General features: G+C 70.2%; 43 protein-coding genes and 1 riboswitch. Of the genes, 21 read left to right on the forward strand and 22 right to left on the reverse strand.

The features are described from left to right. Positions 1-56: 56 nt before the first annotated feature. The 4 genes from ACTIE9_RS09220 to ACTIE9_RS09235 all read right to left on the reverse strand — a co-directional run bounded on the left by ACTIE9_RS09220 (position 57) and on the right by ACTIE9_RS09235 (position 4,455). On the reverse strand, positions 57-1,094 hold the full coding sequence (locus ACTIE9_RS09220; RefSeq protein ID WP_439565282.1) for a hypothetical protein: 1,038 nt from the start codon (positions 1,092-1,094) through the stop codon (positions 57-59). Further along, positions 1,091-2,422, reverse strand: coding sequence for a sensor histidine kinase (locus ACTIE9_RS09225; protein ID WP_439565283.1), 1,332 nt, complete (start codon positions 2,420-2,422; stop codon positions 1,091-1,093). The genes ACTIE9_RS09220 and ACTIE9_RS09225 overlap by 4 nt, the downstream gene beginning before the upstream one ends. After that, positions 2,409-3,086 (reverse strand): response regulator transcription factor, encoded by a 678-nt coding sequence (locus ACTIE9_RS09230; protein ID WP_439565284.1) that lies wholly within the window; start codon positions 3,084-3,086, stop codon positions 2,409-2,411. The genes ACTIE9_RS09225 and ACTIE9_RS09230 overlap by 14 nt, the downstream gene beginning before the upstream one ends. Before the next feature lie 136 nt (positions 3,087-3,222). Then, complete coding sequence (locus ACTIE9_RS09235; RefSeq protein WP_439565285.1) at positions 3,223-4,455, reverse strand: class I SAM-dependent RNA methyltransferase; 1,233 nt, start codon at positions 4,453-4,455, stop codon at positions 3,223-3,225. Between the two features lie 35 nt (positions 4,456-4,490). Here ACTIE9_RS09235 and ACTIE9_RS09240 point away from each other — a divergent pair, with 35 nt between their 5' ends. Both ACTIE9_RS09240 and ACTIE9_RS09245 read left to right on the forward strand, forming a co-directional pair. Continuing rightward, on the forward strand, positions 4,491-5,153 hold the full coding sequence (locus tag ACTIE9_RS09240; protein WP_439565286.1) for a Maf family protein: 663 nt from the start codon (positions 4,491-4,493) through the stop codon (positions 5,151-5,153). Between the two features lie 69 nt (positions 5,154-5,222). Next, positions 5,223-6,998 carry an acetyl/propionyl/methylcrotonyl-CoA carboxylase subunit alpha gene (locus ACTIE9_RS09245; protein ID WP_439565287.1) on the forward strand — a complete coding sequence of 592 codons (1,776 nt, stop codon included), beginning with the start codon at positions 5,223-5,225 and terminating at the stop codon, positions 6,996-6,998. Between the two features lie 215 nt (positions 6,999-7,213). On the opposite strand, the gene ACTIE9_RS09250 is transcribed toward ACTIE9_RS09245, so the two are convergent. Together ACTIE9_RS09250 and ACTIE9_RS09255 are read right to left on the reverse strand one after the other, a co-directional pair. Then, positions 7,214-8,173, reverse strand: a complete 960-nt coding sequence (locus ACTIE9_RS09250) for a hypothetical protein (protein WP_439565288.1) — start codon at positions 8,171-8,173, stop codon at positions 7,214-7,216. 279 nt (positions 8,174-8,452) lie between these two features. After that, positions 8,453-9,892, reverse strand: coding sequence for an NAD(P)H-quinone dehydrogenase (locus tag ACTIE9_RS09255; protein WP_439565289.1), 1,440 nt, complete (start codon positions 9,890-9,892; stop codon positions 8,453-8,455). Positions 9,893-9,972: 80 nt separating this feature from the next. Between ACTIE9_RS09255 and ACTIE9_RS09260 the strand changes: the two genes are divergently transcribed. From ACTIE9_RS09260 to ACTIE9_RS09275, 4 genes are all read left to right on the forward strand, one after another. Beyond that, positions 9,973-10,806 (forward strand): purine-nucleoside phosphorylase, encoded by an 834-nt coding sequence (locus tag ACTIE9_RS09260; protein WP_439565290.1) that lies wholly within the window; start codon positions 9,973-9,975, stop codon positions 10,804-10,806. Positions 10,807-10,815: 9 nt separating this feature from the next. Beyond that, positions 10,816-12,495, forward strand: a complete 1,680-nt coding sequence (locus tag ACTIE9_RS09265) for a phospho-sugar mutase (protein WP_439565291.1) — start codon at positions 10,816-10,818, stop codon at positions 12,493-12,495. A gap of 137 nt (positions 12,496-12,632) precedes the next feature. Next, complete coding sequence (locus ACTIE9_RS09270) at positions 12,633-13,892, forward strand: hypothetical protein (protein ID WP_439565292.1); 1,260 nt, start codon at positions 12,633-12,635, stop codon at positions 13,890-13,892. Beyond that, complete coding sequence (locus ACTIE9_RS09275) at positions 13,889-14,518, forward strand: hypothetical protein (RefSeq protein WP_439565293.1); 630 nt, start codon at positions 13,889-13,891, stop codon at positions 14,516-14,518. Before ACTIE9_RS09270 ends, ACTIE9_RS09275 begins: the two co-directional genes overlap by 4 nt. 5 nt (positions 14,519-14,523) lie before the next feature. Here ACTIE9_RS09275 and ACTIE9_RS09280 read toward each other — a convergent pair whose 3' ends face one another. From ACTIE9_RS09280 to ACTIE9_RS09300, 5 genes are read right to left on the reverse strand one after another with little or no spacing between them, the layout of a single operon-like run. After that, positions 14,524-14,796: a PTS sugar transporter subunit IIB gene (locus ACTIE9_RS09280; protein WP_439565294.1), complete on the reverse strand. Its 273-nt coding sequence runs from the start codon at positions 14,794-14,796 to the stop codon at positions 14,524-14,526. After that, positions 14,793-15,245, reverse strand: a complete 453-nt coding sequence (locus tag ACTIE9_RS09285; protein WP_439565295.1) for a PTS sugar transporter subunit IIA — start codon at positions 15,243-15,245, stop codon at positions 14,793-14,795. Before ACTIE9_RS09285 ends, ACTIE9_RS09280 begins: the two co-directional genes overlap by 4 nt. Continuing rightward, entirely contained in the window at positions 15,242-16,360 is a 1,119-nt protein-coding gene (locus ACTIE9_RS09290) for an adenosine deaminase (protein ID WP_439565296.1), read from the reverse strand. Before ACTIE9_RS09290 ends, ACTIE9_RS09285 begins: the two co-directional genes overlap by 4 nt. A 21-nt stretch (positions 16,361-16,381) precedes the next feature. Next, positions 16,382-17,065, reverse strand: a complete 684-nt coding sequence (locus ACTIE9_RS09295; RefSeq protein WP_439565297.1) for an IclR family transcriptional regulator — start codon at positions 17,063-17,065, stop codon at positions 16,382-16,384. Next, positions 17,062-18,288, reverse strand: a complete 1,227-nt coding sequence (locus ACTIE9_RS09300; protein ID WP_439565298.1) for an adenosylhomocysteinase — start codon at positions 18,286-18,288, stop codon at positions 17,062-17,064. The genes ACTIE9_RS09295 and ACTIE9_RS09300 overlap by 4 nt, the downstream gene beginning before the upstream one ends. Positions 18,289-18,350: 62 nt before the next feature. Here ACTIE9_RS09300 and uriH point away from each other — a divergent pair, with 62 nt between their 5' ends. After that, on the forward strand, positions 18,351-19,322 hold the full coding sequence (uriH, locus tag ACTIE9_RS09305; protein ID WP_439565299.1) for a uridine-preferring nucleoside hydrolase UriH: 972 nt from the start codon (positions 18,351-18,353) through the stop codon (positions 19,320-19,322). On the opposite strand, the gene ACTIE9_RS09310 is transcribed toward uriH, so the two are convergent. The 7 genes from ACTIE9_RS09310 to ACTIE9_RS09340 form a co-directional block, all read right to left on the reverse strand. Beyond that, positions 19,319-20,614: a thymidine phosphorylase gene (locus tag ACTIE9_RS09310; protein WP_439565300.1), complete on the reverse strand. Its 1,296-nt coding sequence runs from the start codon at positions 20,612-20,614 to the stop codon at positions 19,319-19,321. The genes uriH and ACTIE9_RS09310 overlap by 4 nt on opposite strands. After that, positions 20,611-21,012, reverse strand: a complete 402-nt coding sequence (locus tag ACTIE9_RS09315) for a cytidine deaminase (protein ID WP_439565301.1) — start codon at positions 21,010-21,012, stop codon at positions 20,611-20,613. The genes ACTIE9_RS09310 and ACTIE9_RS09315 overlap by 4 nt, the downstream gene beginning before the upstream one ends. Before the next feature lie 11 nt (positions 21,013-21,023). Then, positions 21,024-22,310: an ABC transporter permease gene (locus ACTIE9_RS09320; protein ID WP_439565302.1), complete on the reverse strand. Its 1,287-nt coding sequence runs from the start codon at positions 22,308-22,310 to the stop codon at positions 21,024-21,026. Beyond that, on the reverse strand, positions 22,307-23,638 hold the full coding sequence (locus tag ACTIE9_RS09325) for an ABC transporter permease (RefSeq protein ID WP_439565303.1): 1,332 nt from the start codon (positions 23,636-23,638) through the stop codon (positions 22,307-22,309). The genes ACTIE9_RS09320 and ACTIE9_RS09325 overlap by 4 nt, the downstream gene beginning before the upstream one ends. Then, on the reverse strand, positions 23,635-25,149 hold the full coding sequence (locus tag ACTIE9_RS09330) for an ABC transporter ATP-binding protein (protein ID WP_439565304.1): 1,515 nt from the start codon (positions 25,147-25,149) through the stop codon (positions 23,635-23,637). The genes ACTIE9_RS09325 and ACTIE9_RS09330 overlap by 4 nt, the downstream gene beginning before the upstream one ends. A gap of 241 nt (positions 25,150-25,390) precedes the next feature. Then, positions 25,391-26,470 (reverse strand): BMP family lipoprotein, encoded by a 1,080-nt coding sequence (locus tag ACTIE9_RS09335; RefSeq protein ID WP_439565305.1) that lies wholly within the window; start codon positions 26,468-26,470, stop codon positions 25,391-25,393. 233 nt (positions 26,471-26,703) lie between these two features. Continuing rightward, on the reverse strand, positions 26,704-27,825 hold the full coding sequence (locus tag ACTIE9_RS09340; protein WP_439565306.1) for a mannose-1-phosphate guanylyltransferase: 1,122 nt from the start codon (positions 27,823-27,825) through the stop codon (positions 26,704-26,706). A gap of 202 nt (positions 27,826-28,027) precedes the next feature. Here ACTIE9_RS09340 and sdhC point away from each other — a divergent pair, with 202 nt between their 5' ends. The 8 genes from sdhC to ACTIE9_RS09380 all read left to right on the forward strand — a co-directional run bounded on the left by sdhC (position 28,028) and on the right by ACTIE9_RS09380 (position 35,272). Beyond that, positions 28,028-28,444, forward strand: a complete 417-nt coding sequence (gene sdhC / locus ACTIE9_RS09345) for a succinate dehydrogenase, cytochrome b556 subunit (RefSeq protein WP_439565307.1) — start codon at positions 28,028-28,030, stop codon at positions 28,442-28,444. Between the two features lie 2 nt (positions 28,445-28,446). Then, positions 28,447-28,902, forward strand: coding sequence for a succinate dehydrogenase, hydrophobic membrane anchor protein (sdhD, locus tag ACTIE9_RS09350; protein WP_439565308.1), 456 nt, complete (start codon positions 28,447-28,449; stop codon positions 28,900-28,902). Between the two features lie 14 nt (positions 28,903-28,916). Continuing rightward, on the forward strand, positions 28,917-30,692 hold the full coding sequence (sdhA, locus tag ACTIE9_RS09355; protein ID WP_439565309.1) for a succinate dehydrogenase flavoprotein subunit: 1,776 nt from the start codon (positions 28,917-28,919) through the stop codon (positions 30,690-30,692). After that, the gene (locus ACTIE9_RS09360; protein WP_439565310.1) at positions 30,692-31,444 is read left to right on the forward strand and encodes a succinate dehydrogenase iron-sulfur subunit; all 753 of its coding nucleotides are present in this window, start codon (positions 30,692-30,694) and stop codon (positions 31,442-31,444) included. The genes sdhA and ACTIE9_RS09360 overlap by 1 nt, the downstream gene beginning before the upstream one ends. Before the next feature lie 61 nt (positions 31,445-31,505). After that, positions 31,506-32,549: a YihY/virulence factor BrkB family protein gene (locus ACTIE9_RS09365; RefSeq protein WP_439565311.1), complete on the forward strand. Its 1,044-nt coding sequence runs from the start codon at positions 31,506-31,508 to the stop codon at positions 32,547-32,549. A 55-nt stretch (positions 32,550-32,604) separates the two neighbouring features. After that, entirely contained in the window at positions 32,605-33,453 is an 849-nt protein-coding gene (locus ACTIE9_RS09370; protein ID WP_439565312.1) for an exodeoxyribonuclease III, read from the forward strand. A 35-nt stretch (positions 33,454-33,488) separates the two neighbouring features. Next, a complete protein-coding gene (gene trpS / locus ACTIE9_RS09375) occupies positions 33,489-34,493 on the forward strand; it encodes a tryptophan--tRNA ligase (RefSeq protein ID WP_439565313.1) in 1,005 nt (334 codons plus the stop codon). After that, positions 34,490-35,272, forward strand: coding sequence for an HAD family hydrolase (locus ACTIE9_RS09380; RefSeq protein WP_439565314.1), 783 nt, complete (start codon positions 34,490-34,492; stop codon positions 35,270-35,272). Before trpS ends, ACTIE9_RS09380 begins: the two co-directional genes overlap by 4 nt. Positions 35,273-35,381: 109 nt before the next feature. Here ACTIE9_RS09380 and ACTIE9_RS09385 read toward each other — a convergent pair whose 3' ends face one another. The 4 genes from ACTIE9_RS09385 to ACTIE9_RS09400 form a co-directional block, all read right to left on the reverse strand. Continuing rightward, entirely contained in the window at positions 35,382-36,284 is a 903-nt protein-coding gene (locus tag ACTIE9_RS09385) for a DUF559 domain-containing protein (protein WP_439565315.1), read from the reverse strand. A gap of 225 nt (positions 36,285-36,509) precedes the next feature. Then, positions 36,510-38,027, reverse strand: coding sequence for a glycerol kinase GlpK (gene glpK / locus ACTIE9_RS09390; protein WP_439565316.1), 1,518 nt, complete (start codon positions 38,025-38,027; stop codon positions 36,510-36,512). A 2-nt stretch (positions 38,028-38,029) separates the two neighbouring features. Continuing rightward, positions 38,030-39,790, reverse strand: coding sequence for an FAD-dependent oxidoreductase (locus ACTIE9_RS09395; protein ID WP_439565317.1), 1,761 nt, complete (start codon positions 39,788-39,790; stop codon positions 38,030-38,032). 127 nt (positions 39,791-39,917) lie between these two features. Then, positions 39,918-40,928, reverse strand: a complete 1,011-nt coding sequence (locus ACTIE9_RS09400) for a sugar-binding transcriptional regulator (protein ID WP_439565318.1) — start codon at positions 40,926-40,928, stop codon at positions 39,918-39,920. Positions 40,929-41,216: 288 nt separating this feature from the next. On the opposite strand from ACTIE9_RS09400, the gene ACTIE9_RS09405 reads away from it, so the two are divergent. The 6 genes from ACTIE9_RS09405 to ACTIE9_RS09430 all read left to right on the forward strand — a co-directional run bounded on the left by ACTIE9_RS09405 (position 41,217) and on the right by ACTIE9_RS09430 (position 49,079). After that, entirely contained in the window at positions 41,217-43,055 is a 1,839-nt protein-coding gene (locus ACTIE9_RS09405) for a dienelactone hydrolase family protein (RefSeq protein ID WP_439565319.1), read from the forward strand. A gap of 126 nt (positions 43,056-43,181) precedes the next feature. Further along, positions 43,182-43,314: riboswitch (FMN riboswitch) on the forward strand. Positions 43,315-43,377: 63 nt separating this feature from the next. Beyond that, complete coding sequence (ribD, locus tag ACTIE9_RS09410) at positions 43,378-44,439, forward strand: bifunctional diaminohydroxyphosphoribosylaminopyrimidine deaminase/5-amino-6-(5-phosphoribosylamino)uracil reductase RibD (protein ID WP_439565320.1); 1,062 nt, start codon at positions 43,378-43,380, stop codon at positions 44,437-44,439. 1 nt (position 44,440) lies between these two features. Next, positions 44,441-45,058, forward strand: a complete 618-nt coding sequence (locus ACTIE9_RS09415; RefSeq protein WP_439565321.1) for a riboflavin synthase — start codon at positions 44,441-44,443, stop codon at positions 45,056-45,058. Continuing rightward, a complete protein-coding gene (gene ribB / locus ACTIE9_RS09420; RefSeq protein ID WP_439565322.1) occupies positions 45,055-46,338 on the forward strand; it encodes a 3,4-dihydroxy-2-butanone-4-phosphate synthase in 1,284 nt (427 codons plus the stop codon). The genes ACTIE9_RS09415 and ribB overlap by 4 nt, the downstream gene beginning before the upstream one ends. Further along, positions 46,335-46,805, forward strand: a complete 471-nt coding sequence (gene ribH, locus ACTIE9_RS09425) for a 6,7-dimethyl-8-ribityllumazine synthase (protein ID WP_439565323.1) — start codon at positions 46,335-46,337, stop codon at positions 46,803-46,805. Before ribB ends, ribH begins: the two co-directional genes overlap by 4 nt. A gap of 249 nt (positions 46,806-47,054) precedes the next feature. Next, a complete protein-coding gene (locus tag ACTIE9_RS09430; protein WP_439565324.1) occupies positions 47,055-49,079 on the forward strand; it encodes a family 14 glycosylhydrolase in 2,025 nt (674 codons plus the stop codon). Positions 49,080-49,301: the final 222 nt, after the last annotated feature.

Here is a 49,301-nt window from a genome sequence, read left to right on the forward strand (position 1 = left end):
GCCATCGGCAAGGTTCCTCCCATCAGCAGATTGAACAACCTGCCTGGGCACTACAACTAGCGAGAGCTCCGCGGGATCTCGAGCCAGAGATCGACCGAGTCGTCCTCATCGTCGTCCGACTGGCCCAGCTCGCGAGCGCGGCCGTCGCCCGACGGGGTCAGGCCCACGACGGTGACCGCGACATCCGAATCGGGGGGAGCGGTGCGCGCGATCACGCGCGTCGCCGTCGTCGTGCGGATCGCCTCGGCGAGCGTGCCGAGCACGCGCGCGAGCGAGGCGTCGTCGAGCTCATCGAGACCGCCCTCGTCGAACAGGTTCACGGCGACTCCGCGGCGCCGCGCCGTCATCACCTCGCGCCGCACCGCATCGTCGAGCAGGCGTCGGCCGCGGATCTCATCACGAATGGCCCCCTCGAGGTGCAGGCACTCCTGCCGCTGCTCCTCGGTCAGTTCGCCGCCCGCCTCTTCGATGATGCGCAGCATGGGCACCGCGGTCGTGCCGGTCTGGCCGAGCCGGAACTGGCGCTCGTACAGGTGCGCCTCCTGCGCCGCCTGCCAGTCGGTGGCCTCGCGCTCGGCACGGGCGAACCGTGCGGCATCGCGAGAGGCCTTCGCGAGGGCGCGCGACAGGATGTGCGAGACAGCGACCCAGGCGGCACTTCCGATGACGCCGATGCCGAGCAGCGCTCCCGGCCCGCCCCAGATCACCGTCTGCACGACGAGCGCGGCGATGCCGACCCAGGCATAGAGGTGACGACGACGCGTCGAGGTGATCGTCAGGAGCGTGCCTACGGCGGCGACGTACCAGGTGGCGTACCCGAGCCCGCCCTCGCGGCCGATGTCGAGCTGCGGCGTGATGAGCAGGGTCATCGCGATGCAGACGAGCACGTTGACCACGGCCATCCACGTCGGCATGCGCTCCGGCTGACCGGGCAGCAGGCTGATCGTCGTCGCGGTCGCGTAGAGCGCCATGGCGGCGAGCACGGGAAGCGGATCGGCGGGGGCGTCGATCGTGTAGAGCCCGAGCACGATGTGGTACGCCGAGAAGATGGCGGCCATCGTGACGATGAGCGCGCGGGGAACGCCGATCCTCATGCCTCGCCCCGTCCATCGAAGGCGTCGTCGTCGAACGCGGCGTCGCGCACCGCGTCGTCATCATCGACCGCGACGAACACGGGCCATGACAGCACGACGACCGAGCCGCGACCCGGGGCGGCTCGCACGTCGGCGTAGCCTCCGGCGTTGGCCGTGCGTTCGACGATCGACCGGCGCACGCCGAGCCGCTCGTCGGGCACGGCGTCGGGGTCGAAGCCCGCGCCGGCGTCTCCGATCTCGATCTCGACCGCACCGCCGTGCACTCCCGAGACCTTGAGCCAGCGCCGCACGTCGGGCCCGCCGGCGTGCTGAGCACTGTTCATCATGGCCTGCACGGCAGCGGAGTACAGAGCCTCGGCCTGCGCTGAGGGGATGACCCGAGTGTCGAGCGACCGCACACGCACGGTGAACGGCACCGGCATCTGGCGCGCGGCCGTCACGACGCGGTCGGCGAGCTGGCGGAACCGCACCGTCGTGCCGTCGTCGGGCGAGACGAGAGCCGCTTCGCGCAGGTGGCGCATGGCGCTGGAGGCCATCTGCGCCGCGAGCACCTTCTGGGCCGGAGTCTCGGCCCGGGCGGCGCTCAGCAGGGTCGTCAGCACGCTGTCGTGCACGATCGAGTCGACGTGCACCCGCTCGACCTCGGTGGCGTGCTGGCGCACCGCGCGCGCGTAGCGGTCGAGCGCAGCACCCTGCGCCTCGTCGACCGAGGTGGCGGCGACCCGGGTCATGGTGACGATCACGAGCACTGCCCCGCCGAGGATGATCGCGTAGATGGCGTTGAAGAGCCCGAGCTCCCAGGGCCCCCCGCCACCCTGAGGCGTGGCCCGGATGATGCCGTAGATGAGCGGCACGACGATGAGGTAGATGAGCGCGCCCCGCACACGGAAGCCGATCGCCGCGGTCGCCGTGGCGACGGTCGTGAGCTGGTAGAGCCAGTGATCGCCCTGCTGCGGCACCGCCGGGTCGGCGAGGAAGAACGGCCAGGTCAGCAGGGCGACGACGTAGACGCCCGACACGAGCAGGTGCGAGCCCGTGACCCACCGCTTGATCGTCGAGCAGAGCAGCGCGACGACGAGCGAGCCGTACATCGCTCCGACGGCGAGCGCCGACCAGAGCGGCTGACCGAGCGAGTACTGGCCGAGCAGCGAGGGGATCGCCTGCAGGCCGAACACGATGCCGAACCACGCCACCGAGCGCGAGATGACGGTGTCGACGCGCTTGCGGCTGAGCGGGCTGCGCTGCTGCTTCGCCGAGGCGCCCTTGGCGGGCTGCGCCCCGGAATCCGCGTCGACGAGTGCGACGACGGGAGCCTTAGGCCGACTCATCGCCATCGGGGTCGAGGCCGGGAAGGATGCCGTCTTCGACGGCGCGGCGCAGCAGGTCGACCTTGGTCGGTGCCGGGCGGCCCACCTCGACGTACTTGGCGCGGATGCGGTCGAGGTACTCGCGGGCGGTCGAGTAGCCGATGCCGAGCTGCTGCGCGGCGAGCTTGAGCGGCAGGCCGCTCGCGTAGAGGTGCAGGATCTCGCGCTCGCGACGCCCCAGCTGCGCCTTCGCGAAGTCGCGGTCGGCGTCGATCGCGCTCGCCCACTCGAGGTTGTTGAGCACTTCGCCGCGGGCGACCGTCTCGGCGGCGGCGATGACGGTGCTCGTCGCCGACGATTTCGGGATGACCCCGGCGGCCCCGGCGGCGAGCGCCTCGCGGACGCTCGCGACGCGGTCGGCGATCGAGTGCACGAGCACGGCGGCGCCGAGCGCCTGAACGCCCTTGACGTTGTCGGTCACGCTCGAGCCGTCGCCGAGCGACAGGTCGAGCACGACGACGTCGAGCTCGCGCCCGTCGAGCGTCTCGACGAGCTCGGGGACTCCCGCGGCGGTCGTGATGACCTCGAAGCCCGCATTCGTGAACGCCGCTTGCAGGCCCAGCCGCACCGACTCGTGGTCGTCGACGACAGCGACGCGCACCTGCTTGTTCACGGGAGCAACCACGACGGCAGAACCGAGCCCTTCATCAACGGGGTGGGCTGCGGGCCGACCAGGTGGCCGCAGTGCTCACCATGTTAGCCGCGCGTGCGCCCCTGATGGGGGCCAGGGCGCGCCGCGAGTGCGCGCGATGGCTCGGCTGTCAGTCGCGAACGAGCGTCGCGACCGCTTCGACGTGGTGCGTGTGCGGGAAGAGATCGAAGGCCCGGATGCGCGCCAGCCGATAGCCGGCCTCGGCGGCGAGGGCGACATCCCGAGCCAGCGCCACCGGATCGCACGCCACGTAGACGAGCTGCGCCGGGGCGAGCCGCCCGAGCACCGTCATGACGTCGGATCCGGCGCCCGAGCGCGGCGGATCGAGCACGATCGTCGCCGCCCGAAGGCGGTCGCGGTCGGCAGCCGAGGCCCCGGCGTCGAGCTCGCGCAGCCAGCGGTCGACGCGGCCCGTCTCGGCCGAGGCGCCGAGCCACTCGGCGAGGTTCTCGCTCGCGTGGTCGGTCGCCCGCTCGTCGGACTCCACGCTCGTGATGCGCGTCTCGGCGCCGAAGCGGTCGGCGACGGCGGCGGCGAGCAGGCCGACCCCGCCGTAGAGGTCGAGGTTCTCGGCGCGCGGGTCGAAGAGCGCCGGGTCGATGGCCTCCTGCACGGCGCGCGTGAGCGCCACCGGCGCTGAGCGGTGCACCTGCCAGAAGCCGGTGTCATCGAGCTGGAACTCGCGCTCGCCGACGAGCTCACGGATGACGGTGGGCTTCTGCTCGCCGATGACGAGCCGCGGCTCGCTCGTCGTCGGCGCGATGACGTCGAGCGTGCCGAGGCCGACGAAGCGCTCGGCGAAGGGGGTCGCGGCCTGCACGGCGGCGGTCGCGAGAGGAACATCCTGCACCGGGATCACCGAGTGGGAGCGCGACGCCATGGGCCCGAGGCGGCCCTGGTCGTCGACGTGCAGCCGGATGCGGGTGCGCCAGCCGAGTCCGTTCACGGCCGGGTCGCCCGGCAGCGGCTCGACGGTGACGTCGCTCTCGATGCCCGCCATGCGCTGCAGCGATTCGGCGAGCACCTGGCGCTTGAGCTCGCGCTGGTGGGCGAGGGCGATGTGGCCGAACTCGGCGCCACCCGCCCGGCCGCGCGGATCGCGGTCGATCGCGGCGGCCGACCAGACGTGCTCGCGACGGTGCTCGCTCGGCTGCAGCACCTCGACGGCGTCGGCGCGCCAGAAGCTCTTCTTGCGGTCGTCGCTCACGCGCGCCCGCACCGTCTCGCCGGGGATCGCGTCGCTCACGAACACCACCCGACCGTCGAGCCGGCCCACGGCGATGCCGCCGTGCGCGATCTTGTCGACCGTGAGCTCGATGATGCTGCCGATGTTCTCACCCATGCCCTCAGCCTAGGCGCGGCCCGTAGCATCGAGCCGTGCGCCTCTACCTCGCCTCGACGTCTCCGGCCCGGCTCGCGACGCTGCGGGCGGTCGGCATCGAACCGGTCGCGATCGCTCCGGGGGTGGACGAGGAGGCTGCGGTGGATGCGGCCGCCGCCGCGCATCCCGAGGGTCTCCTCCCGGCCGACGAGATGGTGCAGCTGCTCGCCCGCCTCAAAGCCGAAGCCGTGCTCGACCCGGCGCTGCTCGCCACGGCGGGGCTCGCGCCGGCCGACGTCGACGGCTTCATCCTCGGCGGCGACTCGGCGTTCGAGCTCGACGGCACCGTGTACGGCAAGCCGCACGAGCCCGCGATCGCGCGCGAGCGCTGGCTCGCCCAACGCGGGCGCAGCGGAGTGCTGCACTCGGGCCACTGGCTCATCGACCACCGGGGCGGTCGCACGAACGGGGCCGTCGGGCGGGCATCCCGCGCGACCGTGCACTTCGCCGACGACATCGAGACCGCCGAGATCGACGCGTACATCGCCACCGGCGAACCCCTGAAGGTCGCCGGAGCGTTCACCATCGACTCGAAGGGCGCCGGCTTCATCGACCGCATCGAGGGCGACCCGCACACCGTCGTCGGGCTCTCGGTGCCCCTGCTGCGCAAGCTCGTGCACGAGCTCGGCGGGCGCTGGACCGATCTCTGGAACCGCTAAGCGATCCGCATCCCTTTTGTGGGCCCCCGCCAAACGCGGCGGCCGCGCGCACCCCTAGGCTGGGGAACCATGGCCCGCATCACGAAGATCCTCATCGCCAACCGTGGCGAGATCGCCGTCCGCGTCATCCGCGCCGCTCGTGATTCCGGCATCGCGACGGTCGCCGTCTACGCCGACCAGGATCGGGATGCCCGGCACGTGCGCCTCGCCGACGAGGCCTACGCCCTGAACGGCACGACGAGTGCCGACACCTACCTGGTCATCGACAAGCTGCTCAGCATCGCCCGCCGGTCGGGAGCGAACGCGGTGCACCCCGGCTACGGCTTCCTCGCCGAGAACGCCGACTTCGCGCGCGCCGTCATCGACGCGGGCCTCATCTGGATCGGGCCGTCTCCGGATGCGATCGAGAAGCTCGGCGACAAGGTCAGCGCCCGGCACATCGCCGAGAAGGTCGGCGCCCCGCTGGCCCCCGGAACCCTCAACCCCGTCAGCGGCGCCGACGAGGTGCTCGCCTTCGTCGACGAGCACGGACTGCCCGTGGCCATCAAGGCCGCCTTCGGCGGCGGCGGCCGCGGCCTCAAGGTCGCGCGCACGCGCGAGGAGATCCCCGAGCTGTTCGACTCGGCCACGCGCGAGGCTATCGCGGCCTTCGGCCGGGGCGAGTGCTTCGTCGAGAAGTACCTCGACAAGCCGCGCCACGTCGAGACCCAGTGCCTCGCCGACGCGCACGGCACCGTCGTCGTCATCTCGACGCGCGACTGCTCGCTGCAGCGCCGCCACCAGAAGCTCGTCGAGGAGGCCCCCGCGCCGTTCCTCACCCCCGAGCAGACCGAGCTGCTCTACACCTCGTCGAAGGCCATCCTGAAAGAGGTCGGCTACCTCGGAGCCGGCACGTGCGAGTTCCTCATCGGCGCCGACGGCACCGTGTCGTTCCTCGAGGTCAACACCCGCCTGCAGGTCGAGCACCCGGTCTCGGAGGAGGTCACCGGCATCGACCTCGTGCGCGAGCAGTTCCGCCTCGCCGAAGGCGAGCCGCTCGGCTACGACGACCCGGTCGCGCACGGGCACTCCTTCGAGTTCCGCATCAACGGGGAAGACCCGGGGCTGAACTTCATGCCCATGCCCGGCCCCGTGCACGCTCTGCGCTTCCCCGGCGGCCCCGGTGTGCGCGTCGACTCGGGCGTCACGACGGGCGACGTCATCTCGGGCGCCTTCGACTCGCTGCTCGCCAAGCTCATCGTCACCGGCAAGACCCGCGACGATGCGCTCGAGCGCTCGCGCCGCGCCCTCGCCGAGTTCGAGGTCGCCGGCCTGCCGACCGTGCTGCCCTTCCACCGCGCGATCGTCGACGACCCGGCATTCGCGCCCGCCGACGGCGCTCCCTTCACGGTCTACACGCGCTGGATCGAGACCGAGTTCGACAACCAGCTCGAACCCTGGAGCGGGTCGCTCGCCGAGCCGCTCGGCGCGCCCGCGCCCCGGCACACCGTCGTCGTCGAGGTCAGCGGCAAGCGCCTCGAGGTCTCGTTGCCCGAGACGCTCGTGCCCGCGTCCGGCGCACGCGCCTCCACCGCGCTCGCCGCCCCGCCCAAGCGGCGCTCGGGCTCGGCGGTCGCGGCCGGCGCCTCGGGCGACGCCGTCAAGAGCCCCATGCAGGCCACGGTCGTGAAGCTCGCGGTCGCCGAGGGCGACAAGGTCGTCGCCGGCGACCTCGTCGTCGTGCTCGAGGCGATGAAGATGGAGCAGCCGCTCACGGCGCACAAAGACGGCGTGATCGCGAGCATCGGCGCCGCGGTGGGCGAGACGGTGGCGTCGGGCCACGTGCTGCTGACCATCACCGACTGACCCGCGCCGCGCCGCCGCTGGCGCCGCTCTGCCCCGCGCGCCGGCGCCCCGCACCCCGCAACCCGGCACCCGGCACCCCGTACCCCGCATCCGGTACCCCGCATCCGGGCGCTGATGCCGTGCGTTGGCGCTGACGGTGAACATCCACGCTCATCACCGACGCACAGCATCAGCGCCCGGGGGTCGGGCAGCCTTACCGCTACGCGAACCCCGCCTCACCATCGCAAGCCGATGAGGCGAAGTCGCTCTGCCAGGAGGTGCGGAGTGCGTGCAACAGTCCAGTCCCATCGGCCGAAGCCGTCGAGCTCGAGGCGCAACTCGTCTTCGCGCACCTTCTCGTCGTAGACGACCTGCTCGGCCGTGCGACCTGTGCGGTAGCGCGGGTCGAGGTACTTGACCTTGCCGTCGAACTCGGCGCCGATGTTCTGCTCGGGCCAATAGAAGTCGAGGTCGTAGTACCGGCCGGATGTGGCGAAAACGCGATGCTGAAGCACAGGTTCCGGCACCCCGAGTCGCATCATCGTGAGTCGACTGAGCGTCTCGCCCGGCAGCTGGGCACGTCCGTCGGCGAGAGCGATAACGCGCGCGGCGCGGCGTTCTCCGTGGAACCGCGGTACGCGGGCGAGCTCACGCTCGAGATCAGCACGGGTGGGCGCCGTGCGCGGAAGCCCCGCGACGGGATGCGCTGACCGGCGCAACGCCGCATCCGCCACCACAAGTGCCGACTCGAGCGACTCCGTGCGGCTGATGTCGACGACCGTACGCGCGAGCGAGGTGACCGGGAATCCGTCGATGACGACGACCTGATCATCGGGTGCACCTGTCCGCCGCAACCGCTCGGTCGTGCCGCGGCCGCCGCCGATGGCGGGGCCCAGAGTCTGCACTCGATCAGGCCAAGGGTCGAGCGTGGGCAACCTCCACAGTGCCGCCGCTGACAGGTGGGCGACGACCTCGTCGCCGGGCATGCGCTCAGCGACGGCGGCGATGAGCAACCGATGCCGGGCGTCTGGGTCGAGCGCGGCCCAGTGCGACTCGGGGACGAGCACACCGCGCGCGATGCGCCGGTAGGCTCCGGCCGCCAATTCGCGGTAGAGCCGGCTGCGATCACCGAGGTCGTCGACCTGAGCGATACGGATGAGTCCGGTGGGCGAGCGATAGCCGTCGAGGGTGCGCATGCGGGCAGAGTGCCCGACCGGATGCCGACGCGCACCGGCGCGCCGTCTGTCGCGCGACGGCCGCGCGACGTCCAGCCCGGGGAGGAGACGTGGAGGGAGTCACGGTCGCGGGTCGGGGGCGATCTCCGTGGGGGTCTGTGCAGCGAGCCCAAGCGATGACGTCTCTCGTGGGCGAATACGCAAAACGTTCGCCGTCATCGCCGACGACCGGGGTCATCGCTCGGCCCCGCGGGCCGCGGGCCGCGGGCGCGGGCGGGGCGCGGGCGCGCGCGGGACGGGCTAGTCGCGGGGCACGTGCATCGCGCGCGCGGCATCCGTGATGCCGCCCGAGAGCGAGGGGTAGACCGAGTAGGCACGAGCGAGCTGGTCGACGGTCAGACGGTGCTCGACGGCGAGGGCGACCGGCAGGATGAGCTCGGAGGCCCGCGGGGCCACGATCACTCCCCCGATGACAGTGCCCGAGGTCTTCGCCGCGAAGATCTTGATGAAGCCGTCGGTGACGCCCTGCATCTTCGCGCGCGGGTTGGTCTCGAGCATCAGCTTGTGCACGATGCCGCGCGTCTCGCCGTCTTCGATCTGCTTCTGCGAGAAGCCGACCGTCGCGATCTCGGGCGCGGTGAAGATGTTGGATGTCACGTTCCGCAACCGGATCGGGGTCACCGCGTCGCCCATCGCGTGATACACGGCCGTGCGGCCCTGCATCGCGGCGACGGATGCGAGCGGCAGCGAGTCGCTGCAGTCGCCGACCGCGTAGACGCTGGGCATCGACGTGCGCGCCACCTTGTTGACCGCGATGTGGCCGGAGGCCGTGAGCTGCACCCCGGCATCCTCGAGCCCGATGCCCGCCGTGTTGGGGATCGAGCCCACCGCCATGAGGCAGTGCGAGCCCTCGATGACGGTGCCGTCGCTCAGGGTGACCTTCACGCCCTCTCCCGTGTTGACCACCGAGTCGGCACGGCTCTTCGCGAGCAGCGTCATGCCGTTGCGGCGGAACACCTGCTCGATGAGCTGCGCGGCATCAGCATCCTCACCCGGCAGCACCTGGTCGCGGCTCGAGATGAGGGTGACCTGCGCGCCGAGCGCGCGATAGGCCGAGGCGAACTCGGCGCCCGTGACGCCCGAGCCGACGACGATGAGATGGTCGGGAACGTCGCTGAGCGTGTAGAGCTGGGTCCAGGTGAGGATGCGCTTCCCGTCGGGCTTCGCCGTGGGCAGCTCTCGCGGCGACGCCCCGACGGCCACGATGACCGTGTCTGCGTCGCACTGGTCGAAGTCGGTGCGCTTCGTGCCGTGCCCCGTCGCGACGACGATGCGGTTCGGGCCGTCGAGCCGGCCGTCGCCCGCGATGATGCGCACGCCCGCCTCGACGAGCTGCTCGCGCATGTCATCGCTCTGCTCCTGCGCCAGGCGCAGCAGTCGCTTGTTGACCTGAGCGAGGTTGACGGCCACCTCGGGCTTGACGGCGCGGCCGGTCTCGCCGCGCGCGAAGAACTGCACCCCGAGTTCACCGGCGTCTCGAATGGCCCCCGCGGCCTCGGCGGTCGCGATGAGAGTCTTCGACGGCACGACGTCGGTGAGCACCGCCGAGCCGCCCACGCCGACGCGCTCGACGAGGGTGACGTCGGCCCCGAGCTGGGCTCCCGCGAGCGCGGCTTCGTACCCGCCGGGGCCTCCGCCCAGAACGGCGATGCGGTGCTGACGGTCGAAGAGGGTGGTCATGCCCACCATTCTGTCAGCGTGCGCGAGTGCGCGCCGGGTTGCTGAACCGCGACCACGACGCTCTCAGTAGGCTGGCGGTCATGAGCCACAGCGCAGTGAACCCCCTCGACGACCCGCATGCCGACCCCTTCGCGATCTCCGCTCAGGCGGCCGCGCAGCTCGCCGAGGCCACGGGCGTCGAGCACCACGACATCGCCCTCACCCTCGGATCGGGCTGGGCGAAGGCCGCCGACCTCATCGGCGAGACGACGCACACGATCGCCGCCACCGACATCGCGGGCTTCAGCAAGCCCGCGCTCGAGGGGCACGTCGGCACCCTGCGCTCGATCCTGCTGCCGAGCGGCAAGCGCGCGCTCGTCATCGGCGCCCGCACCCACTACTACGAGAACCACGGCGTGCGCCGGGTGGTGCACTCGGTGCGCACCGCGGCGGCGGCGGGGGCATCCGTCATGATCCTCACCAACGGCGCCGGCGGCATCAAAGACCACTGGACGCCCGGCACCCCCGTGCTCATCAGCGACCACCTCAATCTGACGGCGAACTCGCCGCTCGAGGGCGCGACCTTCATCGACCTCACCGACCTGTACTCGGCCCGACTGCGCGGCATCGCCCACGAGATCGATCCGAGCCTCGACGAGGGCGTCTACGTGCAGTTCCGCGGGCCGCACTACGAGACCCCGGCCGAGGTGCAGATGGCGAAGACCCTGGGCGGCCACATCGTCGGCATGTCGACGGCGCTCGAAGCCATCGCGGCCCGCCAGGCCGGCATGGAGGTGCTCGGCCTCTCGCTCATCACCAACCTCGCGGCGGGCATCTCGCCCGAACCGCTGAGCCACGGCGAGGTCATCCAGGCCGGAAAAGACGCCGAGCCGGTCATCAGCGCCCTGCTCGCCCGCATCGTCGCCGCTCTGTAGGAGAACCTCGTGACCACTCTCGATCTCGCCAAGTCGTGGCTCGAACAAGACCCCGACCCCGTCACGCGCGCCGAGCTCGAGGCGCTCATCCCCGCCGCCGAGGGCGGCGATGCGGCGGCGATGGATGCCCTCCGCGACCGCTTCGACACGCGCCTCACCTTCGGCACCGCGGGCCTGCGCGGTGAGCTCGGCGCGGGTCCGAACCGCATGAACCGCGTGCTCGTCTCGCAGGCGGCGACGGGATTCGCCCGCTGGCTGCTCGCCCGCGACGAGAACGCCTCCGTGGTCATCGGCTACGACGGCCGCGTCAACAGCGACGTCTTCGCGCGCGACTCGGCCGAGCTCATGGCGGGCGCGGGCGTGCGCGTAGTGCTGCTGCCGCGCGCCCTGCCGACCCCCGTGCTGGCCTTCGCCGTACGCGAGCTCGGCCTCAGCGCCGGCGTCATGGTGACGGCGAGCCACAACCCGCCGCGCGACAACGGCTACAAGGTCTACCTCGGCGGCCGCGACGGCGGCTCGCAGATCGTGGCGCCGGCCGATGAGGCGATCCACGCCGCCATTCTCGAGGTGGCAGACACGAGCGTCGTCGGCGAGCTGCCGCGATCGAGCACCTACGAGACGGCGGGCGAGAGCATCATCGACGCCTACATCGCGCGCACCGCCGCCCTCGTCACGCACACGCCCGAGTCGGCCGTCATCGAGCCGGTCTCGTTCGTTTACACGGCGATGCACGGCGTCGGGTGGGAGGTCGCGCAGCGCGTGTTCCGCGACGCGGGGCTCGGCGAGCCGACCGTCGTCGCCGAGCAGATCGCACCCGACGGGGCCTTCCCGACGGTGGCGTTCCCCAACCCGGAGGAGCCGGGCGCGATGGACCTCGCGTTCGCGACCGCTCGCGCCGCGGGCGCCGAGCTCATCATCGCCAACGACCCCGACGCCGACCGGCTCGCGGTGGCCGTTCCCGACGCGTCCACCCCGGAGGGCTGGCGGCGGCTGAGCGGCAACGCGGTCGGAGCTCTGCTGGGATGGCGGGCCGCGGAGCGCCTGCAGCGCGAGGGGAGGCAGGCGAAGTTCGCGGCATCCCTCGTCTCATCGCCCGCGCTGTCGGCCGTCGCCGCCGCCTACGGCGTCAGCTACAGCGACACGCTCACGGGCTTCAAGTGGATCTCGCGCGTCGGCGGCCTCGGCTACGGCTACGAGGAGGCCCTCGGCTACCTCGTCGACCCCGAGAAGGTGCGCGACAAAGACGGCATCTCCGCGGCGGTCGACTTCCTCGCCCTCGCCGGCGAGCTCAAGGCGGCGGGCCGCACGCTCGATGACCACCAGCGCGACTTCGACGAGCGCTTCGGCGCCTTCGCGAGCGCGCAGGTCTCGCTGCGGGTCACCGACCTGAGCCGCATCAGCACGATCATGGCCGCGCTGCGCGACACCCCGCCCGCCGAGGTCGGGGGCGTGCGCGTCGAGCAGGTCGACGACTTCAGCGGCGGCTTCGGGGTGTTCCCGCCCAGTGACATCCTGCGGTTCTGGATGCGCGGCGGCGCCCGCGTCATCGTGCGGCCGAGCGGCACCGAGCCGAAGGTCAAGGTGTACATCGACGCCTCGTCGACGCAGGGCTCGGTCGACGAGCGTCGAGCGGCTGCGCAGGCCGAGGTCGCCGCGCTCGAGGCGGGCATGCGCGCGCTCATCGTCTAGGCCGCGTCTGCGGCCGACCGCGCGACGTCGCACGTGTTCGCAACTCAGGCTGTCGTGCCCGATGGGTCGCCGTCGTCGCGCACGATCAGGTCGTCAGCCTGAGTTGCGAACAGGACGGCGCGCATAGGGTGGAGGGCGTGACGACCCCGATGCCCGCGCGGCCGCCGCTGCTGCCGACCCCGGTCGTCGTGCTGTGGTTCGCGGCGCTCGTGAGCTGGGCATCCGGTCGGGCGCTCGCAGCGCTGGGCGCATTCGAGATTCCCGGCCCGTACTCGGCGCCCGGCGACGGCACGACGCCCATCGTCGACGAGCAGCTGCTCGCCCTGGCGCAGCAGGTCGCCGCACTGCAGAGCCTGCCGACGACGATCGCGGTCGTACTGGGCGCGATCGGCCTCGGGATGCTCTACAACCGCCGCGGATTCGACCAGCTGACCCGCATCCCCGCCGTCTCGGCCATCGTCATGGCGATCGCGAGCGCGCTCGCCGCGATCGGCGTGCTGGCCCTGCTCACGATCGGGCCGGAGCGCCCCATCGGCGCCGTCGACGTGCAGGTCGGTGCGGTCGTCGCGATCACGACGGCGGCCGCCGCGGCATCCACGGTCGTGCTCATCCGCCCCTACGTCGACCCGATGGTCGCGCACGTGTGGGCGGGAATCGGTGGGGCGGGGCTCGCCCTGCCCTTCATGATCGCGGGAGTCAGCCCCGCGCTCGTCATGGCCGGGGCGATCGGGCTCGGCATCGTCGACCGCGTCCGCGGGGCGCGCTTCGAGCGCGAGGTGGCGTTCCGCAAGCAGCTCGAGGCCGAGTACGCCGCCGAGCATGGTGACGACGGGCGCGGCATCGGGGTCTCCGGTCTGCCCGGCATGCCGCCGCTGCCGCGCGCACCGCGGCCCCAGCGGCCGTGGTCGGCGGGCGAGCGCAGTCAGAGCATCGGGCTCGGGGTCGTCGCGGTTGTCGTCGTCGCCCTCGCCTGGACAGCCGGATCGGCGGCGGCCGAAGCCGGACTGCTCGTGCCCGGGCAGGGATTCGCTCTGGCCTCGCTCGGCGCCGTGCCGCTGCTCGTGCAGGTCGCCGTGCTCGCACGTGTCGCGACAGGGCTGCGCGAGGCGCTCGCCATCGCGAGCGGCCTGGTCGTCGCCGCGTCGGCCGCCATGGCGACGGCGCCCATCCCCGTCGTCATCACGAGCGCGATCGCCCTGCAGTCGGTCGCTCTCGCCATCGTTACCGGGCTCATCACCCGTCGGGCCGCCGCGTTGCGCCTCGGCTCGGTGATCATGCTCGCGATCACCGCGGCGATCGTATGGTGGCTCATCGTGCTGCCGAGCGGTGCGCTCGTTCTCGCCTTCGTCGCCGTCGCGACGACGATCCTCGCCCTCCGTCGAAAGGTGCGCTCATGAGCCACTCCCCCGAGTCGTCCGGCCTGCTCGCTCGAATCAGCACGGCCCCTGGTCGCGGCGTGGGCGCCGTGTGGGCGCTCATCGCGCTCGCGATGATGCTGGTGGGCGCGGTGCTCGTGCCGGCGGTGCTCATCGGCGAGACCGACCAGGTGGTACTCATCCGCTGGTTCCTCGGCGGCAACGTGCTCGCGTTCCTCGGTTTCCTGCCGTTGCTGCGGGCGGTGCACGCGCTCATCGGATCGACGGCCATGCCCGCGTGGACCATGGCGGCCGCCTACGCGGTGCTGCTCATCCGACCGCTGGCGCTCGTACCGGACATGATCTCGGCACCGACCGCGCTGCTCGGCACGACGGGCCTGCTCTCGTCACTGCTGCCCTACCTGCTGCTCGCGACGACCGGCGTCGCAGCGGGCTTCGCCGCGTGGGCGATGCTGCCCTTGGCGCAGAGCGCCGCCAGCCCCGGGCGGCGCCTCGCGGTCGCCGCGGGTGTCGGCGTGCTCGTGGCGCTCGCGCTCTTCTCGTTCGCGCCGTACATCGCCCCGCTCAGCGCGCTCGGCGTCGCGGTCGCCCTGCTCATCCGTTCCGGCCGCTTCGACGAGAAGAACGGCCCGGCCGGCCAGAGCTGAGCCACTCAGCCGATCGCGGCCTCGAGCTTGGCGCTCAGCTCGTCGCTGTCGAAGTAGTTGTCGATGACGATGACGTCAGCACGCGTCGGGCCGATAGCCTCGACGAACTCGCCGCTCGTCAGGATCACCTGGGCGTCGGCGGCGACCCGCTCGACCGAGGCGAGATCGGCCGCGACGACCGTCGCCGTGAGGCCGAGACGCTGCAGCACGCGCTCCGCGTTGACCTTGAGGATGCCGCTCGAGCCGATGCCGGCTCCGCAGATCGTGACGATCTTCACGCGACGCCTTCGCCGGCGAGAATCTGACGCACAGCATCCCGCGTCGTCGCCGCGGCGAGCCCCGGGATGGCCGCCGCGTCGTTGAAGGCGTTCGCGAGCTGCGCCACGGCTTCGAGGTGGCCGTCGGCCGCGACACCCGCGAGGCCGATGACGACGCGCACGGGATCGTTGTGGGCGTGCCCGAACTCGACCGGCTCGGCGAGCGTCACGACCGAGAGTCCGTCGCAGCGCACCTCGGGGCCGGGGCGGGCGTGCGCGAGGGCGAGGCCCGGCGCGATGACGATGTAGGGCCCGTGGTCGTCGACCATGCGGATCATCGCCTCGGTGTACTCGGCGGTCGTGCACCCGCTGTCGACGAGCGCGTCGCCCGCGAGACGGATGGCGTCGCGCCAATCGGCGGCGCGTGCGTGCAGCACGATCGCCCGATCGGCGAGGGCGGGAAGGCTCACAGGGCGGCCTCGAAGCCGTCGATGAGGGTGTCCATGAGCGCCTCGCGGTCTTCGACCGGCAGGAAGGCGGCCTGGGCGGCGTTGAGCTGCAGGGTGAGCAGGTCGTCGAGGTCGTAGCCGAACGCCTCGGCGACGAGCCGCAGCTCGCGGCTGAGCGTCGTCGCGCTCATGAGGCGGTTGTCGGTGTTGACGGTGACGCGGAAGCCCAGCTGGTAGAAGAGGTCGAGCGGGTGGTCGACCATCTGGTCGCCCCACGCCGCGATCGCGCCGGTCTGCAGGTTCGAACTCGGGCTGGTCTCGAGCGCGATCTGGCGGTCTTTCACCCACTCGGCGAGCAGGCCGAGCTCGGCGACCGTCGCGCCGCCCTCGTCACGCAGCGTGATGTCCTCCGCGAGGCGCACGCCGTGGCCGAGCCGCAGGGCGCGGCCGTCGAGCAGGGCGCCGCGAATCGACTCGAGGCCGTCGGCCTCGCCGGCGTGGATGGTCGCCGGGAAGAAGCTCGCGGCGAGCAGGTCGAAGGCGTCCTGCAGCCGGCTGGGCGGGAAGCCCGCCTCGGCACCCGCGATATCGAAGCCCACGACGCCGCGATCGCGGTGCCGCAGGGCGAGCTCGGCGATCTCACGCCCGCGATCGGCGTGACGCATGGCGCTGACGAGCTGGCCGACACGGATGCTGTGACCGGCCCCGCGCGCCTCCTCGACCCCGGCATCCAGACCCGACTGCACGGCCTCGACGGTCTCGTCGAGCGAGAGCCCGCGCGTGAGGTGCTGCTCGGGGGCCCAGCGGATCTCGCCCCACACCACGCCGTCGGCCGCGAGGTCGAGCACGAACTCGCGGGCGACGCGCTCGAGGCCCTCGCGCGTCTGCATGACGGCGGTCGTGACGTCGAAGGTCTTCAGATACTCCACGAGCGAGCCCGAGTCGCTCTTCTCGGCGAACCAGGCCCCCAGAGCCTCGGCGTCGGTGGCGGGCAGCTCGAGGCCGATCGCGTCGGCGAGCTCGATGATCGTCTGCGGCCGCACGCCGCCGTCGAGGTGGTCGTGCAGCGACACCTTCGGCAGCGACTCGATCGCCAGATCGGTGCCCGGAAGGAGGTTCGCTGTCGCCGTCGTCATACCCACAAACCTACCGGTTCGTTACCGAGTCGTGACCCCAGATACGGCGTTCCCGACCTGACCCAGGCGCAGCCCGATCGCGGCAGCCGCGGCCCGTGCCCGCGCCACCACTGCGTCATGCGCGACGGTGCTGAAGCTCGTGCTGACGTAGGGCACCGTGAGCGCCGCGGCCGTCGACCCGTCGGGCGCGCGCACCGCCACGACGACGTCGGTGATGCCGTGCTGCAGCGCATCGGCGCGCACCACCTCGGCGGCGCCGCGCAGCACCTCCCCCGTCGCCGTCGTCGCCGCGTCGAACAGCGCCCCCACCCGCACCCGGTAGCCGAAATCGGCGGGCGACTCGACCTGCGCGACCACGCGCACCCGATCGCCGTCGAGCACCGCCAGGTTGCAGCTCTGACGCACCTCGTCGGCCAGCTCGTGCATCACCGGCAGAGCGGCCGCGCGCAGTCCGCGCAGCGGCTCGTGCCGGTGCGCCAGGTCGAACAGGCGGGTGCCGAGCAGGTAGCCGCCGCCGCGCTCGCGCACGAGGAAGCCCCGCCGCTCGAGCGTCACGAGCACGCGGAAGAGCTGCCCCACACTGCGGCCGATCGCCTCGGCGATCTCGGTCTGCGAGAGCGGCTCCGGGGCCTCGGCGAGCAGTTCGAGGATGTCGAGGGCCTTCTCGACCGCGGGAACGCTGTATTCCGGAGCGGGCATGCTCATCGGTGCGCGCCCATCGCGGCGAGCATCCCGCGCGCGATCGCGCGCTCGATCGCGTCGGGAACCGGCTGCGCCCCCGCGACGAGAGACGCCGGGTCGCGCGCCACGCGCTCGAGCGAGAGCGCCTGCAGCAGGAAGCCGAGATCCATCGCCTCGATCGAGTTGCCCTTCGGCTCGCGGCCGGCGAGGTTCATCATGCGCCCTTCGGCGAGCAGCACCACGTGACGGCCGCCCGGCAGGTCGACGCGCTCGATCGCCTCGTCGAGCACCGTGCGCGATGTCGCGCGAGCGTAGAGGCCCGGCACGTCGATCTCCCACGGGAAGTGGCCGGCGTTGGCGAGCACCGCCCCGTCGGCGAGCGCGTCGACGACCTCGGCGGTGACGACATCGGGGTGGCCGGTCGCGGTGATGACGACCTCGGCCCAGCTGGCGAGGTCGACGATGCTGCCGACACGGTAGCCGTCCCACGCCGCCTCGAACGCCTTCAGGTCGTCGATCTCGGCGACCGCGACCTTGGCGCCCATGGCCCGCAGATACTGCGCGATGCCGCGCCCGCACCAGCCGTAGCCCGCGACGAGGAACCGGCGGCCCACGAGGCGCAGGTTCGTGATGCGCATGATGCTCTCGACGACCGACTGGCCGACCGAGTGCTTGTTCTCACCGATCGCCTTGAGCAGAGAGTCGTTGATGACGATGAGGGGAAAGGGCAGGCGGCCAGCGAGTTCGGTGCGCAGCCGCATGCCGCCGCTCGTCGTCTCCTCCGTTCCGCCGATGATGCCGGTGCCGCCCGTCGGGTCGCCCGCCGCCACGGCTTCGGGGTCGACACGGGCGGCGGCGAGCGCGGCGAGGTCGGCGCCGTTATCGAGCAGGATGCTCGGCCGGGCCGCATCCACCGCCGCGACGTTGACGTGGTGCTGCTCGAGGGTGTCGGCGCGCGTGCCGTGCACGGTCATCCCCTGGCCGCGCAGGTGGGCGACGATGTCGTCCTGCGTCGAGCCGTGGTTGCCGGTCGCGACGATCTCGGCCCCACCCGCCTGCAGCGTCTCGAGCAGCACCGCGGTCTTGGGCTCGAGGTGCAACGACATGCCGATGCGATGGCCCGCGAAGGGCTGCTCGTCGGCGAAGCGCGCCCGCACCTCCGCGAGCAGGGTCATGCGCGACCGGATCCAGTCGATTCGGGCGGCGCCGCGAGCCGCGAGATCGTCGGCGGGGGTGTGGATGCTCATGAGCGAACTTTACACACGCGCAAGTCGCTTTCATATATGCAGTTGTGCGCTAGGCTCGCCCCATGGCGCTCCTCCCCGCAGATTCCGCACCGCAGAAGATCATCCTCGACTGCGACCCCGGCCACGACGACGCGGTCGCGATGCTGCTCGCGCACGGCTCCCCCGCGATCGAGCTGCTCGCCGTGACCACCGTCATGGGCAATCAGACGATCGAGAAGGTCACCCGCAACGCCCTCTCGGTCGCGCGGGTCATCGGCATGGATGCCGTGCCGATCGCCCGCGGAGCCCACCGCCCGCTCGTGCGCACCGTCGAGACGGCGCCCGACATCCACGGCGAGTCGGGGCTCGACGGACCCGTGCTGCCCGAGCCCGTCGTCGAGCTCGACCCGCGCCACGCCGTCGACCTCATCATCGACATCGTCATGAGCCACCCGCCGAAGACGGTCTCGCTCGTGCCGACAGGCGCGCTCACCAACATCGCCCTCGCCGTGCGCAAAGAACCGCGCCTCGCCGAGCGGGTGAAGCAGGTCGTGCTCATGGGCGGCGGCGTGCACGTCGGCAACTGGAGCGCCGTCGCCGAGTTCAACATCATCATCGACCCCGAGGCCGCCCACATCGTGTTCAACGAGCCGTGGCCGCTCACCATGATCGGGCTCGACGCCACCCACCAGGCGCTCGCGACCGACGAGGTCGCCGCACGCATCGCCGCCGTCGGCACCGCCCCGGCGCGCTTCGTCGGCGAGCTGCTGGAGTTCTTCGCGCACTCCTACAAAGACGCGCAGGGCTTCGACCACCCGCCGGTGCACGACCCCTGCGCGGTCGCGTACCTCATCGACCCCACGCTGCTGCGGGTCGTGACAGCGCCCCTCGACGTCGAACTGACGGGCGGGCTCACGCTCGGCATGACCGTCGCCGACCTCCGCGCCCCCGCTCCCGAAGGATGCACGACGCAGGTCGCCCTCGACATCGACAACGATCGCTTCTGGGCGCTCGTCATCGACGCGCTCGAGCGCATCGGCGCGGTCGACCTCTAGTCGACAACCCCCGCCACGAGCGGCCCGCCCGTCACGACCTCGTCGCCGGCGTTGCCGATGCGGTAGCCGCCCTCGAGGGCCTCGAACGCGCGGTCGAACCGCGCCGCCTCGTTCGTGTGCATCGTGAACAGGGGCTGACCCTTCGTCACGGTGTCACCGGGCTTGGCGTGCAGGTCGATGCCCGCCGCGTGGTCGACCGGGTCCTCCTTGCGAGCGCGGCCCGCGCCGAGGCGCCAGGCGGCGATGCCGAACGGTAGCGCGTGCTGCTCGACGAGCACGCCGTCGCGGTCGGCCGTGACGACGTGGTGCTCGGCCGCCTCGGCCATCGGCGCCTCGGGGTCGCCGCCCTGCGCGCGGATCATCGCGTTCCACGCATCCATCGCCTGACCGTTCTGCAGCGCGCCCTCGACATCGGCGTCGGTGATGCCGGCGAGCTCGAGCATGTGGCGGGCGAGCGTGACGGTCAGCTCGATCACGTCGGCGGGCCCGCCACCGGCGAGCACCTCGACCGACTCGCGCACCTCGTTGGCGTTGCCGATCGCGAGGCCCAGCGGAACGTTCATGTTGGTGAGCACGGCGCGCGTCGCGACCCCGGCATCCTCACCGAGACGCACCATGACCTTCGCGAGCTCGCGCGACTGCTCGATGTCTTTCAGGAAGGCGCCCGAGCCGAACTTGACGTCGAGTACGAGCGCGGCGGTGCCCTCGGCGATCTTCTTCGACATGATCGACGAGGCGATGAGCGGGATGCACTCGACCGTGCCGGTGATGTCGCGCAGGGCGTAGAGCTTGCCGTCGGCCGGCGCGAGACCCGAGCCTGCGGCGCACACGACGGCGCCCGCGCTCTCGAGCTGCGCCATCATCTCGTCGACCGTGATGTTCGCGCGCCATCCGGGGATGCTCTCGAGCTTGTCGAGCGTGCCCCCCGTGTGGCCCAGCCCGCGGCCGCTGAGCTGCGGCACGGCGACGCCGAACGAGGCGACGAGCGGCGCGAGCGGCAGCGTGATCTTGTCGCCGACCCCGCCCGTGGAGTGCTTATCGGTGGTCTTCTTCGACAGGCCCGAGAAGTCGAGCCGGGTGCCGGTGGCGACCATCGCCAGGGTCATGTCGCGCACCTCTTCGCGCGTCATGCCGTTGAGGAAGATCGCCATCGTCATGGCCGACATCTGTTCGTCGGCGACGTAGCCGCGCGTGTAGGCGTCGATCATCCAGCCGATCTGCTCGGTGGTGAGGGCGCCCTTGTCGCGCTTGGTGCGGATCAGGTCGACGACGTCGAACGGCTCGATGCTCATGAACGGAACTCCTCCAGGGTGCGCGGCCCGAACGCGTCGGGCAGCACCTCATCGATCGTCTTGATGCCCGAGACGGTCTCGAGCAGCATGCCCTCCGCCGAGTGCTCGAAGAGCAGCTGGCGGCATCGGCCGCACGGCATGAGGGCGCCGCCGTTGCCGTCGACGCACGTGAAGGCGACGAGCTTGCCGCCGCCGGTCATGTGCAGGCTCGAGACGAGCGCGCACTCTGCGCACAGCGTGAGCCCGTACGAGGCGTTCTCGACGTTGCAGCCCGAGATCACGCGGCCGTCGTCGACGATCGCGGCGACCCCGACGGGGAACTTCGAGTAGGGCACGTAGGCGTGCGACATCGCCTCGAGGGCGACGGCGCGCAGGGCATCCCAGTCGATCCCGGTCACGGATGCCCCGCTCATGACTTGATGTAGGGCTTGCCCGAGGCCGCGGGCGGCCGCGAGAACCCGACGAGCCCGGCCACCGCGAAGATCGTCACGAGGTAGGGCAGCATCAGCATGAACTCGCTCGGCACGGGCGAACCGACGATCGAGAGCGTCGACTGCAGGTTCGTCGCGAAACCGAAGAGCAGGGCCGCGAGGGTGGCGCGGATGGGGTTCCACTGGCCGAAGATCACGGCGGCCAGGGCGATGAAGCCCGCGCCGTTGGTCATCTCCTTCGTGAAGGATCCGATCGCTGCGAGCGTGAAGAACGCGCCGCCGCCGCCGACGATGAGGCCCGCGAGCAGCACGTTCCAGAAGCGCGTGCCGCGCACGTTGATGCCGACCGTGTCAGCGGCCTTGGGGTGCTCGCCGACCGAGCGGAGGCGCAGACCCCAGCGGGTCTTGAACAGCGCGAACCACACCGTCGGGACGAGCGCGAACATCAGGTAGACGATGATCGTCTGGTTGAACAGGATCGGCCCGAGCACGGGGATGTCGCTCAGCAGCGGGATGGCGATGCGCTCGAACCGCTCCGGCTTGTTGAAGAGGTCGGGGTCGGCCGTCATCACCGTCGAGTACAGGAAGCTCGTGAGCCCGATGACGAGCACGTTGAGCACGACGCCGACGATGACCTGGTCGACGAGGTACTTGATGGCGAACACCGCGAGCACCGCTGAGACCGCCGCGCCCGCGAGCATGGCGGCGAGCAGACCGACGATGGCCGAACCGGTGAAGGTGGCCACCATCGCGGCGACGAAGGCGCCGGCGAGCAGCTGGCCCTCGATCGCGATGTTGACGACACCCACGCGCTCGCTGATGACGCCGCCGAGCGAGCCGAAGATGAGCGGCGTGCTCACCGTCAGGGCCCCGGCGAGGAGGCCCACGAGGGGCACGGTCGACCCGGCGGCCGCCCACGTGAGGAAGCCGACGAGGAACAGGACCGCGAAGATCGTCGTGAGCCACAGCGGCACCTTCTGGGCGCCGCGCACCCGGAGGAAGGCGTAGACGGCGATGACCGCCATGAGCACGACGACCACGATGCCCGTGGGGTCGGCGGGCAGCACGATCGACGGCAGCACGATCGCATCGCTGTCGTTGCTGAGCCGGTAGGTGGTGTCGCCGCCGCGCGCGAGGGCGACGAACAGCACCGCCCCGAGCACGCTGAAGATCGCGAAGGCGATGGGAGCCTTCCAGCTGCGCACAACCATCGCGGCGGGAGCGAGTCCTGACGCGGACTCGCGAGTGGTGGTCACGACGCTCACTGGGTCACCTCCGCCTTGCGGGCGAGCTTCGGGGTCCGCCACTGGAAGAGCGGATCCGGGGTGGGCAGGCGGAAGATCGAGCGCACGAGGGGCGGCGCCGCGATGAACAGCACGATGAACGACTGCACGACGAGCACGATGTCGACGGGGATGCCCTCGGCCGCCTGCATCGTGTAGCTGCCGGCCTTGAGGGCTCCGAACAGGATGCCCGCGAAGAAGACACCCCACGGCTTCGAGCGGCCCAGCAGGGCCACGGTGATCGCGTCGAAGCCGATGCTCGCGTCGAGACCCGAGGCGAAGCCTCCCGTGAAGTTGCCGAGCACCTGGTACACGCCGGCGAGACCGACGAGCGCTCCCGCGATGAGCATGACCTGCACGTAGACGCGCTCGACCTTGATGCCGGCGACGCGTGCGGCGTGCGGGTTCTCGCCGACGGCGCGGAACCGGAAGCCGAGCGCCGAGCGGTTGAGCAGGTACCAGACGTAGATCGTCGCGACGATCACGAGGATGAACCCGAGGTTGAGGTTGTACTGGTCACCGAGCAGCGGCGGGAACTGCGCCGTCTCGAGGATCGGCCCGCTCTTGGGGTTGTTCTGACCCGGCGCCTGCAGGGCACCGGGGGTGCGCAGCAGGAACGACACGAGGTAGAACGCGATGTAGTTGAGCATGATCGTCACGATCACCTCGTGGGCGCCCGTGCGAGCCTTCAGCAGACCCACGATGCCGCCCCACAGCGCGCCGCCGATGAGGCCGATGACGAGGGCGACGATGAGGTGGATGACCGGCGGCATGGGGATGTAGGCACCCACGTAGCCGGCCGCGGCGGCGGCGATGAGCATCTGCCCGCGGCCGCCGATGTTGAACAGGCCGACACGGAACGCGAGCGCGACACCGAGGCCGGCCGCGATGAGGGGCGTCGCGTTGGCGAGGGTCTCGGTGATCGGGCGGAAGGCGGCGACGAGGTCGTCGGCCCGCAGGTAGTTGAACACGGAGCCCCGGAACAGTGCGGAGTACGCGCCCGCCACGGCATCCCACATGGCGACGAGCATGTCGCCGGGGCGCGAGAAGAAGTACGCGCTGGTCTGCGCGACCGTCTCGTCGGTCAGCACGATGAGGATGCCGCCGAAGACCAGCGCGAGCACGACGGCGAGCACCGAGATGGCCGCGCTGCCGCCGAAGATCTCCTTGATGATCTGGTTGCTGCGGGGCACGGGGGGCTCGGATGCGTCGCGCCCGGTCTCGTGCGCGACCACCTGCTCGTGCACCGCCTGAGCGGTCTTCTGCTCGGCCGACTCGGCCGGGGTCGGGTTCTTCGTGTCGTCGCTCATGCGGCCACCTCCGCCGGGGTCTCGCCGGCCATCATCAATCCGAGAACATCACGGGGGGTGTCGCCCGGCACGATGCCGATGATGCGCCCCCGGTACATGACCGCGATGCGGTCGGCGAGCGCCGCGACCTCGTCGAGCTCGGTCGACACGACGATGACGGGAATCCCGGCGTCGCGCGTCGCGACGATGCGCTTGTGCACGAACTCGATCGATCCCACATCGAGCCCGCGAGTGGGCTGGGCCGCCACGAAGAGCGCGAGCTCGCGGCTGAGCTCGCGGGCGAGCACGACCTTCTGCTGGTTGCCGCCCGACAGCCGGCCCGCGGCCTGGGTGATGCCCTGCGTGCGCACGTCGAACTCCTCGACCCGCTCGGCGGCGAATCGCGCGAGCTCGTCGAGCTGCAGCGTGCCCCACTTGACGAAGGGGGCGCCGGTCGACCGGTCGAGCATGAGGTTCTCGGCGATCGAGAAGGTGCCCACGAGACCGTCCTCGGTGCGGTCCTCCGGCACGAAGCCGACCCCCGCATCCAGCACCTGTCGCACCGAGTCGCCGACGAGCTCGTTGCCCTCGAGGGCGATCGAGCCGTGCACCTTGGACTGCAGGCCCATGATCGCCTCGGTGAGCTCGGTCTGCCCGTTGCCCTGCACGCCGGCGATGGCGAGGATCTCGCCACGGTGCAGCGTGAACGAGACGTGGTCGACGAGCACCTGCCCGTGCGGGTCGGTGACAACGAGGTCGCTCACGACGAGCGAGGGCTCCCCCGGGTTCGCCGGCGCCTTGTCGACGGTCAGCTCGACGGCGCGGCCGACCATGAGCGACGCCATCTCGGCATTGGTCGCGGTGGGCGAGGCCTCGCCGACGACCTTGCCGAGGCGGATGACCGTGATGCGGTCGGCGACCTCGCGCACCTCGCGCAGCTTGTGGGTGATGAAGACGATCGAGGTTCCTTCGTCGCGCAGCTGCCGCATGATGCCCATGAGCTCATCGGTCTCTTGCGGCGTGAGCACGGCGGTGGGCTCATCGAAGACGAGCACGTTGGCGTTGCGCGAGAGGGCCTTGATGATTTCGACGCGCTGCTGCACGCCGACGGGCAGATCTTCGATCTTCGCGTCGGGGTCGATGTCGAAGCCGAACCGGCTCGAGATCTCGCGCACCATCGCGCGAGCCGCATCGAGGTCGAGAACTCCGCCCGTCTTGGTCTGCTCGTGCCCGAGCATGACGTTCTCGGCGACCGTGAAGACGGGGATCAGCATGAAGTGCTGGTGCACCATGCCGATGCCGGCGTTCATGGCGTCGCCCGGGCCGGCGAACTTCTGCACGACGTCATCGAGAAGGATCTCGCCCTCGTCGGCCTGGTAGAGGCCGTAGAGCACGTTCATGAGGGTGCTCTTGCCCGCGCCGTTCTCGCCGAGCAGGCAGTGGATCTCGCCCGGCTCGACGACGAGATCGATGTGGTCGTTGGCGGTCAGTGCACCGAAGCGCTTGGTGATGCCGCGAAGCTCGAGCTTCATGCTCCTTGGCCTTCCTGCGCCGGCGACGGGGGCGGCGCGGTAACGGATGCGGGTGTGAGGCGCACGCGACGGGCCGAAGCGACCGCGGTGTGCTCGTGACACCACTGTAGGGGAGAGCGGGGGAGCGAATCTGAGCGCGATCCTGCGCATCTGAGCAAGATCGCCCGCTCATGGCAGTTCGGGGGAAACGGGCCGGGGGAGGCCAGCTGCGCTGACCTCCCCCGGATGGAACCGTTGGTGACTACTGGCCGGGCGACGCCGGCGAGGTGACCTCGATCGAGCCGTCGATGATGCCGGCGATCAGGCCCTCGAGCTCAGCCGCGAGCTCCGGGTCGACCGTCGACTCGAAGTCGTGGAACGGCGCGACGCCGACTCCACCGTTCTCGAGCGTGCCCACGTAGGGAGCCGAGTCGAACGTGCCCGTCGCCGCACCGGTCACGACGTCGTAGACGGCCGTGGCGATGTTCTTCAGCACCGAGGTGAGCACCAGGTCGGCGATGTCGGGGTCGGACACGAAGATGTCCTTGTCGACGCCCATGAGGGCGATCGAGCGACCCGAGTCGCGGATGGCCTCAGCAGCGCTGAAGTAGATCGGGCCACCGACGGGCAGCAGCACGTCGGCGTTCTGGTCGATGAGACCCTGCGCCGTCGTGAGCGCCTCGGTGCCGGGGGCGAAGCCGCCGGTGAACGCACCGGTCTGACCCGCGAGGTCCCAGCCGAGCGCCTGAACAGCGGTGCCCTTCTCCGAGTTGTAGTAGTCGACGCCCTGCACGAAGCCGTCCATGAAGATGGTGACGGGCGGGATCGGGATGCCGCCGAAGGTGCCGACGACGCCGGTCTCCGAGTAGCTGGCCGCGACGTAGCCGGCGAGGAACGCCGCCTCGACAGTGTTGAACTGGATCGGCTTGACGTTCGGAGCGTCGATGAACTCATCGATGATCGCGAAGTTGATGTCGGGGTTGGCCGCGGCGGCGTTCGTGGTCGCCTCGGCGAGCAGGAAGCCCACGGTGACGATCAGGTCGCAGCCCTGGTCGACGAGCTGCTGCACGTTGGGCTCGTACGCGTTCTCGTCGGCCGACTCGACCGCGACGTACTCGACACCGAGCTCAGCGGCGGCCTCTTCGATGCCATCGAGAGCGGCCTCGTTGAACGACTTGTCGTCCCAGCCACCGGCGTCGGAGACGATGCAGGGAAGGAAGTCGAGCGCCGCGGTCTCTTCGGGCGCCTCCTCGGGAGCTGCGGCGCAGCCGGCGAGCACGAGGGCGCTCGCGCCGAGCAGGGCGAATGCGCCCAAGCCGCGCTTGCGGGTGGTGTTGATCACTGTGTCCTCCAAAATTGCTGCCCAGCAGGACGCTGGAGCGAATTGGCTCCACGTTAGCGAACGGAAGGCCCTCTCAGCAGTGCCGAATGGCCTGGGTGACGCAAGCGTTACGAAGTCGGGACTCTGCGGTCATCCCGCAGAAACACTGGGCTCGCCCTCCATTCGCGCAACGCGATGCGCGAATGAGCAGAGCGGATGCGCGGCCGCAGCCGCTCCCGGCCCTCGCGCGGCGGCTAGAGCAGGTCGTCGCGGCCGGCCTGCTTGATGGCGTCGACGACGCTCTTGACGCGCTGCGCGTGCTCGCGCGTGGTCACGAGCAGGGCATCCGGCGTATCGACGACGACGATGTCGGTGACCCCGACGAGCGAGATGAGCCGGCCGCTCTGGCTCACGACGACACCGCTCGACGAGTCGGCGAGCACCCGCGCGCCCTCGCCGAGGATCGCCAGATCACCGGGGCGGCCGCCCGAGAGCAGCTTGGCGAGCGAGGAGAAGTCGCCCACGTCGTCCCACGGGAACTCGCCGCGCACGACGGCCAGGCGCCCGGCCGCGGCGGCCGGCTCGGCAACGCTGTAGTCGATCGCGAGCTTCGGAAGGAGGGGCCAGACCGCGTCGACCACGATGTCGCGCTTCGAGGTGTCCCACGCGGCCGCGATCTCGAGCAACCCCTCGTGCAGCAACGGCTGCGTCTCGGCGAGCTGAGCGAGCAGTTGGTCGGCACGCGCGATGAACATGCCGCCGTTCCAGAGGTAGTCGCCCGACGCCAGGTAGGCAGACGCGGTCTCGAGGTCGGGTTTCTCGACGAACGACTCGACGAGGTGGGCGTGGCTCGCCCCCGCGATGGCGAGCGGCTCCCCGCAGCGGATGTAGCCGAAGCCCACCGAGGGCTCGGTCGGCGCGATGCCGATCGTCGTGATGTAGCCCTCCCGGGCGACGGCGACCGCCTCGGCGACCGCGTGCCGGAACCGCTCGCCGTCGGTGATCACGTGATCGGCCGCGAACGAGCCGACGATGACCCCCGGGTGGCGTCGATGCAGGATGGCCGCCGCGAGCCCGATCGCCGCCGACGACTCCTTCGGCTCGCTCTCGAGCACGATGTTCGCCTCGGTGAGGTCGGGCAGCTGCTGCTGCACGGCTGCGCGGTGCGCGCGCCCCGTCACGACCATGATGCCGCCGGCCCCCGCGAGGGGCAGGATCCGGTTCCAGGTCTCCCGCAGCAGGGTGTGCCCGCTGCCCGTCAGATCGTGCAGAAACTTGGGCGCCTCGGCACGCGAGAGCGGCCACAGGCGCGAGCCGACTCCCCCTGCCGGGATGATGGCGTGGAAGTCGGGAATCGTGCCCTCGATCTCGTACATGCGCGTCACCCTATCGGGCCGCCGCACGCGCGCCGGGCTGGCGTTCGGAGCACTCAGAAAAGTCGACGTAGACTGCCTGTATCGGCGACCACCAGCTGAGAATCGGAATCCAACCGGAGTCCACGAGCGCGAGCGATCGCGCGCGTCGTCACTGCCCTGAGGAGGGTTTCTCGTGCCAGCGAAGGCATCGGGAGCCGGAGCGATGAGCTCGTCGGCAACCATTGAAGTACCCGCTCCGCGTCGCTCGGTCATTCCCGGCGGCACGCTCTACCGCGGGAACGAAGGCATGTGGTCGTGGGTGCTGCACCGCATCACCGGTGTGGCCATCTACTTCTTCCTGCTCGTCCACATCCTCGACACCGCTCTGGTGCGGGTGAGCCCGGAGGCGTACAACATCGTCATCGGCGCGTACAAGACGCCGATCATGGGTCTGGGCGAGCTCGCGCTCGTGGGCGCCATCGGCTTCCACGCCCTCAACGGCCTGCGGATCATCCTCGTTGACTTCTGGGGCGTCGGCACGCGGCACCAGAAGGCGATGTTCTACGTCGTGCTCGGCGTGTGGCTCGTGCTGATGATCGGCTTCACCCCCCGCCACCTCATGAACGTGTTCGGAGGCTGATCATGTCCACTGATGTCACCCTCGACGCTCCCCGCTCCCCCTATGCCCGCTCCACGCGCGGCATCAACTGGGAGAAGTGGGGCTGGATCTATATGCGCGTCTCGGGCGTGCTGCTGGTCGTGCTGATCTTCGGCCACCTCTTCGTCAACCTCGTGATGGGCGACGGCGTGAGCCAGATCGACTTCGCCTTCGTGGCGGGCAAGCTCAGCGACCCGTTCTGGCAGTGGTACGACTTCGCGCTTCTCGTGCTCGCGCTCATCCATGGCACCAACGGCATGCGGACGATCGTCAACGACTACGTCGCGAAGGCGAGCGTGCGGCGCATCCTGCACACGGCCCTCATCGCGTCGACCGCTGTGCTGCTCGTGCTCGGCACCCTCGTGCTGTTCACCTTCGACCCCTGCCCGGCCGGGGCCGACCCCGAGCTCGTCGCTTCCTTCTGTGAGGACATCCTGTGAGTAGTACTGACACCGTGACCACGCCGGCAGCGCCCGTCGTTCACCAGCACCAGTTCGACGTCGTCATCGTCGGCGCCGGGGGCGCCGGCATGCGCGCCGCCATCGAGGCCGGCCCGAACGCCAAGACGGCGGTCATCTCGAAGCTCTACCCGACGCGGTCGCACACCGGCGCGGCGCAGGGCGGCATGGCCGCCGCGCTCGCGAACGTCGAAGAGGACAGCTGGGAGTGGCACACCTTCGACACCGTCAAGGGCGGCGACTACCTCGTCGACCAGGACGCCGCGGAGATCCTCGCGAAAGAGGCGATCGACGCGATCATCGACCTCGAGAACATGGGCCTGCCGTTCAACCGCACTCCCGACGGCAAGATCGACCAGCGGCGCTTCGGCGGTCACACCCGCGACCACGGCAAGGCGCCCGTTCGCCGCGCCTGCTACGCGGCAGACCGCACGGGTCACATGATCCTGCAGACGCTGTTCCAGAACTGCGTCAAGCTCGGCATCGAGTTCTACAACGAGTACTACGTGCTCGACCTGGTCATGGCCGAGGGCAAGGCCGCGGGCGTCGTCGCCTACGAGCTCGCCACGGGCGACCTGCACGTCTTCCACGCCAAGAGCGTCGTCTTCGCCACCGGTGGGTTCGGCAAGATCTACAAGACCACCTCGAACGCCCACACCCTCACGGGTGACGGCGTGGGCATCATCTGGCGCAAGGGCATCCCGCTGGAGGACATGGAGTTCTTCCAGTTCCACCCGACCGGGCTCGCCGGCCTGGGCATCCTGCTCACCGAGGGTGCCCGCGGCGAGGGCGCCATTCTGCGCAACGCCAGCGGCGAGCGCTTCATGGAGCGCTACGCGCCCACCATCAAAGACCTCGCACCGCGCGACATCATCTCGCGCTGCATGGTGCAGGAGGTCGCCGAGGGTCGCGGGGCGGGGCCGAACAAGGACTACGTGCTGCTCGACTGCACCCACCTGGGTGCCGAGGTGCTCGAGACCAAGCTTCCCGACATCACCGAGTTCGCGCGCACCTACCTCGGCGTCGACCCCGTCGTCGAACCAGTGCCCGTCATGCCGACGGCCCACTACGCGATGGGCGGCATCCCGACCAACATCAAGGCCGAGGTGCTGAGCGACAACGACACCGTCATCCCCGGCCTCTACGCCGCGGGCGAGTGCGCGTGCGTCTCGGTGCACGGCTCGAACCGCCTCGGCACCAACTCGCTGCTCGACATCAACGTGTTCGGCAAGCGCGCCGGCCGCTACTCGGTCGAGTACGCGAACAGCGCCGAGTTCGTGCCGCTGCCCGCCGACCCTGCCAAGGAGGTGCGCGAGCTCGTCGAGCGCCTGCGCACCTCGAACGGCACCGAGCGGGTCGCGGCGATCCGCAAGGAGCTGCAGGAGGAGATGGACAAGAACGCGCAGGTGTTCCGCACCGAGGAGAGCCTCGAGAGCGTGACGAAGACCATCCAGCGCCTGCGCGAGCGGTACCAGAACATCGGCATCCAAGACCGCGGCAAGCGGTTCAACACCGACCTTCTCGAGGCGATCGAGCTGGGCTTCCTGCTCGACATCGCCGAGGTCGTCGTCTACTCGGCCCGCAACCGCAAGGAGAGCCGCGGGGGCCACATGCGCGACGACTACCCCGACCGCAACGACGCCGAGTACATGCAGCACACGATGGCCTACCTCACGGGCGACGCGCACAGCGCCGACGCGAGCGACCACATCCGCATGGACTGGAAGCCCGTCGTGATCACGCACTACCAGCCGATGGAGAGGAAGTACTGATGGCGAACGCGACCGAGTCCCCCACCGCCGAGGTGGGAGCCGTTCAGGAGTTCACCGTCACGGTCATCATCCGGCGCTTCGACCCCGAGAAGGACGCCGAGCCGTACTGGCAAGACTTCGACGTGCAGATGTACTCGACCGACCGCGTGCTCGACGCCCTGCACAAGGTGAAGTGGGACCAGGACGGCACGCTGTCGTTCCGCCGCTCGTGCGCCCACGGCATCTGCGGCTCCGACGCCATGCGCATCAACGGCCGCAACCGGCTCGCGTGCAAGACGCTCATCAAGGATCTCGACATCACAAAGCCCATCTACATCGAGGCGATCAAGGGCCTGCCGCTGGAGAAGGACCTCATCGTCGACATGGAGCCGTTCTTCGCCTCCTACCGCCAGGTGCAGCCCTTCCTGCAGTCGAGCTCGAAGCCCGAAAAAGAGCGCATCCAGTCGATCGAGGAGCGTGCCCGCTTCGACGACACCACCAAGTGCATCCTGTGCGCGGCGTGCACCTCGTCGTGCCCCGTGTTCTGGACCGACGGCCAGTACTTCGGCCCGGCTGCGATCGTCAACGCGCACCGCTTCATCTTCGACAGCCGCGACGAGGCCGCCCAGGTGCGCCTCGACATCCTCAACGACAAAGAGGGCGTGTGGCGCTGCCGCACGACCTTCAACTGCTCCGAGGCGTGCCCGCGCGGCATCGAGGTCACCAAGGCGATCTCCGAAGTGAAGCAGGCGATCCTGCGGGGTCGCCCGTAGCATCCCTCATCGCAGAGCGACGGCCCCGGGTCTCCCCCGGGGCCTTCGCTATGGTGGCGGGGTGAGTGAGCCAGCCGCACCCGAGCCGCAGGGCTGGTGGGGCCGTCTGATGGCATGGGTCGCTCGCGTGACGGCGTGGGTCATGGGGCTCAAGCCCGTGCGGGTGTTCGTGCTCTACGGCGAGAAGCGCGGACCGCTGCTGGCCGCAGGGCTCGCGTTCCAGGCGATCTTCGCCGTCTTCGCCGGCCTCTGGGTGGGCTTCGCGATCGCCGGCCTCGTGCTGGTCACGAACTATGGCCTGCGCGAGGCCCTCATCGACGTGCTCGCGCAGACCGTGCCCGGGCTCATCGCCGTCGACGGCAGCGATGGCGTCGTCGACCCCGACGACCTGCTGTCGGCCGGCGTCTTCACCTGGACGGGAGCCGTCGCGCTGATCGGCCTGCTCTTCTCGGCGCTCGGCTGGCTCGCGGGGGCACGCGACGCCGTCCGCACCATCCTCGATCTGCCGGGGTCTCGCCTGAACCCATTCCTGCTGAAGCTGAAGGACTTCGGTCTCGCCGTCGGCTTCGGGGCGCTGCTCGCGCTCTCGGCGGTGCTCGCCGTGCTCGGCACCGTCGCGCTCGAGGGGCTGCTGGCCACGATCGGCGTTCGCGACACCACCCTCAACTCGGTGCTCGGCCGCCTCGTCACCCTCGGCGTCATGTTCGCCCTCGACGCGGTCGTTCTCGGGATGCTCTACCGCGTGCTCGCGGGCGTGAAAGTGCCGTTCCGCCACGTGCGCCAGGGCGCCCTCATCGGCGCGCTCGCGCTCGGGGCGCTCAAGGTGCTCGGCACGAGCCTGCTCGGCGGAGCCAGCAACAACCCGCTGCTCGCCTCGTTCGCCGTGCTGCTGGGTCTGCTGATCTGGTTCAACTTCGTCTGCCAGGCGATCCTCATCGCCGCGTCGTGGATCGCCGTGAGCGTCACCGACGAGAAGATCGTGCTCGACGAGGTCGCCCACGCGGAGCGGCTCGAACGGGCGCGCGTGCTCGTCGCCGCGCACGAGCCCGAGCCCGCGGTCGACGATCGACCGTGGTATCGCCGGCTCTTCGGCCGGCGCGAGTGACCGGACTCATCGTGCGTCTCGGCGACCTGTCGGTCGCCGCTCCTAGAATCGGGGCATGCCCACGCCCCTCCGCATCGCCTCCGTCAACGTCAACGGTATCCGCGCCTCGTACCGCAAGGGCATGGGCGACTGGCTCGCGAGCCGCGATGTCGACGTGCTCGCGATGCAGGAGGTGCGGGCATCCACCGACGACGTCACGGGGCTGCTCGGCCCCGAGTGGACGGTGCTGCACGATGCCGCGACCGCCAAGGGCCGCGCGGGCGTCGCGATCGCCGCGCGCCGCGAGTTCGCCGCGCACCGCGTCGAGCTCGGGCCCGACGACTTCGACTCGGCCGGCCGCTGGCTCGAGGCCGACCTCGACATCGACGGCACGACCCTCACGGTCGTCAGCTGCTACGTGCACTCGGGCGAGGTCGACACCCCCAAGCAGGTCGAGAAGTACACGTTCCTCGACGCGATGACCGAGCGGCTGCCCCTGCTCGCGGCGCACTCGCCCTACGCCCTCGTCGTCGGCGACCTCAACGTCGGCCACCGCGAGCTCGACATCAAGAACTGGAAGGGCAACCGCAAGAACGCGGGCTTCCTGCTCGAAGAACGCGCCTACTTCGACCGCTTCTTCGGGCCGCTGGATGCTCCGATCGAGTGCGTGGATGGCATCACTCGAAGCGGCCTTGGCTGGGTCGACGTCGGCCGCGTGCAGGCCGGAGAGGTGCCCGGCCCCTACACCTGGTGGTCGCAGCGCGGCCAGGCCTTCGACACCGACACCGGCTGGCGTATCGACTACCACGTGGCAACGCCCGCCCTCGCGGCGACCGTGCAGGCCTACGCCGTCGACCGTGCGCCCTCGTGGGACACCCGGTGGAGCGACCACGCGCCCGTGGTCGTCGACTACGCGCTGCCCTGAACTCTGCACGAGCATCCACCTGGAAGTATTGACCCATGAGTCTTCCGCGCCTGTTCTCGGGCATGCAGCCCTCGGCCGCCAGCCTGCACCTCGGCAATTACGCCGGAGCCCTGCTGCAGTGGCGCGACATGCAGGCGACCCACGACGCCGTGTTCTGCGTCGTCGACCTGCACGCCATCACGGTGCCGCAAGACCCGGCCGCGCTGCGCGAGCAGACCCGGCGCACCGCCGCGCAGTACATCGCCGCAGGCATCGACCCCGAGCACTCGACGCTGTTCGTGCAGTCGCACGTGCCCGCGCACGCGCAGCTCGCCTGGGTGCTCAACACCATCACGGGCTTCGGCGAGGCCAGCCGCATGACCCAGTTCAAGGACAAGTCGGCGAAGGGCGGCGCCGACCTCGCGTCGGTCGGGCTGTTCACCTACCCGATCCTGCAGGCGGCCGACATCCTGCTCTACGACGCCGTCGTCGTGCCCGTGGGCGAAGACCAGCGGCAGCACATCGAACTGACGCGCGACCTCGCCGCCCGCTTCAACGCGCGGTTCGGCGACACCCTCGTCGTGCCCGAGGTGCGCATCCTGAAAGAGACGGCCAAGGTCTACGACCTGCAGAACCCGGGGTCGAAGATGTCGAAGTCGGGCGAGAGCCCCGCGGGCATCCTGTGGCTCATGGACGAGCCTGCGGTGCTGACGAAGAAGGTCAAGTCGGCGGTGACCGACTCGTCGGGCGTCGTCGCGTACGACCCCGCGGAGAAGCCGGGGGTCTCGAACCTGCTGTCGATCCTGTCGCTGCTGACCGGTCAGAGCATGGATGCTCTCGTCGCGTCGTTCGACGGCCTCCAGTACGGCGCGCTCAAGACCGCGGTCGCCGAGGCCGTGGTCGAGGCGTTCGAGCCGATCCGGGAGCGGACGCTCGAGCTGCTCGACGACCCGGCCGAGCTCGACCGGCTGCTCGCGATCAACGCGGAGCGGGCATCCGTCATCGCCGATGCCACGCTCGCGCGCGTGTACGACGCGCTCGGCTTCCTGCCGCGCGCGTGAACGCGGCTGCTCGCATCGAGGTCGTGCTGTTCGACCTCGACGACACGCTCATGGCGCATACCCGCGCCGTGGACGAGGCCATCGCGCTCGCGCAGGCAACGGCGGGCGGAGCCTTCGCCGCCGACGACACGGCCGCCGTGCAGCGCCGCTGGGCGCGGCTCGAAGAAGTGCACTACACGCGCTACCTCACCGGCGAGCTCACCTACCTCGGCCAGCGCGTCGCGCGGGCGCGCGACCTGCTCGCGCCCTACGGCATCGACGTCGACGACGCCGAAGCGCTCGGCTGGTTCGAACGCTACCTCGTCGGCTATCGCGACGCCTGGCGGCTGTTCGACGACGTGCTGCCCGCCCTCGACGCACTGCACGGCCTCCGCGTGGGCATCATCACCAACGGCGACCTCGAGTTTCAGACCGACAAATTGCGGCGCATCGACCTCTGGGACCGCCTCGACCTCACGGCGGTGCGCGCCGACGGCTCGATCGACGAGCCGGCCCGGCGGGGCCGCGTCATCGCCTCGGGCGAGCTCGGCATCACCAAGCCCGACCCGCGCATCTTCCACGCCGCGGCCCGCGCGTTCGACGTCGCGCCCGCGCACTGCGCGTACGTGGGCGACCGGGTGCGCACCGACGCCGTCGGGGCGCACGATGCCGGGATGCTCGGCATCTGGCTCGACCGCGGCCGCGATCGCAACCCGATCACCGACCACGCCGAGGGCGACGTGCCGTCGGGCGTGCCGAGCATCCCGGGCCTGCTCGCCCTGCCCGCCCTGCTCGCCTAACCAGCCTCCCCACCGCCCGCCCGGCGACCGTCGGTGGTGGTGTTCGTAACTCAGGCTGGCGGGGCTGATGTGACTCATTACGAGCACACATCGGCCGGCTCAGCCTGAGTTACGAACGCCGATGCCGACGGGCGGCTCGCAGTGAACGACTTGTCCGCACAGCGCGCTCGACAGCCGCGACCACCGCATCCCGCTCGTTCATGGCCTGGTCGTACCGCACCCGCACCACGACGAACCCGAGGCGGTGAAGTTCAAGGTCTCGCCGGGAGTCCTCGGCGAGCTGCTGCGGAGTCGAGTGCCATCGCTCGCTGTCGACCTCGACGACGACCCGGGTTCCGACGAGGAGGTCGACGAAGCCGACGCCGGGTATGCGGACTTGCGGTGTGACTCGAAATCCCGCGTCGTGCAGAGCCAGCCTCACGAGCGACTCAGTGCCCGAGCCTGCGCGTCCATCCGCGAGGGACACCCACGGGCGTCGGTCGTTCGAAACGACCGCCTCGAGTGCGGGCAGCTCGTGGGCGCCGACCACGCCGAGACTCAGAGCGCTGTCGAGCACCGCGATGGCGAGCTCGCGCGGGAGGCACCTCACGCACTGCGCGACAGCGTCCAACCGGCCGACGCGCCATGAGTCTGCCGCCCGCGGGTCGACCAGCGGATGCCAGTGCGTGCGGAGGTGAGACCGGTCGGCGAGCGCCAAGGGAACCCGACGGCTGTGCGCACTCCGGAGCCGGGAAGCCTGACGCGGCAACCACACCTCTGTGAGCCTCAGCTCAGGCACCCAGAGACCGAAGCTCTCGGCCGCTGTGGTGCAGGCAGCGAGCCCCCCGACGCGCAGCGCCCGGACGACGTGGAGCGTCGCACTTGCCGGGACATAGACGCCGCGACGCGCGCGGATCACCAGCCCGGCGTTCACCGAGGCTGCAATGGAGCGCGGCGACACCCCCAGTGCGAGCAGCTCGGCTCGCGTCAGAGAGAGGGTCGAGCGCACGGAGAACGCTGTGAGGGCATCCATGCCGGAGCTGTGGCGGCCAGCAGCGGTCGACCATCCGACGCTCCTGACGACCGGGGACAACAGCGTCGGCGAGCATCCTGTGGTGGGGTGGTGATCGCAACTCATGCTGAACCGGCCGATGTGCGGCGTTACCCGAACACACTTGGCCGCTCCGCATGAGTTGCGAACCCGACCGCACGCGGGAGCAGGGGTCGGGTACGCGGAGGGGCAGGTGGGCTGAGTGGACTAAGAGGAGGTGTCGTCGTCGACCCAGTCGAAGGTGCGGGTGACCGCCTTCTTCCAGACGCGCAGGCGGCGGTCGCGGTCGACCTCGTCCATCGTGGGCTCCCACCGGCGGTCTTCACTCCAGAGCGCGGTCAGCTCGTCGCGCGACGACCAGAACCCGACGGCGAGCCCGGCCGCGTAGGCCGCCCCGAGCGCGGTCGTCTCGATGATCTTCGGCCGCACGACCGGGATGCCGAGGATGTCGGCCTGGAACTGCATCAGCAGCTCGTTGCCCGTCATGCCGCCGTCGACGCGCAGCTCGGCGATCGGCACGGGCACCTCGCTGTCGGCGGCATCGAGCACCTCGCGCGTCTGGAACGCCGTCGACTCGAGGGCCGCGCGGGCCAGGTGCGCGCGCGTGATGAACCGGGTGAGCCCGACGATCGCGCCGCGAGCATCCGGTCGCCAGTAGGGGGCGAAGAGCCCGCTGAAGGCCGGCACGATGTAGGCGCCGCCGGTGTCGGGCACCGAGGCGGCGAGCGTCTCGACCTCGCCCGACGAGGAGATGAGCCCGAGGTTGTCGCGCAGCCACTGCACGAGCGAGCCCGTCACCGCGACCGAACCCTCGAGGGCGTAGCGCGGCGCCTCGTCGCCGAGCCGGTAGGCGACGGTCGTGAGCAGCCCGTGCTGCGAGTCGACGATGTGCTCGCCGGTGTTCACGATGAGAAAGTTGCCGGTGCCGTAGGTGTTCTTCGACGCCCCGGCCTCGAAGGCGGCCTGACCGAAGGTCGCGGCCTGCTGATCGCCCAGGATGCCCGCCACAGGCACTTCGCGCAGCAGCGACCCCGAGTACGCGTGGCCGAACACCTCGGCCGACGAGCGGATCTCGGGCAGCATGGCCCGCGGCACACCGAAGGCGGCGAGCAGCGCGTCGTCCCAGTCGAGCGTGCGCAGGTCCATGAGCAGCGTGCGCGACGCGTTGGTCACGTCGGTGGCGTGCACGCCGCCGTTCACGCCGCCCGTGAGGTTCCACAGCAGCCAGGTGTCGATGGTGCCGAAGATCAGATCGCCGGCCTCAGCCCGCGCGCGAGCACCGTCGATGTGGTCGAGGATCCACGCGATCTTGGTGGCGCTGAAGTAGGTGGCGAGAGGCAAGCCGGTGGTCGCCGCGAATCGGCGCACGCCCCCGTCGGCGGCGAGCGCCTCGACCAGATCCTGGGTGCGGGTGTCTTGCCAGACGATCGCGTTGTAGACGGGCTGGCCGGTAGCGCGATCCCAGACCACGGCGGTCTCGCGCTGGTTCGTGATGCCGATCGCGGCGACGTCGTGGCGGGTGAGCCCGGCTTTGCCGAGCGCCATGCCGATGACCTCTTGCGTGTTGTGCCAGATCTCCATCGGGTCGTGCTCGACCCAGCCGGCCTTCGGGAAGATCTGCTCGTGCTCGTGCTGCCCGACCGAGACGATGGCCCCGGAGTGGTCGATGACGACGGCGCGTGAACTCGTGGTGCCCTGGTCGATGGCGACGATGTGGGTGGTCATGGTCAGTCCTTTCCGCGGCGCGACGCTGCGCCCTGGGTCTCGTGAGAGAGCTCGACGCCGTGACGGTCGGCGAGGTAGTGCCGCGCGCCTTCGTGCTCCTCAGCGCGACGTTCAGGGCTCCATCCGAGCACGTCGCCCAACAGCTGGGCGAGCTCGTCGAGCAGTGCGTCGGTGACGAGTCCGCGGAACGCCAGCGAGGTACGCCGAAGCAGCACGTCGACGAGTCGCACGACCTGCTCGGTCTCGACGAGGTGCACGATCTCGGCGCGCGAGTAGTCGGGGGCGGCGGCGATCGGCGCATCCGGTGCGCTCTCGATGCGACGGATGATCGCCTCAGCGCTCGTGCCGTACCGCTCGAGCAGCTCGGCCGCGCGGTCAGTGCCGACCGTCGCGCCGTGCTCGGCGAGCCACTTCTCTCGCGCCGCGGTGGTCGTGGGGTACCCGACGGCACCCCCGATGAGCCGCCCATCGGTGCTCACCGAGCGCGACCGCCCGAGCAGGCTCAGCACGCGACCCCCGAGCTGCTCGCCGAGCGCGCGGAAGGTGGTCCACTTGCCGCCCACGAGGCTCAGCACGGGCGTGCCGCCCACCGCTCCCTCTTCGACCCGGTAATCGCGGCTGATCTGCGCATTCGAGGCCGCATCCTGGCGCGGCAGCGGGCGCACGCCCGAGAAGCGGAACACGATGTGCGAGCGATCGACGGGAATGCTCGGAAACACGTACGCGACCACGTCGAAGAAGTAGTCGATCTCTTCCTCGGTGCAGAGAATCGGCTCAGCCATGTCGTGCGCGATGTCGGTGGTGCCGATGAGCACGCGCCCCTTGAGCGGGTAGATCAGCACGATGCGGCCATCGGTGAACTCGAAGAAGATCTCGCGGCCGTTGCAGGCTGCGAGCAGTTCGGGGTGGTCGACGACGATGTGCGAGCCCTTCGTACCCCCCATGAACTGCGAGGGCTCGCCGAGCGCCTCGTTCGTCAGGTCGGTCCACGGGCCCGAGGCGTTGACGACGACCCGCGCCGTGATCGCGAAATCGTCGCCCGTGATCGCATCGCGCACGCGCACCGCACCGTCGGCATCCATCGCCACGGCTTCGACGTAGTTGGATGCTCGCGCGCGGTCGCCCACGGCGACGCCGTCCATCAGCACGTCGAGCGCGAGCCGCTCGGGGTCGTGCATCGAGGCGTCGTAGTAGGTCGCCGTCCACTTGACGTCGCGGCGCAGGGCGGGCAGCAGTGCGCGCGAGGCCTTCGCACCGCGGAACTGGTGCCGCGGCACCCGCCCGCCGTCGCGCGAGAAGATGTCGTAGATCGTGAGGCCGACCTTGATGATGAGCGCGCCGCGCTCCTTCTTGCCGCGCGTCTTCACCCCGATGAACTTCAGGGGTGCCGAGAGCAGGCTCGAGAAGGTCGAGAAGATCGGGATGGTCGTCGGGAGCGGCCGAACGTAGTGCGGGGCCAGGCGCAGCAGGGCGTTGCGCTCATGGACCGACTCCTGCACGAGCCGGAACTCGCCGTTCTCGAGGTAGCGGATGCCGCCGTGGATCATGTGCGACGAGCCCGAGGAGGCCCCCGCCACGTAGTCGTCGCGGTCGATGAGCACGACATCGACGCCGTTGAGCGCGAGATCGCGGAAGGTCGCGATGCCGTTGATGCCCGCTCCGATGATGAGCACCTCGCACTGCGGTCGGGCGCGGAGCGCCTCGACGGTGGCGCGGGCGGCGGGCGAGGAGGGGCGGGAGGCCGATGCGGCACGGGGGGTCATCGTCGGTGGAACCGTTCTGTGGGCGGGCGCTCGCGCGCGGTGGTGGTCTTCATCATGACGGCGCGAGTACAAACTTGCCAGGCTCCTGCACAAACGTGCACGACGGCCCGAGCGCAGCGAGTGCGGGTCAGCGGAGCGCCCGCGGTGCGCCGCTGGGGCGGGTCTCGAGCGCGGTCTCGCGCGCGAGGGCTGCCGCGAGGCTCTCGTCGAGGATGAGGTCGGTGATGAGGCCCGCGGCGAGCGCGCCGCGAAGGCTCGGCAGCTTCTGCACGCCCGAGACCACGCAGATGCGGCGCGCGACTCGACGCAGCCGCTCGAGATTCGGTCCGGAGGCGCGGGCGTTGAGGTCGATGTCGGCGAACGTGCCGTCTCCCCGGTAGAAGACCGTCGCGATGTCGCCGACGACGCCATCGGCGCTGAGGCTCCGGTAGTCCCCCGCATCGAGGTAGCCCCCGATGTAGACCTGACTCGGCACCTCGGCGAACGGAGAGCCCAGGCCGAACACCGCGACATCCATGCGCGCTTGGATGTCGAGCAGGCGCCGCGTGCTGCGCTCGCGCCACAGGCCCTCCTTCGTGAGCGGGTCGTCGAAGAATGCCGGCACGGGGAACTGCTGAACCTGCGCGGAGAAGGCCTCGCCGAACCGGTGCAGGATCTCGCTCGCGTAATCGATGCCCGTCGTCTGCGTGTTGCCCGCGCCGTTCATCTGCACGACGATCGAGTTGTGGGTCGGCTTCTTGACGAGGTGCCGGCTGATCGCTCCGAGCGTGGAGCCCCAGGCGACCCCGACCACCATGTTCGAATCGATGAAGCGGCCGAGCAGACGCCCCGCGGTCATGGCCACACGCTCGAGCCGATCGATGTCGCTAATCGACTCGGGCATCGGCACGACGTGCGCGACCACCCTGTGCCGAGTGTGAATGGCGTGCTCTAGCTTGAGTCCGCGATCAAAGGGTGAGCGGATCTGGATGTCGACGAGGCCCGACTCGCGCGCGAAGGTCAGGAGGCGCGACACCGACGAGCGCGACGTCGAGAGCTCGCTCGCGATCGCGCCCATCGTGAGGTCTTGCATGTAGTACATCTGCGCGGCCGTGAGGGCCGCGACGATCTTCGCGTTCTCCGGATTGCTCTCGGGCATCGGCGCCTCTCGCGTCATGAGTATTCGTGCACGCTGTCTGGACGGTGGTGCGACTCCCCACCGTACGGGACGCCTGCGACCGCACGCGCCGCCCGGGCGGGACGCTGCACATGTGTGCAGATTGCTCAGTTCAGCGCGCATCCGCATTCATGTGACCAATAGTCTGCGGGCGGCGGGCACACCACCCTCGTCCCGTCGCCACCTCGCACGACCACCCCCGCGCGCCGCCGTGAGGCGACCGCACTGGTTCACAACAAGGGAGTTTGAACTGCAATGAGATCCGCTCTGATGAAACGCAACGGCTTCTGGCTCGTCATCGCCCTCGTCCTCGCCCTCGTCTCGGCGATCGGCGCGTCGCTCGTGCAGACGAGCGCCGGCGCCGTCACGGTCAAAGACCTCAAGTGGGAGACCGCGAGCGGTCGCATGATGAACGCCCTGCTGTTCACGCCCGCGACGGCGACAGCAGACTCGCCGGCCCCCGCGATCGTCGTGAGCCACGGCTGGTGGAACAACCGCGAGATGCAGTCGGCGAACTACGTCGAGCTCGCGCGCCGCGGCTACGTCGTGCTCTCGATCGACATGTACGGTCACGGCAACTCCGACCCGCTGCCCGCCGACGAGCTCATGGTGGGCGGCACGGGCATGTACGACGCTGTGCTGCTGATGGCCGACCTGCCCTACGTCGACGCCGACAAGATCGGCATCACCGGGCACTCGAACGGTGCCCGCGCCGCGAACTTCTCGATCCCGCTCGACGATGCGGCCGACGAGCAGCTCGTCGCCTCGGTGCTGCTGGTCGACTACGACCCGATCTACACCGACGCGGAGGGCGCCTACGTCAACGCGTACGGCACGCGCGACGTCGGCCTGATCCAGGCCCAGTACGACGAGTTCTTCTTCCGCAGCTACAGCCCCGAGGGCGTGCCGCTCACGGCACCGCGCGACTACCTGGGCACGCCGAACGCCCAGTCGTTCCTGCACTTCGGTGCAGCGCCCGACGACATCGCCGGCGAGGTGCGCGAGCAGGGCACCGTCTACACCGAGTCGATCGACGGCACCGACGCCATGCGCGTGATCTACTCGTTGCCGCAGACGCACCCGTGGACGACGATCTCGAGCACCGCGGTCGGGCACCTCGTCGACTTCTTCGACGAGTCGCTCGGAGCCCCGACGCCCATCGACGCGGGCAACCAGCTCTGGCAGCTGAAGGAATTCTTCACCGCGCTCGGCCTCATCGCGTTCGGAATCCTGCTCGTGACGGTGCCGCGCGCACTGCTCGGCACTCCCGCGTTCCGCGCACTCGCGACGCCCGCCGCTCCGGCGGTCGCGCTGACCGGGCGCATCCCGACCATCTGGTTCTGGGGCGGGATGCTCGTCTCGGCGCTGATCTCGGGCGTCAGCTACGTCTGGCTGAGCCAGCAGCTGCCCGTGCTCGGCATCACCTTCAACGCGGTGCCGTCGATCGTGCCGCAGGGCTCGGTCTTCTTCATCGCTCTCTGGGCGGCGATCAATGGCCTCGCGGCGATGATGATCATGGCCGGCGCCTACCTGGCGTTCGCGAAGAAGGGCGGCATGAGCCTGCGCACGTCGGGCGTGCTGCCGGGATGGCGCGCGTTCTTCCACGGCATCGGGCTCGCGCTGACCACGGTCGTCGCGGTCTACGCCGTCGTCTTCGTGCTCGACTTCCTCTTCAAGACCGACTTCCGCCTCTGGGTGATCGGCGTGAAGTGGTTCTCGGTCGACAAGATCGGGCTCGCGCTCTTCGTGCTGCCGCTGTTCCTGATCTACTTCGTGGCCAACTCGGTGGCGATCAACGCCTTCAACCGGTTCACGATCGCCGGGCGCGAGTGGGTCAACACGGCGGTGCTCGCGGTGGCGAACTCGCTGGCGCCGCTCGTGCTCGTGATCGCTCAGTACTCGGTGTTCGCCGTCTCGGGCGAGCTGATCCCCGGGTTCGGCGGCATCTTCAGCATCTGGCTCTTCCCGGTCATCGTGATCCTCGCGGTCACGGCGATCGTGTCGCGCAAGCTCTACCGCGCGACCGGCAACCCCTACATCGCAGGCTTCCTCAACGCCTCGATCGTGGCGCTGGTGTCGGTGTCGAACTCGCTGGTGATCACCTACTAGCGGCCGTCGCACGGCCCTCACGAACGGCCCTCGCGCACCTCGCGCGGGGGCCGTTCGCGTGCGTCATTCCCAGCAAACGATCGGGAATACTTCAGGCCAGCGGCGGTTGACTACTCTGATAGCTAGTACGTGTTCCGGGGTCGGTGAAAATCCGAGCCGGCGGTGAGAGCCCGCGACCCGCGATCGAGGCGACTCGAGAGCGGTTGAACCGGTGGAATTCCGGTGCCGACGGTGAAAGTCCGGATGGGAGGAACACGCGAGCGGCAGCCTGCCTGTCGCGCGCGCGACCCCGGATGCGTTCCTGATTATGTAAGGAACCCCGATGACCGCCACCGCACCGCACGCCGACGAGGCACTCGTCGCCGCGATGCGGCGCGCCCTCAGCCTGGCGACGCACGGCCCCGCGGTCGGCGTGAATCCGCAGGTCGGCTGCGTGCTCCTCGACGCCGCGGGCGCGGTCGTCGCCGAAGGCTGGCACCGCGGCGCGGGCACCGATCACGCCGAGGTGGATGCCCTGTCTCACCTCGCCAGCGCGGCAGGCCTCACGGCGGTCGTCACGCTCGAGCCCTGCAACCACACCGGTCGCACCGGCCCGTGCGCGCAGGCCCTCATCGATGCCGGTGTCGCTCGCGTCGTCTACGCGCTCGACGACCCCAACCCGATCGCGGGCGGCGGCGCCGACCGGTTGCGCGCGGCGGGCATCGAGGTCATCGGCGGCGTGCTCGCCGACGAGGCCGCCGAGCTGCTGCGGCCGTGGCTCACGAGCGTGCGGCTCGGCCGCCCGTTCGTCACCGTCAAGTGGGCCTCGAGCCTCGACGGCCGTGCCGCCGCCGCCGACGGCACCAGCCAGTGGATCACGGGCACGGCGGCCCGTCAGCGCGTGCACGAGCAGCGAGCGATGCACGATGCGATCGCCGTCGGCACCGGCACGGTGCTCGCCGACGACCCCACGCTCACGGCGCGGGGCGACGGTGGCGAGCTCCTGCCCCACCAGCCGATCCCCGTGGTGTTCGGCGCGACCGCGGTGCCGGCGGATGCCCGCCTGCGCCAGCACCCTGCCGGACTCATCGAGCTCGGCCACCGCGACCTCGGCACGGCGCTCACCGACCTGCATGAGCGCGGCATCCGCCGTCTGTATGTGGAAGGCGGGCCGACGCTCGCGAGCGCGTTCCTGCGCGCCGGGCTGGCCGACGAGGTGCTCGTGTACCTCGCGCCGCTGCTCATCGGCGGCCCGAGAGTGGCCCTCGACGACCTCGGGGTAACCACCATGAGCGAGGTGCACCGGTTGAGCATCCACCGCATCGAGACCCTCGGCGACGACCTGCTGGTCGTGGCCCGCCCGCGCGAGACCCCCACCGCCCCCACCCCTGCGATGAAGGACTGACATGTTCACCGGACTGATCGAAGAGCTCGGCGCCATCGTGCGCTGGGACGCCGTCGGCGACGCCGGCCGCCTCACCGTGCGCGGGCCGCTCGTCGTCAGCGATGCCGCTCACGGCGACTCGATCTCGGTCAACGGCGTGTGCCTGACCGTCGTCGAGCAGGGCGACGACTGGTTCACCGCCGACGTCATGGGGCAGACCCTGGCGATGAGCACGATCGGCACGTGGGCTGTGGGCGAGACGGTCAACCTCGAGCGCGCCGCCGCCGTCGGCGACCGCCTCGGCGGCCACATCGTTCAGGGGCACATCGACGGCACGACGACCGCGCTCGAGGTGCGCCAGCAGGACGCCTGGCGGGTGCTGCGGTTCTCGCTCGACGCCGCCCACGCCCCCCTCGTCGTCGATAAGGGCTCGGTCGCCGTCGACGGCGTGAGCCTCACGGTGAGCGCGGCCGGCGACGACTGGTTCGAGGTCTCGCTCATCCCCGAGACGCTCGCCGCGACCACCCTCGGCCGCAAGCAGGTCGGCGATGCCGCCAACCTCGAGACCGACATCCTCGCTCGACATGTAGCACGGCTGGTGCGATTCGGCGCCACCGCTGACGGAAGGACCCTGTCATGAGCATCGGAACCATCCCCCAGGCCCTGGCCGCCTTGCGCGAGGGCAAGCCCGTGCTTGTCGCCGACGACGAGAGCCGCGAGAACGAGGGCGACGTCATCATCTCGGCCGAGCTCGCCACACCGGCGTGGATCGCCTGGACGATCCGCCACACGAGCGGCTTCATCTGCGCGCCGATGACGAACGAGATCGCCGACGCGTTGCAGCTGCCGCTCATGGTCGAGGACAACCAAGATCCGCGCCGCACCGCCTACACCATCACCGTCGACGCGGCTGACCGCATCACGACGGGCATCAGCGCGGGCGATCGCGCCCACACGCTGCGCACGCTCGCCGACCCGGCGTCGACGCCCACGAGCCTCATCCGCCCGGGCCACATCCTTCCGCTCCGCGCGGTCGACGGGGGTGTGCGCGAGCGCGCCGGGCACACGGAGGCCGCGGTCGAGCTCATGCGTCTCGCCGGGCTGCGACCGGTCGCGGCGATCGGTGAGGTCGTCGCGGAGGACGGCGACATGATGCGCCTGCCCGAGCTGATCCGCTTCGGCGAGCAGGAGGGCGTCGTGGTGATAACGATCGTCGACCTCATCGCCTACCTGGAGTCGGGCGAGGACTTCGCCGCCGCCTCGCCCGCCCGCACGGCCGAGCGTCAGAGCAGCGTCACCTTCGAGGTCGCGACGACGGTGCCGACCACGCACGGGCCTTTCTCGATGCGCGCCTACCGCGACCGTAAGACGGGTGCCGACCACGTTGCGATCGTGAGCGGGATGCCCCACGACGACATGATCGTGCGCGTGCACTCCGAGTGCCTCACGGGCGAAGCGTTCGGCTCGCTCAAGTGCGAGTGCGGCCCGCAGCTGGATGCCGCGCTCGACGTGATCCAGCGCCAGGGCGGCGCCGTGCTCTACATGCGCGGGCATGAGGGCCGGGGTATCGGCCTCATCAACAAGCTCAAGGCCTACCGCCTGCAGGAGGACGGCTACGACACGCTCGACGCGAACCTCGCCCTGGGTCTGCCCGCCGACGCGCGCGACTACGAGGCCGCGAGCGACATGCTGCGCGACCTCGGGGTGACGCGCGTGCGTCTGCTCAGCAACAACCCCGAGAAGCAGCGCCAGCTGACCCAGTACGGTGTCGAGGTGAGCGCGCTCGTGCCGCTCGTCGTCGGCGTCGGCGACGACAACGAGGGATACCTCAGCGCCAAGCGCGACCGCATGGGCCACCGCCTGCCGGAGAGCATCACGAGCGCCCCCGTGTTCGCCACCATCGAAGGGAAGACCGCATGAGCGGTGCAGGATCCCCCCAGCTCACCGTCGACGGCACCGGCCTCACTGTCGCGATCGTCGCGGGCCAGTGGCACACCGTCATCAGCGAGGGCCTGAAGGCCGGCGCGCGGCGGGTTCTCGAGGAGTCGGGTGCGACGGTCGTCGAGTACGCCGTTCCCGGGTCGTTCGAGCTTCCCGTGGTCAGCAAGGCCGCCCTCGAGGCGGGGGCGGATGCCGTGGTCGCGCTCGGCGTGATCATCCGGGGCGGCACGCCCCACTTCGAGTACGTGAGCGCCGCCGCGACCGATGGCCTCACCCGGGTCGCCCTCGACACGGGCAAGCCGGTCGGGTTCGGGGTGCTCACGCTCGACACCGAGCAGCAGGGGCTCGACCGCGCGGGGCTGCCCGGCTCGATCGAGGACAAGGGCGCCGAGGCGGCCGAGGCCGCACTCGCCACGGCGCGCGTGCTGCAGGTCATCCGCGGCTGACCCCTGCCGTTCGGCCTCGGGCGCCGCCGCACCCGTGTGGAACCTGTGGAACCCTCATCGGGAACGATGAGGAACAGCGCAGGACACCCCTGGAACCCGCATGGAACCGGGGGTCGATGGGGTGGAACGCCCCGTCTATCCTGTGAAACTTGTGGAACCGGTTGCACATCACTCGTGCCAGGGTGATACTCCCCCCCAGGGAGGTCGTCAGCGACGACGGTGTCGCTCCTCCCGTCAGGGGAGCATCACATGCGCACTCGAACGCGGTACACAGCCTCGGGCGTCATCGCCCTCGCGCTGTCCATCATCGCCACACTCATCGTCGGGCCGACCTCGGCCACGGCGGCGACCGCCACCAACAATCCCGACTTCAGCGCCAACGTCATGGCGCCGCTCGAGGTGTCGAACTGGACGGAGTTCAGCAACCAGCTCGCGACCGTCGAGGCCTACGGCGTCGACGCCGTGACCGTCGACGTCTGGTGGGGCAAGGTCGAGGCCGCCGGCGACAACCAGTTCAACTGGAGCTACTACGACCAGATCTTCCAGGTGATCACGAGCCGGGGGCTCGACATCGTGCCGATCTTCTCGTTCCACCAGTGCGGCGGCAACGTCGGCGACACCTGCAACATCCCGCTGCCCTCGTGGTTGTGGGGCAAGTACACGGGTGCGACGCTCAACGGCGTCACGCTCGACGCGAACGGCCTGAAGCACCGCAGCGAGCAGGGCAACTACTCGAACGAGACCGTGCAGGGATGGGCCACGCAGCTCGTGCAGAACGAGTACCAGGCGTTCACGCAGGCCTTCGTCGCCCGCTACGGCACGACCTACGCCACGCGCATGCAAGAGATCAACGTCTCCCTCGGCCCGGCCGGCGAGCTGCGCTACCCCTCGTACAACAGCCACGACTCGGGCACCGGCTACCCGACGCGCGGCGCGCTGCAGGCCTACTCGCCGCTCGCCATCAAGAGCTTCCAGCAGTGGGCGCTCGCGAAGTACAGCACTCTCGCGGGCATCAACGCCGCCTGGGGCTCGACCGTGACGACCATCACGCAGGTGCAGCCGCCGAGCAATGCGGGCTTCTTCTTCTCCTCGGGCGACTACCGCACCACGCAGTACGGCAAAGACCTCATCGACTGGTACAACAAGAGCCTCGTCGATCATGGCGAGCGGATGCTCGACACCGTGCTCGCCGCCCTCGGCTCGTCCTTCCCGGGCGCCGAGATCGGCTACAAGATCCCCGGTGTGCACTGGTCGATGACGGGGCCGACGCCGCGGGCTGCGGAGGTCGCGGCCGGGCTCATCCAGACCAGCGTCGGCATGTACGCCGTGAACACCGGTCGCGGCTACGCCAACATCGTCGGGCTCGCGAACCGCGTGGCCGACTCGGGCCGCGGCGTCATCCTGCACTTCACGTGCCTCGAGTTCAACGATGAGAACTTCGCGCCGCAGTTCTCGCAGGCCAAGACCCTCGTGGGCTGGGTCGGCGCCGAGGCTGGTCGTCAGGGCGTGAAGATCAAGGGCGAGAACGCTCTTGCGGGCGGCATCACGTCGAACAACGGCTGGGACAACGTCAACCAGGCGTTCGACAACTCCCCGTATCTCGGCATGACGGTGCTGCGAGTAGGCGAGGTGGCCTCGGGCACGGGAGCGACGCGCTACGCGCAGTTCATCCAGAAGTACCGGCCGGCGGGCTCGGCGTGGAACTCGCTCTACGTGCGCGGCACGAACAACGGCTGGGGCCTCGGTACGCCCATGGTGAAGTCGGGGAATGTCTGGACGGCGATGAACGTCTCGTTCGGTGCCGCCGCGAACCAGCGGTTCAAATTCGACGTGCGCGGCGACTGGAGCCTGAACTACGGCGGGTCGGGGCTCTCGGGCACGGCCGTGCAGAGCGGCGGCGACATCGCGGTGGCATCGAACACGACCTACACGATCACCTTCAACGAGGTGACGAAGGTCTATGCCGCGACGCCGAGCAGTCAGCCTCCACAGGGCTCGGCCGTGACCGTGCACTTCGCCGAATGGCAGTCGGCGTCGAGCTACTCCATCCACACCTGGAACGGGGTCAGCGGCACCTTCCCGATGGTCTACGAGGGCTTCATCAACGGCCGCCACTGGTGGAAGGTGACGCTCTCGAACGCGCCGAGCTCGTTCGGCTTCACCTTCACGAACAGCAACGGCAACTGGGATACCGCCGACCGGGCGTACGCGAGTCAGGCCAGCACGATCTACGTGCTGCCGGGCAACGCCACGGTGTTCACTAGTCGACCGTAGCGACCGCGACCACCGCGACGCCCGCCCCCCGACCACCCAGGGGGCGGGCGTCGCGTCGCTTCGGCAACTGTTGGGCCGCAGGCCAGTCAGGGAGTTCCCCTACAACGAGATACATCTAGGTCCAAGCGCGAGGTGCGAGGGGGGCGCCTTCGTCCCAAGGCGCAACGGTTCCTGCGAAGGCACCCCACGTGTCGCTGACCAGGTTAAGAACATGATCGAAGG

It is taken from the genome of Microcella sp., assembly GCF_051860105.1.
In the GTDB taxonomy this organism is placed as follows: domain Bacteria; phylum Actinomycetota; class Actinomycetes; order Actinomycetales; family Microbacteriaceae; genus Microcella.

Excerpts from the sequence above, each read along its gene's own strand:
- ACTIE9_RS09430 (WP_439565324.1), top strand. The coding sequence starts at position 47,055 with ATGCGCACTCGAACGCGGTACACAGCCTCGGGCGTCATCGCCCTCGCG.
- ACTIE9_RS09310 (WP_439565300.1), bottom strand. The coding sequence starts at position 20,614 with ATGAGCATCGAGCCGTTCGACGTCGTCGACCTGATCCGCACCAAGCGC.
- ACTIE9_RS09295 (WP_439565297.1), bottom strand. The coding sequence starts at position 17,065 with ATGAGCATGCCCGCTCCGGAATACAGCGTTCCCGCGGTCGAGAAGGCC.
- uriH (WP_439565299.1), top strand. The coding sequence starts at position 18,351 with ATGGCGCTCCTCCCCGCAGATTCCGCACCGCAGAAGATCATCCTCGAC.
- trpS (WP_439565313.1), top strand. The coding sequence starts at position 33,489 with ATGAGTCTTCCGCGCCTGTTCTCGGGCATGCAGCCCTCGGCCGCCAGC.
- ACTIE9_RS09395 (WP_439565317.1), bottom strand. The coding sequence starts at position 39,790 with ATGACCCCCCGTGCCGCATCGGCCTCCCGCCCCTCCTCGCCCGCCGCC.
- ribH (WP_439565323.1), top strand. The coding sequence starts at position 46,335 with ATGAGCGGTGCAGGATCCCCCCAGCTCACCGTCGACGGCACCGGCCTC.
- ACTIE9_RS09290 (WP_439565296.1), bottom strand. The coding sequence starts at position 16,360 with ATGACGACGGCGACAGCGAACCTCCTTCCGGGCACCGATCTGGCGATC.
- ACTIE9_RS09370 (WP_439565312.1), top strand. The coding sequence starts at position 32,605 with ATGCCCACGCCCCTCCGCATCGCCTCCGTCAACGTCAACGGTATCCGC.
- ACTIE9_RS09400 (WP_439565318.1), bottom strand. The coding sequence starts at position 40,928 with ATGCCCGAGAGCAATCCGGAGAACGCGAAGATCGTCGCGGCCCTCACG.
- ACTIE9_RS09255 (WP_439565289.1), bottom strand. The coding sequence starts at position 9,892 with ATGACCACCCTCTTCGACCGTCAGCACCGCATCGCCGTTCTGGGCGGA.
- ribD (WP_439565320.1), top strand. The coding sequence starts at position 43,378 with ATGACCGCCACCGCACCGCACGCCGACGAGGCACTCGTCGCCGCGATG.
- ACTIE9_RS09235 (WP_439565285.1), bottom strand. The coding sequence starts at position 4,455 with ATGGGTGAGAACATCGGCAGCATCATCGAGCTCACGGTCGACAAGATC.
- ACTIE9_RS09330 (WP_439565304.1), bottom strand. The coding sequence starts at position 25,149 with ATGAAGCTCGAGCTTCGCGGCATCACCAAGCGCTTCGGTGCACTGACC.
- ACTIE9_RS09275 (WP_439565293.1), top strand. The coding sequence starts at position 13,889 with ATGAGCCACTCCCCCGAGTCGTCCGGCCTGCTCGCTCGAATCAGCACG.
- ACTIE9_RS09220 (WP_439565282.1), bottom strand. The coding sequence starts at position 1,094 with ATGAGGATCGGCGTTCCCCGCGCGCTCATCGTCACGATGGCCGCCATC.
- ACTIE9_RS09340 (WP_439565306.1), bottom strand. The coding sequence starts at position 27,825 with ATGTACGAGATCGAGGGCACGATTCCCGACTTCCACGCCATCATCCCG.
- ACTIE9_RS09225 (WP_439565283.1), bottom strand. The coding sequence starts at position 2,422 with ATGAGTCGGCCTAAGGCTCCCGTCGTCGCACTCGTCGACGCGGATTCC.
- ACTIE9_RS09405 (WP_439565319.1), top strand. The coding sequence starts at position 41,217 with ATGAAACGCAACGGCTTCTGGCTCGTCATCGCCCTCGTCCTCGCCCTC.
- ACTIE9_RS09260 (WP_439565290.1), top strand. The coding sequence starts at position 9,973 with ATGAGCCACAGCGCAGTGAACCCCCTCGACGACCCGCATGCCGACCCC.
- ACTIE9_RS09360 (WP_439565310.1), top strand. The coding sequence starts at position 30,692 with ATGGCGAACGCGACCGAGTCCCCCACCGCCGAGGTGGGAGCCGTTCAG.
- ACTIE9_RS09325 (WP_439565303.1), bottom strand. The coding sequence starts at position 23,638 with ATGAGCGACGACACGAAGAACCCGACCCCGGCCGAGTCGGCCGAGCAG.
- sdhD (WP_439565308.1), top strand. The coding sequence starts at position 28,447 with ATGTCCACTGATGTCACCCTCGACGCTCCCCGCTCCCCCTATGCCCGC.
- ribB (WP_439565322.1), top strand. The coding sequence starts at position 45,055 with ATGAGCATCGGAACCATCCCCCAGGCCCTGGCCGCCTTGCGCGAGGGC.
- ACTIE9_RS09245 (WP_439565287.1), top strand. The coding sequence starts at position 5,223 with ATGGCCCGCATCACGAAGATCCTCATCGCCAACCGTGGCGAGATCGCC.
- ACTIE9_RS09415 (WP_439565321.1), top strand. The coding sequence starts at position 44,441 with ATGTTCACCGGACTGATCGAAGAGCTCGGCGCCATCGTGCGCTGGGAC.
- ACTIE9_RS09385 (WP_439565315.1), bottom strand. The coding sequence starts at position 36,284 with ATGGATGCCCTCACAGCGTTCTCCGTGCGCTCGACCCTCTCTCTGACG.
- sdhC (WP_439565307.1), top strand. The coding sequence starts at position 28,028 with ATGAGCTCGTCGGCAACCATTGAAGTACCCGCTCCGCGTCGCTCGGTC.
- ACTIE9_RS09250 (WP_439565288.1), bottom strand. The coding sequence starts at position 8,173 with ATGCGCACCCTCGACGGCTATCGCTCGCCCACCGGACTCATCCGTATC.
- ACTIE9_RS09300 (WP_439565298.1), bottom strand. The coding sequence starts at position 18,288 with ATGAGCATCCACACCCCCGCCGACGATCTCGCGGCTCGCGGCGCCGCC.
- glpK (WP_439565316.1), bottom strand. The coding sequence starts at position 38,027 with ATGACCACCCACATCGTCGCCATCGACCAGGGCACCACGAGTTCACGC.